Raw genomic sequence first — 52,677 nt, 5'->3', positions numbered from 1 at the left:
GGGGGGGGGGTGGGGCCCCGGGGGGGGGGGGGGGGCCCCCCAGCCCGCGCGCCGGCGCCTGACGCTCCACACCTCGTACGCCCTCGCCCCCTCCACCACGCTACGCGCGGTCCCCCTCCCCCAAGGGGGGAGGATCGCATGACCGAAGTCGCCGTCATCGCCTATGGCGCCGGCAACGTCGCCTCGGTCCAGTTCGCGCTCGAACGTCTGGGCGCGACCGTGCGCTTGACCGACGATCCCGCCGTGATCGCCGAGGCCGAACGGGTCATCCTGCCCGGCGTCGGCGCGGCCGGCTACGCCATGAGCCGCCTGGCCGAACTGGGTCTGGTCGAACCGATCCGCGCCTTCCCCCGCCCCCTGCTGGGCGTGTGCCTGGGCCAGCAACTGCTGTTCGAAACCAGCCAGGAGGGCGAGGGCGTCGATCTGCTGGGCTTCATCCCCGGCACCGTGTCCCGGCTGGAGCCGGCGGGCGCCCTGCCCGTGCCGCATATGGGCTGGAGCCGGCTGACGCGCGACCGCGACGACCCGCTGCTGGAGGGGGTCGCCGACGGCGCCTACGCCTATTTCGTTCACGGCTTCGTCTGTCCCGACGGTCCGGCGACCCTGGCCCGCGCCGACTATGGCGGCCCCGTCCCCGCCGTGGTGCGATCCGCCAACCGCTGGGGCTGCCAATTCCACCCCGAACGCTCGGCCGAGGCCGGGGCGACGATCTTGCGGAACTTCCTGAACCTATGACCCCCACCCCATCGTCATTCCCCGACGAAGCGAAGCGGAGATCGGGGAACCCAGCGGCGCCGAAGGCGATGCCGACTTCGATCGAGATCGCGGACGCATTTCGCCTGGCGGCGCCGCTGGGTTCCCCGGTCGCTACGCGCCGGAGAATGACGAAAGAGAGAAACGCCACATGCTGATCTATCCCGCCATCGACCTGAAGGACGGCGTCTGCGTGCGCCTGATGCACGGCAAGTTCGACCAGGTGACCCAGTATGACGAACAGCCGGCTGCCCGGCTGACCGCCTTCGCGACCGAGGGCGCGCAGTGGATCCACATCGTCGATCTGGACGGCGCCGAGGCGGGCGAAGCGCGTCAGCACGGCCTGATCGGCGAACTGACCCAGGCCATCGACGTCAAGATCCAGTCGGGCGGCGGGGTCCGCGGCGCCAATGACGTGGCCAAGCTGCTGGACGCGGGCGTGTCGCGCGTGGTCGTCGGCTCGCTGGCCGTGACCCAGCCCAACGACGTCGCCGCCTGGCTCAAGGGCTTCGGCGTCGAACAGATCACCCTGGCCTTCGACGTCAAGATCGAGGACGGCGTGCCCGTGCCCGCCCTGAAGGGCTGGACCCAGTCTTCGGGCCTCGATCTGTGGACCGCGCTCGACCGCTATCCGAAGGGGACGTTCAAACACCTGCTGGTCACCGACGTCGGCCGCGACGGCGCCATGACCGGCCCCAATCTGGAACTGCTGGCCGAAATCCGCCGCCGTCGCCCGGACCTGGTGCTTCAGGCCTCGGGCGGCGTCTCGTCGCTGGAGGATATCGCGGCGGTCAAGGCCCTGGGCTGCAACGGCGCCATCGTCGGCCGCGCCCTGTACGAAAACCGCTTCACCCTGCCCGAAGCCATAGCGACGGCCGCATGACGGCGCGCCGCATCATCCCCTGCCTGGACGTCAAGGACGGCCGGGTGGTCAAGGGCGTGAAGTTCGTCGGCCATACCGACATGGGCGACGCCGCCGAACTGGCGGCCCGTTATCGCGACGAGGGGGCCGACGAACTGGTCTTCTACGACATCACCGCCAGCCCCGAGGGCCGGACGCTGGACTATGGCTGGATCAAGGATATCGCCCGGCTGCTGGACATCCCCTTCTGCGTCGCCGGCGGCATCCGCAGCGTCGATCAGGCCGCCCGCTGCCTGGATCACGGGGCCGACAAGGTGTCGATCAACTCCCCCGCCCTGGAACGCCCGGAACTGATCGCCGAAATGGCCGCGCGGCTGGGCAGCCAGTGCGTGGTCGTCGGCGTCGACAGTCGTCTGGAGGACGGCGAGTGGGTGGTCCACAAATATACCGGCGACCCCGACGCGCGCCGCCGCGCCGGCAAGCGCACCCTGGACTGGCTGGACGAGGCGCAGGGCCTGGGCGCCGGCGAGATCGTGCTGAACTGCATCGACCAGGACGGGGTTCGACGCGGCTACGACATCGAACAACTGTCCGCCGCCCGCGCACGCCTGACCATCCCCCTGATCGCCTCAGGCGGCGCCGGCGCGCCCGAGCATTTCAAGGCCGTGTTCGAACAATCGGACGTCTCCGGCGCCCTGGCCGCCAGCGTCTTTCACACCGGCGCGATAGCCATCCCCGACCTGAAACGATACCTGGCCGACCAAGGCCTGGAGATGCGGTTATGACCCTCGACCCCAACACCATCGATTTCGAAAAAGGGAATGGCCTGGTTCCCGTGGTGGTGCAGGACGCCGCCACGCTTCAGGTGCTGACCCTGGCCTATATGGACCGCGCCGCCCTGGACGAGACCCTCGCGTCCGGCGAAGCCACCTTTTTCTCGCGCTCGCGCGGCGGACGGTGGAGGAAGGGCGAGACCTCGGGCGACCGGCTGTATATCGTGGGCGTCACGCCCGACTGCGACAACGACGCCCTGGTCCTGTCGGTGAACCCGGTCGGCAACGCCTGCCACCTGAACCGCACCAGCTGTTTCGGCGAGGCCGATGCGCCCGGCGTGGGCCGCATCGGCCGGCTGGAACAGACCATCGCCGTGCGCGCCGCCGCCGACCCGTCCGAAAGCTGGACCGCCAAACTGATCGCCCAGGGGCCCAAACGCATCGCCCAGAAGGTCGGTGAAGAAGGCGTCGAGACCGCCCTGGCCGGCGTCGCAGGCCCTGACGAGGAACTCGCCAGCGAGGCTGCGGATTTGATCTATCACCTGCTCGTTCTTCTCCATGCCCGTAACATGGTGTTTCAGGACGTGCTGGACGTGTTGGCCTCGCGTGCGGAAGCGGCCAAAGACAGCGGCTAGGCCGTAAAGGCGTTCGTCCCGAGAAATGGGACAGTCGAGGGAAATTCTATGGCGGCTCTCATTCTGTTCGGCGGCGGCGGCGATCTGGCGATGCGCATGCTTCTGCCGTCGCTGTATTTCCTCGAACACGACGGCCTGCTGCCTGAAGGACTGAAGATCATCGGCGCCGCCCGCTCGGAAGAGAGCGCCGACGACTATATCGCCAAGGTGCATGAGGCCGTGAAGGCCCGCGCCGAGGCCGACCAGGCCTGGGACGAAACCAGCTGGTCCAGGATGAAGGCCCGTCTGGATTATCTAGCCGTGGACGCCACCTCCCCCGACAGCCTCAAGCCCCTGAAGGACAAGGTCGGCGACGGCGAGGTCACGTCCTTCCTGGCCGTCTCCCCCTCGCTCTACGCCCGCATCGTCACGGCGATGAAGGCGGCGGGTCTGGCCGACAAGAACTGCCGCATCGTGCTGGAGAAGCCGGTCGGGCGCGACCTGAAGTCCTTCCTGGAAATCGACGACGCCGTGGCCCACGCCTTCAGCGAAGACCAGGTGTTCCGCATCGACCATTATCTGGGCAAGGAGACGGTCCAGAACCTGATCGCCCTGCGCTTTGGCAACACCATCTTCGAGCCCCTGTGGAACAACCTGTCGATCGATCACGTCCAGATCACGATCGGCGAGACGGTGGGGGTCGGCGACCGCTGGCCCTACTATGACGAATATGGCGCCCTGCGCGACATGCTGCAGAACCACATGCTGCAGCTGCTGTGTCTTGTGGCGATGGAGCCGCCCAGCGATCTGGACCCGGACTCGGTGCGCAACGAAAAGGTCAAGGTGCTGAGGTCCCTGCGTCCCGTCACGGTTGACGAGGCCGAGCGCGTCACCGTGCGCGGCCAGTATGTGGCGGGCGTCAGCGAGGGCAAGCCGGCCAAGGGCTATGACGAGGAGCGCGGAGCCGAGTCCGACACCGAGACCTTCGTCGCCGTGCGCGCCGACATCGACAACTGGCGCTGGGCCGGCGTGCCCTTCTTCATGCGGACCGGCAAGCGCCTGCCCGAGAAGCGCACCGAGATCGTCATCCAGTTCAAGCCGCTGCCCCACTCGATCTTCGACCGCGACGACCGCGGCGAGGTTCAGGCCAACCGCATGATCATCGAGCTGCAGCCCGAGGAAGACATCTCGCTGACGGTGATGAACAAGCGCCCCGGCCTGGATCGCCGGATGCAGCTTCAGCCGATCAAGATGAGCCTGTCGTGGGGTGTCGACGGCAAGTCCGCCGCGCCGCCGCGCCGCCGCATCGCCTATGAGCGGCTGCTGCTGGATGCGATGGCGGGCGACTCGACGCTGTTCGTGCGCCGCGACGAGGCGGAACAGGCCTGGAAATGGGTGGACGAGGTCTCCGAAGCCTGGGCCGAATCCGGCCTGAAGCCCGACGAATACGTCGCCGGAACCTGGGGCCCCGACAGCGCCGACATGCTGATGATGCGAACCGGCCGCGACTGGAACACGACCGATGTCTGAGACGCCCGTGATCGAAACCTTCCCCACCGTCGAAACTTGGGCAGAGGCCATCGCCGCTCGCCTGTCCGAGACCCTGGGCGCCGCCGTCCGCGACAACGGATCGGCCCTGTTCGCCGGTCCGGGCGGTTCGACGCCCGCGCCGGTCTATCGCCGTCTGGCCGCGACCGATCTGGACTGGTCCAGGATCGCCGTGACCCTGGTGGACGAGCGCTATGTCCCCGAGACCTCGCCGGAATCGAACGCCCGCCTGATCCGCGACGTGCTGTTGCAGGACAAGGCGGCCGCGGCGCGCTTCATCCCCCTCTATACGCCCGAGGTCACAGTGGACCGCGCGGGCATCGTGGCCGCCAAGGCCCTGGCCGATGCGGGCGGGCGTTTCGACGCGGTCCTTCTCGGCATGGGGGAGGATGGCCATATCTGTTCCATGTTCCCCGACAGCCCGACGCTGAAGACCCTGCTGACGCCGACGCTGAAGCCGACGGTCTTGGGCGTGCCCCACGGCCGGGACGGCATGGCGCCGACGATCGAGCGCCTGTCGATCAACCTGGCCTATCTGATGTCGGCCAGGCGCGTGATCCTGGGCCTGAAGGGCGCCGCCAAGCGCCGCGTGTTCGAAGAGCAGACCCAGGGCGATCCCAAGATCCAGCCCATCGCCGCCCTGATCGCCGCCGGCGTCCCCCTCGAAGTTCTGTATACGGAAGACAGCTGACATGGCCCTGCACCCCACGGTCGCCGCGGTCACCGCCCGCATCGTCGAGAAAAGCCGCGAGACCCGCGCCGACTATATCCGTCGCATGGACGCCGCCCGCGACAGCGGGACCGGCCGCGCCAAGCTGAGTTGCGCCAACTGGGCCCACGCCTTCGCCGGCCAGACCATTGCCGACAAACTCACTTCGATGGATGGCTCCAAGCCCAATCTGGGCATCGTCACCGCCTATAACGACATGCTGTCGGCCCACCAGCCGTTCGAGCGCTTCCCCGGCGTGGTGCGCGAGGCCGTGCGTCAGGTCGGCGCCACGGCCCAGGTCGCCGGCGGCACCCCCGCCATGTGCGATGGCGTGACGCAAGGCCGCCCGGGCATGGAGCTGTCCCTGTTCAGCCGCGACGTCATCGCCATGTCCACCGGCGTGGCCCTGACGCATGACGCCTTCGACGCCGCCCTGATGCTGGGCGTCTGCGACAAGATCGTGCCCGGCCTGTTCATGGGGGCCCTGGCCTTCGGTCATCTGCCCGTCGTCTTCGCCCCCGCAGGTCCGATGCCCTCGGGCATTCCGAACGCGGAAAAGGCCCGCGTCCGCGCCGAATACGCGCAGAACAGGGTGGATCGCTACACCCTGCTGGAGAGCGAGATCGGGAGCTATCACTCGCCCGGCACCTGCACCTTCTACGGCACGGCCAACTCCAACCAGATGATGATGGAGCTGGGCGGGCTGCACATGCCGTCCACCGCCTTCGTCCATCCCGACACCGGCCTGCGCGACGCCCTGACGGCGGCGGCGGCGAAGCGGGCGGTCGAACTGGCCCGCAGCGGCGAATGCCGCATGGCCGATGTCATCAGCGAGAAGTCCATCGTCAACATGATCGTGGCCCTGCTGGCCACCGGCGGTTCGACCAACCACGCCATCCACCTGGTCGCCATGGCGCGGGCGGCGGGTGTGCTGGTCGACTGGACTGACATGGACGAGCTGTCTTCCGTCACCCCACTTCTGGCCCGCGTCTATCCCAACGGCTCGGCCGACGTGAACGCCTTCCAAGCCGCCGGCGGCGTCGCCTTCATCGCCCGCGAACTTGCCAAGGCCGGCAATATCCACACCGACGTCACGACCATCATGGGTCAGGGCATCGAGGCCTATTTCCAGGAACCGTCGATGGTGGACGGTCAGCTGGTCTGGCGCGACGGGGTCAAGGAAAGCCTCGATCTCGACATCCTGCGCCCCGCCTCCAACCCCTTCGACAAGGAGGGTGGTCTGCGCCTGGTTCAGGGCGACCTAGGCCGCGCGGTGATCAAGATCTCGGCGGTCAAACCCGAGAACCGCATCGTCGAAGCCCCCGCCGCCGTCTTCGAGACCCAAGAAGACGCGCTCCAGGCCTTCCGGGACGGCAAACTGTTCCGCGACGTGGTCGTGGTCCTGCGTTTTCAGGGACCGAAGGCCAACGGCATGCCGGAGTTGCACAGCCTGTCGCCGGCCCTGTCGGTCATTCAGGACAAGGGGTTCAAGGTCGCCTTCGTCACCGACGGCCGCATGTCCGGCGCCAGCGGCAAGACTCCCGCCGCCATCCACGTCTCGCCCGAAGCCCTCGCCGGCGGCCCCCTGGCCCATGTTAAGGACGGCGACATCATTCGTCTGGACGCCGAGGCCGGGGTTCTGACCACGGTCGGGATCGCCGACCTGACCGCTCGCCCCCTCGCCGCCCGACCCGCCGCCAACGCCGAGGGATCATCCTGGGGCTATGGCCGCGAACTGTTCGGCGCCTTCCGCCACGTCGTCACCACGGCCGAACAGGGGGCGACCGTCTGTTTCGCCGTGCCGACCGGCTCTCGCGGTCATGATGACACGCCGCCCAACCCCAACTTCGTCGACCGGACCGTGGACGCCTGATCCACCGAACCGCGCGCAGGAAACGCCTGAAATGAATGACAAGACCCTCCTCGTCGGCGATGTCGGCGGCACCAACGCCCGCTTCGCCGTGGCCCGGATGATCGACGGCAAGCCCGTTCTGGACCACCACGAGAGCTTCCCCGCCGAGACCTATCCGACCTTCCTGGAAGGCGTCGCCGCCTTCGTGGACGGCTGCGACGTCAAGCCGACGGGCGGCGTCATCGCCGTGGCCGGCCCCGTCACCGACGGCGCCATCGACCTGACCAACTCGCCTTGGGCGGTTTCGGAGACCGAGCTTCAAACCCTGGGCCTGAAGCCGGTCAAGCTGATCAACGATTTCGAGGCCCTGGCCTGGGGTGCGCCCATCGTGCCGGAAGATCAGCTGGAAAGCCTGGGCGGGCCGGTGGACGGCGATCCGCACTCCACCGTGGCCGTGTTGGGCCCCGGCACCGGCTTCGGCGTCGCCGCCCTGGTGCGCGACGCCCACGGCAAGGAAATGGCCATGCCGTCCGAGGGCGGCCACGCCTGCTTCCCCCCCGGCGATCCCGTCGAGGACGAGATCCTGCGCATCCTGCGCCGCCGCTATGACCGCGTCTCCATCGAACGCCTGATCTGCGGCCCCGGCCTGCTGAACATGCACCGGGCCCTGGCCGAGATCGACGGCCGCGAGACCCATATCGACGATCCGGCCCAGATCACCGAGACGGCGATGAAGGATCCCAACAGCCCGTGCGGCGCCACACTGGCCCGCTTCTGCGCCATCCTGGGCGCCGTGGCCGGCGACATCGCCCTGACCACCGGGGCGCGTGGCGGCGTCTATATCGCCGGCGGCATCGTCCCGCGCATCCTGCCCTTCATCAAGGCCAGCCCCTTCCGCCAGCGGTTCGAGCGCAAGGGCCGGTTCAAGGACTATATGGCCGATATTCCGACCAAGGTGATCATGCACAAACACGCCGCCCTGCTGGGCGCGGCACGCGTCGCCTTCGCCCAATCCGAAGACTGAAAAACTCGGGCGATCACGAAAATCTCACGGCGGCGTGAACCGAACCGGCGCCGTGGCGTTTTCGAGTTTCCACCTAGGAGAGGAAACTCAAATGAAAAAGTTCGCCATCGCCGCCGCTTCGGTGTTCATGCTCGCCGGCGTCGCTGCCTGCGGTGAAAGCGCCGCTGACAAGGCCGCTGAAAACCAAGCCGACGCCATCGAAGCGACGGGTGAAGCCCGCGCCGACCAACTGGAATCGCAAGCCGCGACCGCTCCGACCGACGCTCAGGCCGACGCCCTGAACGCTCAGGCCGATCAGGTCGAGAAAAACGCCGACCGCAAGGCCGACATGGTCGAGCAGCAAGCCGGCAACGCCGACGGCGGCATGACCACCAACAACACGCCGTCGACCCAGTAAATCCGTTTACGGATGGATCAGCCCCCGTCGTTCGCGACGGGGGCTTTTTCGTGCGTGATGGGTCAGTCGATGCAGAGAGTCGGACCGGCCTTGCCGTCTTCGACCGGGGTGTTGCAGCCGAAGCGGTCGCTGGTGGCCTGACAGACGCCGGCCGTCCCCGCGCCCGGCGCGACGCCGCTGTTGCCCTCGATGCGGCAGTCGCCCTGGCATTGATCGCCGTCGGTGCAGCGCTTGCCAGCGTCTGCGTAGGAGATCACGCACTGCCAGGACTGCATCCGGCCGACCTGTTTCATCGTGCCGCCGCGCGTGGCGCAGGCCGAGGCCTCGGCGCTCTGCATCGGCGCGTCGGAGCCGGCGCTCGTCGTGGTCTGAGGCGAGCAGGCGGCGGCCAGCAGGGCGACGGCGGCGATGAGGGAAACGCGGATCATGAGATCTGTCCTTTGGTGAAGCCTGACCAGACGTCGTCGTAGTCGAGCTGCATCTGCGGTGATTCGGACGCCCATTTCGTGACGCGGATCGGCATGCGCGTCTCGAACATGAAGGCCAGGGTGTTTTCGATCTTGTGCGGCTTCAGCTCCGCCTTGACCGCGCCGTCATAGCTGGCCTGGTCGGGGCCGTGGCCGCTCATGCGATTGTGCAGGGACGCGCCGCCCGGTGCGAAGCCGCCGGCCTTGGCGTCATAGGCGCCGGTCACCAGCCCCATGAACTCACTCATGACGTTGCGGTGGAACCACGGTGGCCGGAAGGTGTCCTCGGCCACCATCCAGCGCGGCGGGAAGATGACGAAGTCGATGTTGGCCGTGCCCGGCGTCTCGGACGGGCTGGTTAGGACGGTGAAGATCGACGGGTCCGGGTGGTCGTAGCTGACGGTGTTGATCGTATTGAACCGCGCCGTGTCATAGCGGCAAGGCGCCAGATTGCCGTGCCAGGCTACCACATCCAGCGGGCTGTGGTCGAAGGTCGTGGCCCACAGGCGGCCGCCGTATTTCTGGACGCACTGGGTGGGGCGATCCACGTCCTCGAACGCCGCAACCGGGGTTTCGAAGTCGCGCGGATTGGCCAGGCCGTTTGACCCGATGGGACCAAGATCCGGCAGGCGGAACGGACTGCCGTAGTTCTCGCAGACATAGCCGCGAACGGGACCATTTACCTCGACGCGAAACCGAACGCCGCGCGGGATCAGGACGACATGGCCGGGTTCGGCCTCGATCACCCCCATCTCGGTGACGAACCGATGCGCGCCTTCTTGCGGCACGATCAGCAGCTCGCCGTCGGCATCGTAGAAGACCCGGTCGGTCATCGAACAGTTGGCGACATAGAGGTGGATGCCCGCACCCGCCCCGCCATCCGGCTCGCCGTTTCCGCCATAGGTGGTCAGCCCCTCGACCCAGTCGGTCGGCGCTTTTGGCACGGGCAGCGGGTCCCAGCGCATCCGATTGGGGTTTGGCGGCGTCTCGTCGAACGGGCCGGATCGCACCATCCCCTGATCGAAGGGCGTATACGGTCCGTGCTGGGCCGAGGGGCGCAGGCGATACAGCCAGCTGCGGCGGTTTTCTGCGCGCGGGGCGGTGAAGGCCGTGCCGGACAGCTGTTCGGCATACAGGCCCATCGGCGTCTTCTGCGGCGAGTTCTGGCCCACGGGCAGGGCGCCGGGCGCGGCCTCGGTCGCGAAATGGTTTCCGAAGCCGGTCAGATAGGCGGGCGCGTTGGATCGCGTCATGTCGTGTCTCCCTATGGCGTCGGTTTAGCCGTCCCTTGGGTCAGCGTCACCCTTTTGCGGCGAGGCAACAGCTTGGCCGTTCGCGCGTTGACAGCCGCCAGGGAGCTGCACTGCCATGACCTATCTGACCCGCGCCGTCTTCGGCTTCGCCAGTCTTCTTTTGCTGCTTTCGGCCATGGCCCTGATCGGGTTCGGCGTGAAGGACGCGGTGGAAGGGATCGGACGCCCGGATCAGTCCGGCGCCGACGCCGTGCTGGACATGCTGGGCTATGTCATCGTCGCCATCGCCGTCTTCGACGTGGCGAAATACATCTTCGAGGATGAGGTGCGACGCGGCAACGAACGGCGCAGTGCGGCCGAGGCCCGGCGCAGCCTGACGAAGTTCCTGTCCACCATCGTCATCGCCCTGTTCCTGGAGGCGCTGGTGGTGGTGTTCAAGACGGCGCGCGAGGACGTCGCCCTGCTGCTCTATCCCTCCGCCCTGCTTATCGCCGCCGTCCTGGTGCTGGTCGGCCTGGGCGCCTTCCAGCGCTTCTCGGCCACGGTCGAGGAGAAGGTCGGCGACGACGACGAGGCGGAGGAGCGCAAGGACGAGGTCAAGCGCAAGGCCGGAGCCGCCCGAAAAACCTAGGCCTGTTTCGGCAGGAAGGGCGAGAAGGTGATGACGGTGAAGGTGTCGCGCACGTGCGGCCGCGTCTGCACCTGTTTGGTCACGAAGGTGCCGATGTCGGCATCGCGCGGCAGGTTGAACTTGGCCAGCAGATCGTGCTGGCCCGAGGTCGAATAGACCTCCGAGACGTTCTCGACATTGTCCACGATGTCGGCCGCCACCTCATTGGCGTAGCCCAGCTCGCATTTGATGAAGACGAAGATGGCGGTCATCATGGCGGATCAGTCCTCTGGTTCGAGGGCGTTCCTAGCGGATCAAGACGTGACGGGTAAGCCGCAAGACATAGACGCCATGCTTGAGGCGCAATACAACAACCGCGCCCTGGTCCCCGACCACCCCGCCGTCATGGCGCGCTGGAAGGCGGGATCGGCGGCCGCCCGCGCCGCCCATCCGCCCGAAATCCTGAAATACGGCCCCGGCGAACGCGAGCGGATCGACTGGTTCGACGCAGGGAAAGGCGCGCCGGTCGTGGTCTTCATCCACGGCGGATACTGGCAGGCGCTGGATGCCGGCTGGTTCAGCTTCGTCGCCCCGCCCCTGCTGGCCCGTGGCGTCAGCGTCGCCATCCCGACCTATGACCTGGCGCCGACCGTTCGGTTGGGCCGGATCGTCGATCAGATGCGCGCCGCCGTCGATCTGATCCACGCCCGCACCGGCGCCCGCCCCGTCGTCAGCGGCCATTCGGCGGGCGGGCATATGGCGGCCTGCCTGTTGACGGACGGTCGCGCCTCGGCCGCCGTCTCCCTCTCGGGCGTGTTCGACCTGGAGCCCCTGATCCCAACCTCGCTGAACGCCGCCCTGGACCTGAACCCGGCCGAAGCGCGCGCCCTGTCGCCGATCCACCGGTCTGCGCCCGCCGGCGTCGTTCTGGACTGCATCGTCGGCGGGGCCGAGAGCGAAGCCTTCCTACGCCAAAGCGAGGCCATGGCCGCGCGATGGGCCGTTCAAGGCGCCGACACGCGGTTCGAGGCCTTGCCTGGCCTGAATCATTTCACGATGCTGGACCTGCTGTTCGATACGGACAGCGCTATAGTCGCGCGTCTGGCGACTTTGGCGCACGGTCGCTAACGCGGTTTGACTTGACCTTGCGTCCGCGACATCGGAGGTCGGGCGGAACCTATCGAAAAGGAAATCGTCCATGGCCCATGATCGCGTCAGCGTGCTTCAGGCGCTGGAGACCCAGGGCGTCTGCCCGGTCTTCTATCATTCCGATCCCGAGATCAGCCTGAACGTCATTCGCGCCTGTGCGCGCGGCGGGGCGCCGGTGGTGGAGTTCACCAATCGCGGCGACTTCGCCTGCGACCTGTTCGGCGAGATCAATCGCGAACTGATCAAGACCGATCCGAACGTCGTGCTGGGCATCGGTTCGGTCGTCGATGCGGGCACGGCGTCGCTTTATCTGAACCGGGGTGCGCGCTTCGTGGTCAGCCCCTGCCTGGTCCCCGACGTGGCCAAGGTCTGCAACCGTCGCATGGTCGCCTATTTTCCCGGCTGCGGCTCGGTGACGGACATCGGCGAGGCGCACGAGCTGGGCTGCGACATCGTCAAACTGTTCCCCGGCTCGTCGGTCGGCGGCCCGGACTTCGTCAAGGCGGTCAAGGGACCAATGCCCTGGGTCAAGATCATGCCGACGGGCGGCGTGGACCCCGACGAGGCCTCGATCGCCAAATGGTTCGGCGCCGGCATCGTCGCGGCGGGCATGGGCTCGAAACTGGTGACCGACGAGGCCGTCAAGTCGGGCGACTGGGCCGCCATCGAGGCCAAGGTCCGCGCGACGGTGGACGCCGTGGCGGCGTTCCGGGCGTCGAAGAAAGGCTGATCCGTCAGGTCGTCAGCGGGACGGACTTTGGTCCCGCTGACGATCGTTTCGTTCGCCGTGCACGATGGCGCGGCGGGCGTCGCCCTTGCGTTGCAGGATCGGCGTCAGGGCCTTGCGCTCATCGGGCGTGAGCGTGCCCAGCACAGCGACCGCCCCGTTTTCCAGCCGCGTGCGGCCGCGCATCTCGGCGACGCGGGATTGTTCGAGCAGGCTCTGAACGCGGGCCGCGTCCAGCGTCGGTTGACCGGCGATGTCGATTGCCTCACGTCGCGCCGCCCGCGCCGCTTCGAAATCCGGACGCGCCGCCAAAGCGGATTCCCGCAGGGCCGAGCGCACGCGGTCTCTAACGGCGGGGTCCAGATCGGCCAGCACCTCGGCCAGCGGGCCTTCGCGACCGGGACGCCTCTGATCCTCGATCTTGCGTTCGATCCTGTCGCGATTGACCACATAAGTGACGGCGCCCGCGACGGCGAACACGTTCAGCGCCACCGAGACGGCCAGGGCGATCTTCAGGGTCTTCGACGTCATCCCAGAACCTCGGTGTCGTCCACGCCGGTCAGCGAAGACTGATAGAGCACCGCATCGGCCCGCGCGTCGGCGCTCAGATGGGTCGTCAGGCCCACGCCGGCGACCACCCCGGCACAGGCGGCGGCGGCCCATCCGGCCCCCAGATACCAGACCGACCGCCCCAGCCGGCCACGTGCCTTGCGTTTGGGCGCAGCGGCCAGAATGCGCGCGGTCAGGGCGGCGGACGGAACCGGCGCAGGCGCGGCGTTCAGCAGGGCGTCCAGCGTCGCCGCCTCGTCCAGCACCGCCTTCAGCGAAGGATCGGCCGCGAGCAGACTTTCGGCGAAGGCGCGCTCGGACGCGGGCCACCGACGCAGGTCGGCGCCGTAGGCGTCCGCCAGTTCGTGCAACCGTTCCGCCTTCATCGTCCGTCTCCTCTACCTGCCCTCGGCGACCCGGCCGGAGCCATGTCCGAAAGGGCCTGACGCAATGCGCGACGACCGCGCGACAACAAACTCTCCAGCGCCTCGACGCTGATCTCCATCAGAACGGCCGCCTCGATATTGGACAGCTCCTGATAATGGCACAGGACGATGGCCTCGCGCTGACGGTCCGGCAGCCGTTTCAGCGCCGCATCAACCCGCACGCCTGTCTCGGCCGCCAGCAGCCCCCGATCCGGCGCCGGTCCCTCGTCGGGGCGATCCGGCGGCGTGTCGGTGGGAATCTCGCGCCGTCGCCGCAGCCGGTCGTAGCAGAGGTTCAGCGCCACCCGGTGCAGCCAAGTGTCGAACCGCGCCTTGCCGGGCGCCCATTTCGGCGCCTGACGCCAGGCCTTGAGCATGGCCTCCTGGGCCACGTCCTCGGCCTCGGCCGCGTCGCCCAGCATCCGCTGGGCCAGGGCCAGAATACGCGGCAGCTTGCGCGCGACGAGCGTCTGCGCCGCCGCCGGGTCGCCCTGACCCACCCGGCGCACCAGATCCTCGTCGGGGTCGACGATCGCGACCAAACCTGCCTCTTCCGCTGCTGACGAAAGGGACCGGTTCGCTCATGACGGCCGACCCCGACACCGTTCTTACTCCGAAGCCGGGGCGGGGGAAGCCGGTTGTTGCGCCGGACGGGCTGCGCGGCGTTCCGCACGCTGGGCCTGACGCTCCGCACGATGGGCGGTCATGGCCGTGCGGCGCTCGTCGGCCGAGATCACGCCGTCGCGGTTGCCGTCCATCTTGTCGAAACGCTCGCCCAGCTTGGCGGCGACGTCGGAGATCACCACCGGACCGCGTTCGCGGCCGGGGCCACGCCCTTCGGAGCCCGGACGACCGGGACCGCGCATGGCGTGACGCGGGCCGCCGCGATGCCCCTCACGATTGCCGGCGCGTTCGGCGCGCAGGCCGCGATCAGGGCGCGCGGCATGGCCGGCGTCGAACTCGGCGCGGCTGATGGAGCCGTCGCCGTTGGCGTCCAGCTTGGCGAAGCGGGCGTCGGCGCGTTCGGCCTGGCGGGCCTGCATGCCGGCCTGACGTTCCTCGACGCTAACCGTGCCGTCGCTGTTCGCATCCAGCGCGGTAAGGCGGGCGACGCGCGTATCGACGAACTCGGCGCGCGTCATCTGACGGTTCGCTTCGCCGCGCGCCTGATACGGAGCGGGTGCGCCAGCGGGGGGAACCTGTGCGGTCGCCACGCCGGCGACGGCGGCCAGCGCGATGACGCTCAGGCCGGTCAGAAAGGTCTTTCTCATCTCGATCATCTCCATGGACCGCATGGCGCGACCCTTTGACATTGCCCTGTCAGGAGATTGAACGCGGCGTCTCCGAATCTCCGTCGCGGCCCTCTTTTTCGAATCTGGCGGGAACCGCCCTTTCGAACGCCTTGCGCGCCCGCGCCCGCAGATCGGTCAATTCTGTCTTCAGGGTCTCGAAGTCCTGAGCCCCCGCAGCCTCGGCCAGACGCAGCTGGAAGACGGACGGCTCGGCCTCGGGATCGACCCGCCCCTCGAAGGCGGCGGCCAGCAGATGGGCCAGCCGCTGCTGCACCCGCCAGGCCTCGGCCAGAACCGGGTCGTCGTGCAGGGCCTCCAGCGTCGAAAGCGTCAGGGGTTCCCCGATGGCGGCGGCCTGCAGCTGACGGAACTGGGCCGCAAACTCGGCGTCCACCTGGCCGCCGGGCGACAGTTTCAAATCCCAGAAGCCGTGCGGGCGACGTTCGCGGTCCATCAGCGCCCGCATCTTACGCACATCGGCGGCGATATCGACGCCAGGGCGCGGGCGGCGCAGGGCGGCCTCGATGGCGGCGGACACCTGGGCGCCGAACTTCGCATCGCTGGCCCAGACGACGCGGGCGCGGGTCAGGACCATGAACTCCCAAGTCTCGGCCTCGCGGGCGTAATAGGCGTCGAAGGCCTTCAGCCGCACCGAGACAGGCCCCTTGGAGCCGGTGGGGCGCAACCGCATGTCGACCTCGTACAGGCCGCCCTCGGCAGTATGCGCCGACAGGGCCGCGATCAGTCGCTGGGTGAAGCGGGCGTAGAAGACATCGGCGGTCCAGCCCTTGATCGCGGATGCAGCGTCCGGCGGGGCCTCGTACAGGGTCATCAGATCCAGGTCCGACCCGGCCGTCATCTCGCGCGACCCGGCCTTGCCCAGGGCCACCACCGCCACCGCGCCAGGCAAGGCGCCGCCCAGCCGTTCCGTCTCGGCCAAGGCCGCCGGCGACAGGGTCAGCATGGCGGCGTCCGCCAGGGCCGCATAGGCGCGACCCGCCGCCTCCGGCCCCGCGCGTCCGGTCATGGCGTGGATGCCGATGCGGAACATCTGTTCGCGATGCAGGCGGCGCACGGCGTTCATGGCGCCCTCGAAATCCTCGGTCTCGCCGGCTTCGCGCAGGATCTGTTCGGTCAGGCCGGTCTCGGCGGACAGGTCGGCCAGGAAGCGGGCGTCCAGCACCCCGTCCAGAGCCGCCGGTTGACGCCCCAGGGTCCGGGCCAGGCGCGGCGCAAAGGCCATGACGCCCAGCACCATCTCGAACAGCTTGGGCTGGTTCAGGAACAGGGCCTGGACCTGAACCCCCGCCGCCAGGCCCGAGAAGAAGGTGGCGAAACGCCGAAACGCGTCGTCCGGCGCGCCGGAGCGAGCCAGGGCCTCCAGCAGGCGCGGAGCCAGGCGGGTGAACAGCTCTCGACCGCGCGACGTTCGCGTCGCGGGGATGCGGCCGTGGTGCCAGCTGCGGATGGTGTCGGCGACGGAGGGCGCCTCGGAAAAGCCCATGCGACGCAGGGTCTCCAGCGTCTCGGGATCGTTCTCGACGCCTGTGAAGACCAGGCTGCCATAGCTGGAATCCAGATCCTCGCCGCCCTCGAACAGCTCGCCGTAACGGGTGTTGACCCGCACCAGCAGGGCCTCGACATGGGCGTCAAAGGCCGCCAGATCGCCGGAACCGGCCAGCGCGGCGACGGCGGCGCGGCGTTCGCGGTCCTCGGGCAGGCGGTGGGTCTGCTCGTCGTCGAGCATCTGCACCCGATGCTCCAGCCCGCGCAGCTCGACATAGGCGGCCGACAGTTCCTCGCAGACCGCCTGGGGGATGTGGTCGGCGTCGGCCAGCGCCTTCAGCGCCTCCAACGTGCGCTGTTTGCGCAAGCCCGGATCGCGCCCGCCCAGGATCAGCTGCTGGGTCTGGGCGTAGAATTCGATCTCGCGGATGCCGCCGCGCCCCAGTTTCAGATTGGCCCCGGCGGCGTGCAGCCCCTCGCCCGTCTTGTGGACGTGGATCTGTTTCTTGATCGACTGGATGTCGAGCACGGCGGCGTAATCCAGGCTGCGCCGCCAGATGAAGGGGATCATCGCCTTCAGGAACCGGCCCGCCGCCCGCATGTCGCCCAGCACCGGCCGCGCCTTGATGAAGGCCGCCCGCTCCCAGTTCTGACCGACGCTCTCATAGTAGGCCAGAGCCATCGGTCCCGCGACCACCGGCGGGGTCGAGGACGGGTCGGGCCGCAGCCGCAGGTCGACGCGGAAGACATAGCCGTCGGCCGTCCGCTCGGTCAGCAGGGTCGCGATCCCCTTGCCGACGCGATTGGCGAAATCCTGCATCTCCTCGCCCTCGCGCAGGGCCAGGACCATCAGGCGCGGCTCGAAGAAGAGGGAGATGTCGATGTCGGAGGAATAGTTCAGCTCATTGGCGCCGTGCTTGCCCATGGCCAGGCCGAACAGGCCAGGGATCGGACCGCGCGGATCGCCCGACGGCGAGACCAGCCGACCGCGCGCCCTCTGTTCGGCGGCGACGGCGCGCAAGGCGGCGCGGCATGAGGCGTCGGCGAATTTTGACAGGGCCTCGGTGACCTGATCCAGATCCCAGACGCCGCCCAGATCGGCCAGGGCGGTCAGCAGATGCAGGTCGGCCTTCAGCACCCGCAGCGGGGCGCGAACCTCGTCCGGTTCTGCGTCCAGCGCATCGGTGTCGCGGATGATCTGGGCGAGGCTGGCGGCGGGATCCTGTTCCAGCAGGCGACGCAGATGGGCGGGGCGGCGACGCATCAGGCCGGCGAGATAGGGGGACGCTCCCGCGACCGGGGCCAGAGCGGGCCAGGCGGCGTCCAGAGTATCGCGCCAGCCGTCGGCGTCGGCGGCCTCGATCAGACTTTCCAGCAGGCGGTCGGCTGCTGCCGTGTTGGCGACAGGTCCTGCGGGCTTGATCCTTTGGCCCAGCGGTATCGATGCGGAGGTTGCAGTATCGGCCATTAAATCATCCGCTCATCCCTGCGAAAGCGGGGACCCAGTACTTTCGCTCGGCAAAGCCGTTGGACCACGATCCTGACACACGCCACAAGCCTGACCGCCCAAAAGCCTAGGTTCCCTCTTTCGCGGGGATGAGCGGAAATCTCTAGTTCTGGACCGCAGGGGGAAGAACCAAGGCCACCCTCAGCCCCGGCCCGAAATCGCCATAGGCGCCCGGCCCCTCGTCCAGCACGACCCGGCCGCCGTGCGCCTCGGCTACCGCCGTCACCAGCGACAGACCCAGGCCCGAGCCGGGCTCGGTGCGGCTGTTGTCCAGGCGCACGAAGCGCTGGACGACGCGTTCGCGGTCCTCCTCGGGCACGCCCGGTCCGGTATCGGTGACGGAATATTCGATCTCGCCGGACGACCGCCGCCGCGCGCGCAGCTTCACCGCCCCGCCGGCAGGCGTGTATTTAATGGCGTTGTCGATCAGATTGGCCAGGGCCTGGGCCAGGAAGGGCTGGTTGCCCTCGATCATCAGGCCGCGTTCGACCTCGGACGAGAAATCGATCGCCTTGTCCTCGGCCGCCGGTTCGTACAATTCGGCCATGTCGGCGGCGAGGTCGGCGGCGTCCATCAGCCTGGGGTCCGGCGCCCCGCCCGCCTGCAGACGCGCGATGGCCAAGACGGTGTTGAAGGTCTTCAGCAGGTGATCGGCCTCGTCCAGGGCGATGCCCAGGGCGTCGACGCCGTCGATCTTGCCGGCTTCCGCGTCGATCAGCGCCACCTCCAGCTTGGCCCTCATCCGCGTCAGGGGCGAGCGCAGGTCATGCGCGATGGCGTCGCCGGCGTGGCGGATCGAGGACATGGACGCCTCCAGCCGATCCAGCATGGTGTTCAGCCCCTGGCCCAGCTCGTCCAGTTCGTCGCCGGTGTTGCGGACGGGGGCGCGGACCTTGAGGTCGCCCTCCTGCACCGCCTGCACGACCTGGTTCAGCCCGGCCATGGACTTCTCCACCCGCCGGCTGATGTAGAGACCGCCCGCCAGGCCCAGCAGCATCACCAGCGCCATGGCGCCCCACAGGGCCTGGGTCAGTCGGGCCAGGTATTCCTCGATGTCGCCGATGTCCTGACCGACGAACAGATGCTCGCCCCCCGACAGGGTGGTGATCACCCCGATGGAGCGTCGACGCTGGACCTTGCCCTGCGCATCCGTGTCGGTCAGGCGGAAGCTCTCCCAGTCGCTAGCGCCGGCCGGCAGGCTGAGGTCGATGTCGATCGGCGATTCGGTGATGTTGCCGGTGATCGTCTTTCCAGCCGCGTCGGTCAGCAGATACAGATAAGGCCCGCCCCGGATCGACCGCTCGACCAGCGCCTGGTTCAGGGCGTCGATACCGCGCGTGCCGTGGATCGCCGTCAGGGCGCCCAGCTCGATCTCCACATCCGCCTTGGCCCGCCCTTGGGCCTCCGACGCCGAGGCGAAATAGACATAGGCCAGGATCGCCCCCGCCGCCGCCACGAACAGCGCCAGGAACAGCAGCGTCAGCCGAAAGGGCGTGCGACGAAGGAGGGAGGGAAGGCGCAACTATTCTCCCTCCCCTTCATGGGGAGGGACGGCGACGCGCAGCGACGCCAGGGTGGGGGAGTTCATGAGCCTCGCCACGACGAAATCCATCACACCGTCGATACTGTCGCGGATGGCCGCATTGTCGAAGCGCAGGGTGACGAACCCCTCTTTCGCCAGGACTGCGTCCCTGATCCGATCATGGCGTATCTGTTCATCCAACTGATGCACCTGTCCATCGACCTCGATCACCAGACGGTGCTTGAAACAGACGAAGTCTAGGTAATAACCCTTGAAGGGCGCCTGACGGCGAAAGTGAAAGCCCTCGCCGCGAAGCCGCTTGAGATTGGCCCACATCCGGGCTTCCGGCGGGGTCATGGCCTTGCGCATCGCGCGGGCGCGGTCTGTCTCCGAAAACATGGGCACTTCCCCACCCTGATCGCTGCGCGATCGTCCCTCCCCATAAAGGGGAGGGAGAACTTCCTGCGCCCTACGCCTCCAACCGATATCCCGCCCCGCGCACGGTCTGCAGCATCGCGCGGTCGAAGCCCTTGTCGATCTTGGAGCGCAGGCGGCTGATGTGGACGTCGATGACGTTGGTCTGGGGGTCGAAATGGTATTCCCAGACCTTCTCCAGCAGCATGGTGCGCGTCACCGACTGGCCGGCGTGGCGCATCAGGAACTCCAGCAGCTGGAACTCGCGCGGCTGCAAATCGATCTCTGCCGCGCCGCGATGCACGGTGCGGGCGATCAGGTTCATTTCTAGGTCGCCGACCTTGAGCACGGTCTGGACGCCGCCAGTTTCGCGGCGGCGGGCCAGGGCCTCGACCCGCGCGATCAGTTCGGCGAAGGCGTAGGGCTTGACCAGATAGTCGTCGGCGCCGGCCTTCAGGCCCGTGACGCGATCTTCGACCTCGCCCAGGGCCGACAGGAACAGGACCGGGGTCTGATCACCGCCCTTGCGCACCGTCTCGACCATGCCGACGCCGTCCAGGCGCGGCATCATCCGGTCCACCACATAGACGTCGTAGCCGCCCTTTTGCGACTCCAATAGCCCGAAGGCGCCGTCCACGGCGTGGGTCACCTCATGTCCGGCTTCGGACAGACCCCGCACCATGGCGGTCGCCGCCTCGGCGTCATCCTCGACCACCAAAATCCGCATCGAAACCCCTCCCGGAATCAAAATCGCCGCCGATGGTAGCGCATCGGCGGCGATAGGGTGAGTTAAGGCTTGGTCAGAATGCCGATCATTCGCTGGTAGCGAAGCGCAGCGGGACCGGGCTGGTGCCCTGGGGCGTGCGGACGAACAGCAGGATGCTGGGTCGACCCGCCTGTTTGGCCGCCGCTACCGCCGCGCGCAGATCGGCCGCGGAGGTGATGTTGCGGTCATTCGCGCGGGTGATGACGAAGCCCGGCTGGAAGCCGAGACGCGCCGCAGCCGAATCCTGCTCCACATTGGTGATGACCACGCCGGTCACGCTTTCGGGAATGCTGAAACGCGACCGGGCGGCGGGCGTAATGGCCGTCACGCCAAGGCCTTCGATGGTTTCGCCCTGGCCCGGCTGAGCCTGACCCGGAGCCGCAGAACCGCCTCCCTCTTCACCCGCGTTCAACTCTTCTTCCGACGGACGCGTACCCGAACGGACGTTGAGCGTCTGACGGCGGCCGTCGCGGATCACTTCCAGGCGAATGGTATCGCCCGGCTTGGCCGACCCGACCCGGCGCGTGGCTTCCTGGCTGTTCGCTACGGCCTCGCCGTTGACGCCGACCAGCAGGTCGCCAACCTGAACGCCTGCACGCGCAGCAGGACCGCCATCGGTCACGCTCTCGACCAATGCGCCCTTGAAGTCCTTGGGCTGACCCAGGGCTTCCCACCCGTCGGGGCTGAGGGTGCGCAGGCCCAGACCGACATAGCCGCGCTCGATCGACTGACCGCGCATCAGGCGTTCGGTGATCGTCTTGGCCGTATCCGCCGGGATGGCGAACCCGATGCCGACCGATCCGCCGGTGGGCGAATAGATGGCCGAGTTCACGCCGATAACGCGACCGTGAATATCGAAGGTCGGACCGCCCGAGTTGCCGCTATTGATTGCGGCGTCGATCTGGATGTAGTCGTTGTAGCCCGACGGATCGATGTCGCGCGCCTTGGCCGAGACGATGCCGGCCGTGGCGGTGCCGCCCAGGCCGAAGGGGTTGCCGATGGCGATAACCCAGTCCCCGACGCGGGGCTCGGCCGTCTCTTCGAAGCTGACGTATTTGAAGTCATTGCCCTCGACCTTGATCACGGCAAGGTCGGTGCCGGGATCACGGCCGATCAGACGGGCCGGCAGTTCACGGCCGTCCGACATCTTGACCTTGATCTCGGTCGCGTCGGCGACGACGTGGTTGTTGGTGACGATGAAGCCGTCCTGGGAAATGAAGAACCCAGAACCTTTACCTTGGGTTGTGCGCGATTCTGGATCGTCACCACCCTGACCGCCACGGCCCTGCGGCGGCACGAACTGGAACGGCAGGCCGGGAATGGTGAAGGCGCCGCCCTGGGGCTGATCGACCTTGACCGTCACGTCGATCTGCACGACGGCCGGCGAAACCTGATCGAAGATGGTCGCGAAACTGCTGGGCGCGCCCGGCGGGGGGGTGAAGCTGTCGCCGTTGGCAGGGACCGGCGTGATCCGGTTGACCGCCTGCGGCTCCGCATGCGCGCCGGGCCAGTTGATGACGCCGCCGGCGGTCGCCGCCGCCGCCAGGGTCAGGCCGGCCGCGGCCCCGAGAATGAACTCCTTGCGCTTCAGCATCGTGGTCCTTGCGATCCTCTGTCCAGCGCCATGCGGGCGCCGGTTTCGCGATTGATATAGGCCGGACGGCGCTTACGCCAATCCCAGCCGCCGATCGTTGATCTCGACTAGCGCCCGTCGTGAGGCGAGGTTGCGTCAGGATCGCGGCGAAGCTTCTCATTTCGCAGAACTTCGTCCAGCCGATCTTCTTCTTCGGCCGTCAGGGGCACGGCCTCCACCGGCCGGCGGCGCGCGCGCAGCACCAGGACGAGGATCGCCAGCAGCACCAGGGCGAACGGCCCGAACCACAGCAGCCAAGTCCCCGCCCGCACCGGCGGGGTGAACAGCACATAGTCGCCGAAGCGCCGCACCAGGTCGTCGCGCACCGCCTGGTCCGAGGCGCCGGCCGCGATTTCCTCGCGGATCAGCCGGCGCATGTCGCCCGCCACGCCCGCCGGGCTGTCCGCGATGGCCTCATGCTGACAGACGACGCAGCGGACATCCTTGAACAGGGCCTGGGCGCGGGCTTCCTGGGCCGTATCGGGCAAGGGCCGGTCGGGCGCGGCGGGCGGCTCGGCCGCCGTCAGCATCAGCGCCAGGACCGGCGCGGCGAGAAGCGTCCACAGACGCCTCATGCCGTCTTGCGCCGTCGCGGACCGACGCCGACCCGCAGCCGCCGATCCATCAGGGACAGGACGCCGCCCAGGGCCATGATCATCGGCCCCAGGAAGATCAGTCGCGCCCAGGGGTTCCAGTACAGGCGCACGACCCAGGCCGGCTGCTGCGGACTGCCCGCCCGTTCGCCGATCACGACATAGACGTCGTCCAACCCCCGGAAATCCAGCCCGACCTCGGTCGTGGTCTGACCGCCGGCGGGGAAGAAGCGGCGCTCGGCCGTGACGGTGCTGGCCCGGCCCCGGTCATCGGTCGGCCGTACCGTCAGCCGGCCCTGTTCGGCCAGATAGTTCGGCCCCTCGACCACGCGGACTTCGTCCAGGGTGACGGTCCAGGGTCCGGCGGAGACGCTCTGGCCCAGCGACAGGGCGCGCGCCGTCTCGGCCTTGAAGCCGGTCTCGACCACCGCCCCCAGGATGAAGACGCCCAGCCCCAGGTGCGCCAAGGTCATGCCCCAGGCGCCCAGCGGCAGGCCTTTGAGCCGACGCAGGGTCTCGGCCGCCGACGCCCTGAACAGCCGCGCGCGTTCGGCCACCTCGGCCAGCGATCCCAGGATCAACCAGGCGCCCAGGCCGATCCCGGCGGCGGCCAGCGCCTTCTTCGGTTCCCACAGGGCATAGGCCGCAAGCGCCGAGACAATGGCCAGACCTGCCGCGACGGCCAGACGCTGCATCGCGCCGGGCAGGTCGCCGCGCTTCCACGCCAGCAGCGGCCCGGCCGGCAAGATGATGAAGGCGACCATCATCAGCGGCGTGAAGGTGGCGGCGAAATAGGGCGGGCCGACCGAGATGGTCGCGCCGGACGCGGCCTCCAGGATCAGCGGATACAGGGTGCCCAGCAGCACGGTGGCCGCCGCCGCCGTCAGGAACAGGTTGTTCAGCACCAGGGCTCCCTCGCGGCTGACGGGCGCAAACATTCCGCCGCCCTTCAGCTGCGGCGCGCGCCAGGCGAACAGGGCGAAGGCGGCGCCGGCGGTCACGCCCAGAATCGCCAGCAGCATCAGGCCGCGCTGAGGGTCTACCGCGAAGGCGTGGACGCTGGTCAGCACGCCCGACCGCACCAGGAAGGCGCCCAGCATGGAGAAGGTGAAGGCCAAAAGGGCCAGAAACACCGTCCAGCCCGCCAAAGCGCCACGCCGTTCGGTCACGACGGCGCTGTGCAACAGGGCCGCCCCCGCCAGCCAGGGCATGAATGACGCATTCTCGACCGGATCCCAGAACCACCAGCCGCCCCAGCCCAGTTCATAATAGGCCCAGAACGACCCCAGGGTGATGCCGACGGTCAGAAAGGCCCAGCTGGCCAGCGCCCAGGGCCGGACCCACCGGCCCCAGGCGGGCCAGAAGGCGGTCTGAGCCCGGCCCTCGATCAGGGCGGCGACCGCAAGCGAGAAGCAAACTGAGAAACCGACATAGCCGGCGTAGAGCAGCGGCGGATGCACGGCCAGAGCCGGGTCCTGAAGCAGCGGGTTCAGCGACGCACCCTGGAAAGGCGCCGGGTCCAGTCGAGTGAAGGGGCTGGAGGTGAAGACGGCGAAGGCCAGGAACAGCGACCCCAGCGCGCCCTGCGTCGCCACGGCCGAGGCCTTCAGCCCGAACGGCAGCCCGCGCGCGCGCGCCAAGGCTCCGCCGAAGACGGTCAGGACCAGGCACCACAGCAGCAGCGAGCCCTCGTGGCTGCCCCAGGCGCCGGCGACCTTGTACAGCATCGGCTTGTCGGTGTGGCTGTTGGCCGCGACGTTGGAGACCGAGAAGTCGGACACGACGAAGGCGTAGATCAGCGCCGCGAAACTGAGGGCGATCGCGCCCGCCGCCGCCAGCGCCGCGCCTTGGGCCGCGCCCGCCAGAACCGGGCTGCGTCGCGCGCGCCCGGCCGCCGACAGGCCCGTCTGCAGGATCGACAGCGCCAGAGCCAGCGCCAGGGCGAAGGCCCCAAGCTCAGCGATCATAGGGGAACGGTCTTGCTGGCGGCGGTCGTCGTCGGCGCCGCCTCAGGCCGCCACTCGCCCTTTTCCTTCAACCGCTCGGAGACCTCGCGCGGCATATAGTTCTCGTCGTGCTTGGCGAGGACCTGGCTGGCGTGGAAGGTGCGGTCGGCGGCGAACGCGCCCTGCGCGACGATCCCCTGCCCTTCGCGGAACAGGTCGGGCAGGTCGCCGTGAAAAACGACGCGGGTCGTCGCGGCGTTGTCGGTGACGACGAACGCCACGACACCGTCGCCGGATTTCTGCACGCTGCCGGCCTCGACCAGACCGCCCAGGCGGATGTTGCGGCCCTCCGGCGCCTTGTCGGCCGTGGCCTCGGATGGGGAATAGAAGAAGGTCACGCTGTCCTGCATGGCCCACAGCGACAGGCCGACCGCCAGCGCCAGGATCGGCGCCACGGCGGCGACGACCCACAGGCGACGACGCGCCTTCGGCGATTTGGGCAGCCAGCTCATGCGACGGACGTTCCGGGTTCGGAGGGCGGATCGGCGGCATATACCGCCGTCGCGGCGCGCGACCAACGCGTCATTGCGCGCCGTCCTTCGGCAGTCGCCGCTCCAGGTCCAGACGACGCGGATCGGCCGGATCGAGCGCGGCGATCAGGGGCGTCCACAGGGTGCGCGCCGATACGCCGTCGCCCCGCCGCAGGGCCGCCTCGCCCAGGAAGAAGCGCGCGCCCAGCTGATCCGGGTCCAGCTTCAACGCCTCGCGGAAGGCGGCCTCGGCGTCGCCGCCGATCTGGTCGTCATTGGCCACCACCAGGCTTTCGCCCAGCCGCGCCCAGGCCTGGGCGTCCTTGGGGTCGAGGGCGATCAACCGACGGAAGGCCGAAGCCGCGCCCAGGGGATCGCCGGCCGCATAACGCGCCGCGCCCAGCATGGCCAGCGCCTGCCGGTCCTGAGGCCGGTCACGCACGACCCGCGCCGTCACGGCGGCGAGCTGCGCCGGCTCCAGCCCCTCCAGGTTCGCCGCCCAGTCGTCGACGCGCCGCTCATAGGCCTGATCCGGCAGGCCGGGCGATCCGGTGAAGACATAGAGGCCCAGCGCGCCCGCGACCGTCACGGCGATCCCCCCCAGCACCCAGAACCGATCCTTAGGCCCCGCCACGGGGGTCGCGGTCGTCGTCATGGCCAAAAGCCGCCGCCCTGCCTCGGCCCGTGCGCCCGCATAGGCCGCGTCGTCCAGCAGCCCGCGCGCCTTCAGCCGATCCAGTTCCTCGATCTCGCGCGAGCCGGCCTGGGTCTCGGCCCCTGCGGCCGGATCGGCGCCGCGCCGTGCGCCGGTCAACACCAGCAGGGCGGCCAGGGCCGCCGCCAGTCCCGTCATCATCCAGAAGGCGATCATTCTCGCCGTCTAACCCATCCGCGAACGCCGGGCGAGGCGTCGTTTCAGCCCAGGCGCGCCATTTCCGCCGAGGCCGCGCGCCGTCGCACGGCGCGCGCCGCCTCCAGCGCCTCGATCAGCGTCAGGAACCGCGCCGTCACCCCGACCAGACGCAGCACGTGATCGGCGTTCTCCGCCTCCCCGTCCGCCACGCTGTCCAGCGCCTCGTTGGCCCAGGTGGACAGATAGTCCGTCAGTTCGATCTTCAACGCCGACCGGTCGGCCTCGCAGCCGAAGGTGACGGCCGCCCCGCGCAGGGCCGCGACCGCTCCCAGCAGAGCCGCCGCCGCCTCGATGGGTTCGCCGTCGCTCGGCGCTTCCAGCCACGGCGACATCCGGGTCATGCGGCCGGTGATCGTTCGTCGCTTCATCGGCAGGGCCGCATGGACGGCGGCCGAGGTGGACTTCATCAATCCCGACAACTGACCCGAGACCTGGACGCGCGCCATCCGCGCCGTCTTGCCCCAGCTGGAATCGGGGCGAACCTGAAGGCTCATGTCCATTTCGGACAATACGCCCGCGCACCAGGTCACGTCGTCCACGACGCCCAGCATGGCCGCCTCGCCCATCGACGGCCTTACGGCGGCGATCTTCTGCACCCGCGCCTGCACCGAGGTCAGCAACCGTTCGACGAAGACGCCCATATCGGAATGGCTGAGCGTGACTTCGCGGTCGGCTAAGCGGCTGGTGCGCGTCACCACCCGCAACATCCGCTCGGCGTCCGCCACATGGGCGAACAGGATGTCGATCATCCGACGCCCGCCGTCGGGCGACAGCTCCAGACAGTCCTGGATCAGAAGCCTCAGCCCCGCCAACTGATTGTCGTCGGGCCGCTCCAGCCACACCGGCAACCGCGGCAAGGCGGACCGCGCCAGCGGCGTCAGGTCGAAACAGCCGGCCAGCTCAGCCGGCGTCGATGGCGGCTCGCCCTCCGCCGGACGCTGAAACTCGGGCCAGACCTCGCGCGGGCGGTCGCGCAGCACCGCCGCCGCCTTGGCGCACAGCCGGTCGGCGGCCAGGGTCCATTCGCCATCGACCGTGACGGCGCCGTCCAGCAGCGGCAAAAAGGCCTCTTCGCCCTGGATCGCCTGTCGCCACACACGGCCCAGGATCATCCTTGGAAAGATCAGGGCCGGCGCCCCGTCCTCGCGCGGATGAAACAGGGGCAGCAGGGGACCGAAAGCCGTGGCGCGACGGGCGCGATCGCGAGCCTCGTCCCTGACGATCATCGCCAGTTCGTCCGCCTTGTCCCCACGCAAGGCCGCGACGGCCGCACCCAGCGTCGCCAGCGACTTGTCGGGACAAGCCTCGACGACCGCCGTCAGGGCGGCGCGGTGGGCGGCGGACAGGGACGACACGAAAGCTCCCGCCAACGAAGGGAAGGCCGCTCACTGTGCGGGCAATCCGGTTAACAACGACTTGGCGCCGTTGAGCGCAGCGCCCCCCTTGAGTCACGCGTGGGGCACGCCATATTGCCGCCACACCCCGGCCGGCGCCGCCGCGCCGCCGGAAAGGAACGCCCATGCCCGTAATCGAGATCGACGGCCTGACCAAGACCTACAAGTCGGGTCTTCAGGCGCTGAAGCGCATCGACCTGACCATCGAAAAGGGCGAGATATTCGCCCTGCTGGGTCCGAACGGCGCCGGCAAGACCACCCTGATCTCCATCGTCTGCGGCATCGTCACGCCCACGACGGGGACGGTGATCGCCGACGGTCATGACATCCAAAAGGACTTCCGCGCCGCCCGCACCAAGATCGGCCTGGTGCCGCAGGAGCTGACCACCGACGCCTTCGAGACGGTGCTGGCCACCGTCACCTTCAGCCGGGGCCTGTTCGGCAAGGCGCCGAACCCCGCCTTCATCGAAAGCGTGCTCAAGGACCTGTCGCTGTGGGACAAGCGCAACGAAAAGATCATGACCCTGTCGGGCGGGATGAAGCGCCGTGTGATGATCGCCAAGGCCCTGAGCCACGAACCGGACATCCTGTTCCTCGATGAACCCACGGCCGGGGTCGACGTCGAGCTGCGTCGCGACATGTGGGCGATGGTCAGGAAGCTGCGCGAACGCGGCGTCACCATCATCCTGACCACCCACTATATCGAGGAGGCCGAGGAGATGGCAGACCGGGTGGGCGTGATCCTGAAGGGCGAACTGATCCTGGTCGAGGAGAAGTCGGCCCTGATGAAAAAGCTGGGCAAGAAGACCCTCACCCTGAACCTGATCGATCCGCTGACCGCCCTGCCCGCCGACCTGTCCGACTGGGACCTGACGCTGAAGAACGACGGAGGCGAGCTGGAATACAGTTTCGACGCCAACGCCGACGACACGGGCGTGCCGTCGCTGATCCGCCGGCTTGAGGCGCTGAACATCGGCTTCAAGGACCTGAACACCCGCCAGAGCTCGCTGGAAGACATCTTCGTCAGCCTGGTCCACCAGAACGGAGCCGCGGCATGACCTTCAACGGATATGGCGTCTGGGCGATCTATCGCTTCGAGATGGCGCGCGCCCTGCGCACCGTCTGGCAGAGCATCGTCACGCCGGTCATCACCACGGCCCTCTATTTCGTCGTCTTCGGCGGCGCCATCGGCAGTCGAATGCAGGAGGTGGACGGCGTGCCCTACGGCGCCTTCATCGTGCCCGGCCTGATCATGCTCAGCCTGTTCACCCAGTCGATCTTCAACGCCAGCTTCGGCATCTACTTCCCCAAGTTCACGGGGACGATCTACGAGATCCTGTCGGCGCCGGTGTCGTCGCTTGAGATCGTGCTGGCCTATGTGGGGGCGGCGGCGACCAAGTCGGCGGTGCTGGGCCTGATCATCCTGGCGACGGCGGCCTTCTTCGTGCCGCTGCAGATCCTGCATCCGTTCTGGATGATGGCCTTCCTGATCCTGATCTCGGGGACCTTCAGCCTGTTCGGCTTCATCATCGGGGTCTGGGCCAACGGGTTCGAGCAGCTTCAGATGATCCCGATGCTGGTGGTCACTCCCCTGACCTTCCTGGGCGGCGCCTTCTATTCCATCGACATGCTGCCCGACGGCTGGCGCACGGTGACCCTGTTCAATCCGGTGGTCTATCTGATCTCGGGCTTCCGCTGGGCCTTCTATGGTCAGGGCGATGTCGCGATAGGGATCAGCGTGGCGGCCACCCTGGGCTTCTTCGCCGTCTGCCTTGGCATCGTCATGTGGATGTTCAAGACCGGCTATCGGCTCAAGAACTGATCCGTCACGAAACGGGCCAGATCGCCAGCGAATGGAATAGAATGTCCGACGACCAGAAGACCCCGCCCGAGCCCTTCGCCCGCAAGCAGGTGACGTGGGGACGCATGCCCGCGACGACCTTCCACGTCGGGCCGGTGCCGGTCGCGCCCAATCCGCTGGACCGCATCCCCAATCCGCCGCCGCGCAAGCCCTCGCCGCAACAGCAGCAAGCCTCGATCCAGACCCAGAGCCTGGCCTCCGGCGTGGCGCCCGCCAAGGGTCAGGCGACGGCCCCCAGCCGGGCGCCCGCGCAGCCCCGGCCGCCGCGTCCGCAAACCGGAAGCATCCTGGGCGGATCGCTGATCCCCACCGCCCGTCCGGCTCAGACCGCGACGCCACAGCCCGCGCCTCAGCCCCTTCCCCAGTCCCAGCCCCAGCAATCGGCCGCTGCGGACTTGACCGTGCGTCCGCTGCCGACGCCGCAGGCCGCGCCTGCTCCCATGCCGAAGCCGGCGGAAGCCGCGCCGGTCGCGGCCAAAGCTGTCGCCACGCCGCCTGTCGCCTCCAAACCTGCCGTCGAGACGCCGGCCCCGGTCGCCGCAACGCCGGCGCCCCCTACCACGCCCAGCTTCGCCCGCGCGCCGACCAAGCCCTCGCGCCTGCCGCTCTATGTCGGCGCGGGCGTCGCCGCGCTGCTGGTCATCGGCGGCGGCGTCTGGTTCGCAACGCGTCCGGCCTCCACGCCCGCCCCGGCGACGACCGCTGCCGTGGTTCCCGAGGCGCCGCTGACCACGCCGCCGGCCGACACGGTCCCGACCGGGGCGGCCCCCGTCGTTCAGGCTGAAACGCCGACGCCAGCGACACCTGCGCCCGCCCCGGCCCCCGTCCAGGCTCAGACCGCTCCAACCCAAGCCGCCCGCACCACACCGACGACGACGCCGTCGACCACGACGAACGCTCAGCCTCGCCCTGCGACCGCTACGCCGCGCCAACCCGCGCCGACTGCGGCCCAGCCCGCAGCGACGCCCGCACCGACGGTCCAGACCGAGCCGCTGGTGGTCGTGCCGTCCACGCCGCCCCCGACCGCCGCGCGTCCCGGCGCCAGCGATCCCGACGCCCCGGTCGTGACCCGACCCCAGCCGCTGGACTGATCCGAAAGATCGCGCGCCTCGGCAGGTGACGAAACGGCCTGCAGCCCCTACCTACAGGCCATGACCGTTCACGCCTCCCCGCCGCCCATCCTCGACGCCGCCGGCGTCGATACCGACGAAGCCCTGTCGATCCTGAAGACGGCCCTGGCCGGCGCCGACGACGGCGAGCTGTTCCTGGAACGGTCCGAGAGCGAGAGCCTGGTGTTCGACGACGGCCGGCTGAAGTCCGCCGCCTACGATGCCACCGAGGGCTTCGGCCTGCGGGTCGTGGCGGGCGAGACCGCAGGATACGCCCACGCCAATGAGATTTCGGCCGCCGCCCTGCGCCGCGCCGCCGACAGCGCCGCCCTGGCCAAGCAAGGCCACGCCGCTCGCGTCGCCGAAGGGCCGCGCGCCACCAATCAGCAGCTTTATGACGCGGTCGATCCCCTGGCCTCGCCGGCCTTCTCGGACAAGATCGCCCTGCTGGCCGAGATCGACGCTTGGGCCCGCGCCCGCGACCCGCGCGTAGTCCAGGTCTCGGCCTCCCTGGTCGGCGAACGCCGCGCCATCGAGATCCTGCGCGCCGACGAACGGGTGGTGCGCGACGTCCGCCCCCTGGTCCGGCTGAACGTCTCCGTCACCGTCGAACAGAACGGCAAGCGCGAAAGCGCCTCGGCCGGCGCCGGCGGCCGCGCCGGCTTCGAGGCCTGGGTCGCGCCCGAACGCTGGCAGGCCCAGGTGGACGAGGCCCTGCGCCAGGCCCTGGTCAACCTGGACGCCATCGACTGCCCGGCGGGCGAGATGGACGTGGTCCTGGGCGCCGGCTGGCCCGGTGTCCTGCTGCACGAGGCCATCGGCCACGGCTTCGAGGGCGACTTCCACAGGAAGGGTTCGTCCGTCTTCAACGGCATGATGGGCCAGCGCGTCGCCGCGCCCGGCGTGACGATCGTGGACGACGGCTCCATCGCGGGGCGTCGCGGCTCTCTGTCCGTCGATGACGAAGGGACGCCGACCTCGCGCACCGTCCTGATCGAGGACGGGATCATGGTCGGGCTGATGCACGACCGGCTGTCGGCGCGTCAGCTGGGCGTCGCCGCCACCGGCAACGGCCGTCGCCAGTCCTTCGCCCATATGCCCATGCCGCGCATGACCAACACCTTCATGGAGGGCGGCAAGGATTCGAAGGCCGACATGATCGCCAATACCAAGCGCGGCCTCTACGCCGCCAACTTCTCCGGCGGCCAGGTGGACATCACCAACGGCAAGTTCGTCTTCCAGTGCAACGAGGCCTATCTGATCGAGGACGGGGTCATCACCGCCCCCGTTCGCGGCGCCACCCTGATCGGCGACGGCGCGACGGCCCTGACGAAGATCCAGATGGTCGGCGACGATTTCGCCTTCGATCCCGGCGTCGGCGTCTGCGGCAAGGCCGGCCAGGGCGTGCCCGTCGGCATCGGCCAGCCCTCGCTCAAGATCGGCGGACTGACCGTCGGCGGCACGGCGGTCTGAGCCAGCGGAACCGTATCGCCACACAGGGTGTTTCCTCGCCACACTGGAGAGGGAACATCCATGCCTACCGAACGCGAAGTCCAACATCCCGATGGCCGGGTTGAACGCATCACCGAAACCACCGCCGCCCCCACGACCGTCGTCGAGCGTCGCGGCAGCGGCATGGGCGCCATCGTCGCCCTGATCATCGGCCTCTTGGCCGTTCTGGTGATCGGCTATTTCCTGATGAACATGAACAATAACGAAGCGGTCGAATCCAACGCCATCGCCGGCGCGGCCGAAAGCGTCGGCAACGCTGCCGACAACATCGGCGAGGCCGCCCGCGACGCCGTGCCAGAACGCGCGCCGGCTCCTGCCAACTAAAATTGGCCAACTAAAACCAAGTCAGGGGGTGGACGGACGCCACTCGGGACCCAGCGGTTCCAGCCCGTCCGCCTCCAGACGATCCAGAACCCCGCCCAGCTCGGCCAGCAGCCGCAAGGGCGCGATGGCGACCGTGACGCCGGTCTCGGCCAAGGCCTCGTCCACCGCCGTATTCCAGATGCCCCGCAGCGTCTCACCCTGCCCCATCACCGCCCAATAGGAACAGGCGTTGGTCGCCTGGTCCAACGACGAGGCCAATACGGCGGGCACACGGCGCAAACGCCAGGCCTCGGCGCGCTGCGCGGCCTCTTCGGGATGCGCCTCAGCCGCCGTCACCGCCGCCGTGATACAGGCAACATAGGCTTCGGGCGGCGTGGTCAGGATCTTGTCCACCATTTCGTCGCCGCGAAAAACGCCGACCGGCTCGGCCGGGGTGCGGTTGGTCCGCGCGGCACGGCGCACCACCTCCGACACCGGCCGCGCCCGGCGCGCATAGCCGCCATGTTCCATCAGATCCGCCGACAACATCAGCATGCTCTTGCGGCTGGGGCCCTCGCCCGTCACCTGCTCCACCCGTGCCTCAAGCTCGGGCGACAGATAGTCCGCGCTGGTGCGGTCGCCCGGCAGGCGCGTCAGGGTCCGCATGCGCCACAGCAACCGCCCCACGTCCGCCAGCGACGCTTGACCCTGCACCGGGAACAGCACGCGGTCCGCTCGTTCGACCGCCGAGATCAGGGCGTCGGTGCGCCACTCCATGTCGCGGGGCAGGCCGTCGATCGAGCCGACCAGGATCAGCACGCTGTCGCCGCGCCGCACCTCCCACATCGGCCCCTCGATCCGACGCGCCGTAACGACGATGTCCTCGACCGCATCGGAGGGCGTGTCGGAGGGCGCGTCCTGGGCCGAGACCGGGCCGGCCAGGGCGGCGGCGGCGAGCAGGGACAACAACAGGGAAGATGAACGGTTAATCATTACATCGCTGTAAGCCGCATTACTGTCCTGTGTGTAATGAAATCGCTGTAATGATGTCGTCGATTTAATCCACCTTTCCGCCTTGTAACTGGAGATGAAGACGCCGGATCGGCACACCTCTCGCCAACGAACCGAGGGGAACCCCATGACCAAGACCCTGCTGCTGGCCAGCACCGCCCTGCTCTTCACCGCCGGCGCAGCCTTCGCCAGCCCAGCCGCCGTCGGGGACGCACCGCAAGTCGCCGAGGCCCCCGTCCCGACCGGCCCCACCAATGAGGCGCCGCTGGCCGACGCCAGCCAGCGTGGCGTGCTGGTCTTCACCCCCGACTTCTTCGCGACCCAGCGCCCCAACACCGCGCTGGACATGGTCAACCGCGTGCCCGGCTTCTCCATCGACGACGGCTCGGGCGCGCGCGGGTTTGAGGGCGCGGTCGGCAATGTCCTGATCAACAACGCCCGACCGGCGTCCAAGAACGACGCCGGTTCCAGCGTCCTGAGCCGCACCCTGGCGAGCCAGGTCGAGCGAATCGAGCTGATCCGGGGCGGCGCGCCCGGCATCGACATGCAGGGCTTCTCGGTCGTGGTGAACGTGATCCTGAAGACGGAGAGCAGCCGTCAGTCGATCCTGTCGTGGAACACCACCCAGTTCGAGGGCGCCGGTCAGGACCTATATGGCGGCAGCTATCAGTTCACCGCCCGCAACGGCGCCCGCAGCTGGGGCGTCACCCTGTCAGACGGCATCAGCATGAGCGATTCCAATGGACCGGGCCGCCTGATCCGCCGCGACGCCGCAGGCAATATCTTGCGCGACGAACTGACCGATACCGACGGCTACGGCGGCGGAAACTCCATCCGCGGCACCTACGCCGGCCCGCTCGCGGGCGGCAAGATCGACCTGACCGCCCGCTACGGGATCAACGACTGGCAGGGCTACAACACCAGCCGGTCCGCAACCGCCTTCCGCGAAAGCCTCGACAGCGAGGACAGCGACGGCGGCGAGTTCGGCGTGACCTGGGAACGGCCTCTGAACGCACGCTTCAAGCTTGAAACCCGGCTGATGCACGAGTTCGGCAGCTGGGACGGCGTGTCCACTTACAACGTCCTGAACAACGGCGTGGATGCACCTGAGCAGATCTTCGCCTATGAGGGCGAAAGCTCGGAAACCATTCTGCGTGCCCTGGTTCGTCACGAGCGTTCGCCCAAACTGACCATCGAGACCGGCGGCGAGATCGCCTACAATATGCGTCAGACCGACCAGGCCTATACCGAGGGCGGCGTCGCCATTCCCCTGCCCAGCGCCTCGGTCAAGGTCGAGGAAACGCGGGGCGAAGCCTTCTCCAAGGGAACCTGGCGCCTGCATCCCGACCTGACGCTGGAAGCCGGTCTGCGCCTGGAAGCCTCGACCATCAGCCAGTCGGGCGATGCGAACCAGGAAAAGAGCTTCTTCTTCGCCAAGCCGCGCTTCCTGGCGACCTGGACGCCGATGCCGAACAACCAGCTGCGTTTCCGTTTCGAGCGCGAACTGGGCCAGCTCGACTTCTCCGACTTCGCCGCCTCGGCCGACCTGGACGAGGAGAACGTCTATGGCGGCAACGTCGATCTGGAGCCGGAGCAACGCTGGATCTCTGAACTGACCTACGAACGTCGCTTCTGGGGCGAGGGGATCGTCTCCATCGGCTATCGCCACGACCAGATCATCGACGCCATCGATCGCATTCCTCTGGCGGACGGCCTGTCGGCGGTGGGTAACATCGGCGACGGCACGCTGGATCAGCTGTCGCTGAACGTGACGCTTCCACTCGACAAGTTCGGACTGTCCGGCGCGCGCTTCACCTTCAAGAACGACTGGAACAAGACCGCCGTCACCGATCCGACCACCGGCGAGGAACGCCCCATCTCGGGCGTCCGTGCAACCCAGGCCAACGTCGGCATCGAGCAGGACATCACCAGCTGGAAGCTGCAGTGGGGCGTCAACTGGCTGCCCTATCTGCACCAGCCCAACTATTCGCCGGACCAGGTCTCGGCGTGGCGCGGAACGGATTACTTCGAGATGTTCGCCGAGTACAAACCCACTCCGACACTGTCGATCCGCGCCCAGCTGAACCTGTGGGACGACTTCACCCAGCGCCGTACGGTCTTCGCCGACCGCCAGACGCGCGCGGTCGCCTTCGTGGAAGACAGCGCCGCCGACCCTCGCACCTTCGTGTCGCTGCGCGTCCGCAAGACGTTCTGACCAAAGGTCCAGGCAAGAAAAAAAGGGCGGCGTCTGCGAGGACGCCGCCCTTCTTCATGTCGATCCCAGAGGATCAGCCGACGGTGGAGGTCCGCGGCGCAGCGATGTTGCCATCCTCCTGGCCCCGATCGCTCAACGACGGTCCAGGATGATCGTCGCCGTCGTTGGCCCCATGCGACCAGCCCTTGATGAAGAAGCTGATGACGATGAAGGCCACGCCGATGCCCATGCCCCAAAGTCCCAGCATGCTGAACACCTCAAGCGAGGTCCGCAGCGCCAGTCCGGGGTTCAGAACCTGGCCGCCCACGGTCTCTGTGCCCGCCAGGCCGGCGATCCAGCCGCCGACGTATTGGGCGATGGAGCTGGCCAGGAACCAGACCGCCATCATGAAGCTGACCACCTTGGCCATCGACAGTTTGGTGATCTCGGACAGGCCTACCGGCGACAGGAACAGTTCGCCCGTCGTGTGGAACAGATAGAGCAGGCCCAGCAGCAGCAGCGGCATCTGGAAGGCCGAGTTGGCCATGCCGGCACCCCACACCACGATCATGAAGCCCAGACCGACCTGAAGCAGACCCAGGCCGAACTTCATCGTCGGATTGGGATCCAGCTTGCGCTTGGCCAGGAAGGCCCAGATCGCGGCCATGATGGGCGCGAAGATCAGAATGAAGCCGGCGTTGAACGACTGGGTCTGGGCGGCCGTGATCGTCGCGTCGATCCAGAAGCCGCTCGGCGTGATGCCAGCGGCGGCCAGCTGAGCCGGCGTTCCCACCGTGACGCCCAGGAACTGGAAGGCCTGGGGCGTGATGCTCAGGTCCACGTTACGATCGGCGAACAGGTTCAGCGAGGTGCCGGCCTGTTCGAACAGGGTGAAGAAGACCACCGATCCGAAGATCAGCACCATCGCCAGCATCATCCGCTCGCGCTGCGCCTTGCTCTCGCAGACCTTGACGATCACGTAGAGGATGAACAGCAGCGAGGCGACGGTCGCGGCGCCCAGAACCCAGCCGACCAGCGCATTACGCTGGACCATGAACCAGACGATGCCCACGCCCAGGATGCTGAGCAGATAGATCGACCATTCGCGGTTGATCGGCCCCAGCAGAGGCTTCTTCAGATCGGCGTCGGCAGGAGGCTCGCCCTTGCCTTGCAGCAGCGGCTTGCCGAGCATGAAGACGACCCAGCCCAGCGCCATGCCGATGCCTGCCAGGCCGAAGCCGGCCCACCAGCCGACGGTCTGTCCCAGAAGGCCGCAAAGCACGGCGGCCCAGAAGGCCCCGAGATTGATGCCGTAATAGTAGAGGGTGAAGCCGGAATCGCGTCGAGGATCGCCCTGCGGATAAAGCTGTCCGACGATGGTCGAGATGTTCGGCTTCAGGAAGCCGACCCCCATGATGATCAGCGAAATCGCCAGATAGAAGACGTTCACGCCCGCCATGTCGCGCGTGGTTTCGATCTTGTAGTCAGCGGTCGGAATGACGGCAGGCAGGGTCGAGGTCGCCGGTAGGTTCTGGATGGCGATGCCGTTTTCGGCGGGTTCGAAGCTGTACTTCTGGCCATCGATGACGATCGCGACTTCGCGGGCTGCGCCACGCCCTTCGGCGTCGATCTGATAGGTCTGGCCGGCGTAGGTCAGGGTTTCCGTGGCGGGACGGCCCTCGAAGGCCATCATGCCGTGACCGGCGACCAGCAACAGGGCGCCGAAAGCGACGGCCTTGCGCGTGCCGATGAAGCGGTCGGCCATGATACCGCCCAGCAGGGGCAGCAAATAGACCAGCGAGGTGTAGGAGCCGTAGGTCGACCCCGCCATCGTGTCGTCGAACAGGAAGTGCTGCGTCAGGAAGAAGATCAGGATGCCGCGCATGCCGTAGTAGGAGAAACGCTCCCACATCTCGGCGAAGAACAGGATGATCAGTCCGCGCGGATGGTGTTTGAGGATTTGCATCAGCACCGGCACGCCGGTTGCGAATGTGATGATCAGTCCAAGGGCGACGACGATATTCATGCCGCCACCCCACGTCGAAGTTTCGTAACGCAGCGCGTAAGTCGCGCGCCCCCCATGTCCGTCATATTCAACGGCTCACTCCCAACTGCCGCGCCGCTATCGGGCGCGCGAAAGGCGCATACCCAGCACAGCGGGCGAATCCGAACAAGTGTTAAGGCCGTTGTGGGACAGCGTGCCGCGAAGACGCATCGCCAGCCACAACCTTGAGTGATATATATTGGCGCATATTCTGCACGTCTCACACCCAGGAGAGACCGCCGGTTTCATAATGGGAAGGAGCGCTCGATGTCCGTGCGACCGATCGTCGGATCCGACCATGAGGCCCTGAACCGGCTGCACCGCGACGTGGGCTGGCCCGAGCGGTCGCCGGCCGGCTGGCGCTGGCTGGAGGCCAATCCGGCGCGTCAGGACATCGGGACCCCGGCGGGCTGGGTGGTCGCCGACGACCGGGACGAGGCCGTGGCCATGGTCGGCAACTTCGTCCAGCGGTTCCGGCACGGGTCACGCCGTCTGTATGGGGCGACCGGCTTCTCGATCATCGTTCCGCCCAGCCGCAAGGGCGCCAGCCGCGTGCTGATCCGCACCTTCCTGAAACAGCCGGGCCTGTTCGCCCGCTATACCTTCAACGCCAACGCGCGTTCGGCGCCGCTGTATGGCCTGTTCGGTCTCAAACCCTGGCCGACCGAAACCCATGGGCTGAAGCTGTCTTGGGTGACGGACCGGCTGGCCTGCGCCCAGGGTCGGGTGCTGCGCAGCCTTCTGGGGCGCACCTCGGCGAAGACGGCGGCCCGACTGGGCGAGCAGTTGATGAATGGGCGGGTGTTTCGACAGACGGCCCCGTCCCTGCCGCTGCAAGTGACCGTTTTGCGAGACCTGTCGGACAGCTCGCCCTATGCCGACTTCTGGCGGACGTTGGCGTCTGAGGATCGGCTGCTGGCGGATCGCAGCCCCGAGACCCTGCGCTGGCGCATGGCGGATCCCGACCTGACGCTGAAGCCAATGTTGCTGGCCTGTTTGCGCGAGGGTCGGATCGTCGCAACCGCCATGGCGCAGATGACCAAGACCAGCCTGATCGAGCCGCCCTGCCTGGACATCATCGACCTGGTCGCGCTGGAGACGGCGCAGGATGCGATCGAAGTGCTGACGCAGGCTCTGATCGACAACGCGCGAAACATGGGCGCCGCCAAGGTGCGGTTGCAGATGGTGACGCCGCAGATGCTGGCGGCCCTGGGCGACCTGGCGACGACGGCGCGTCGCGAAGGCGGCTGGGGCCATTGCCACGCCATCATCGACGATCCGGCGCTGGCCTCGGCCTGGGCGCCGACCCCGTTCGACGGCGACTACGGCATCTGTTCGCGCACTCCGCCGGCGCCGACGCGGCTCAGCCGGGCGTCCGCAGCGCACGCAACCGCGCGCGGCCGCGTCTCAAAGGCCTGATCAGACCTTGGGGCGGGCCTTCAGCTCGTCGCGGATTTCGATCAGCAGGGATTCCGTCGCCGTCGGCGCCGAGGGCGCGGGATCGGGCTTGGCCGCTTCCTGACGGCGCAGGACGTTGATCCCCTTGACCACCATGAAGACCACCCAGGCGACGATCAGGAACTGGATCACCGTGTTCAGGAAGGCGCCGTACTGGATCGCCACCTTCTCGATCGCCTCGGTCGCCGGGTTTTCAGCCCGCAAGACCCACTCAAGCTCGGAGAAGTCGATGCCGCCGGTCACCAGGCCGATGGGCGGCATAACCACCTGATCGACCAGGCTTTTGACGATGCCGTTGAACGCCGCGCCGATGATGACGCCGACCGCCAGGTCGACGACATTGCCCTTGACCGCAAACTCGCGAAACTCAGACAGCAGGCTCATGGGACTTTCCTTGGAGGGTCAGAAGGCGTGGCGCAGGATCACGCGTCGCCGGAAGCGTTCAACCGCTCGCGCAGTTCCTTGCCGCTCTTGAAGAAGGGCACGGCCTTGGCCGGCACCTCGACGGCCTCGCCTGTACGGGGATTGCGTCCCGCCCGCGCCGGTCGCGAGCGGACCGAAAGGGCGCCGAAACCGCGCAGCTCGACACGGCCGCCCTCGGACAGGGCCGTGGTCATGGTGCCCAGGATGACATTGACCAACCGCTCCACCTCCGCGTGGGTCAGGTGGGTGTTTTCCATCGCCAGCTTTTCGATCAGTTCGGACTTGATCATCGATGCCCCTGCCAGCGCGTTTTGACAGGCCGTCTCGCCCGCCGTCGATCCAGAAGCCGCACCCTAACCTTCGACCGGCTCTCGAAAAAGCCCTTATCCGCCAATGATGCGCGTCATTCGCAGGAATTATGTCCGCCAGCGAACACAGGGCTGTCCCAGACAGAGAAAAAGGCGGCGGGATCGCTCCCGCCGCCCTCATCTTTTTACGCTACCGCAGAGCGCGCGGCGCTCTGCTGCTTGAGCGTTTAGTCCTTGGTGCCGGCGTTCTTCAGCGCGGCGCCCAGGATGTCGCCCAGCGAAGCACCGGAGTCGGACGAGCCGAACTGTTCGATGGCTTCCTGTTCGTCCTTCATTTCCAGCGCCTTGATCGACACCGAGACGCGGCGCGAGGCCTTGTCCACGGCGGTGATCATCGCGTCGATGCGATCGCCGACGGCGAAGCGTTCCGGACGTTGCTCGTTGCGATCACGCGACAGGTCCGACTTGCGGACGAAGGCCGTCACCGGCGCATCGTCTTCACCGAACTTGACCTCGATGCCGCCCGACTCGATCGACGAGACGGTGACGGTGATCTGCTGGCCGCGACGATAGGTGTCGCCCTCGCCGATCGGATCGCCGCCCAGCTGCTTGATGCCGAGCGAGACGCGTTCCTTCTCGACGTCGACGTCCAGGACCTTGGCCTTGACCATTTCGCCCTTGCGATAGCGCTGGATGGCTTCTTCACCCGACACCGACCAGTCGAGGTCGGACAGGTGCACCATGCCGTCGATGTCGTTGTCCAGGCCGATGAACAGGCCGAACTCGGTGGCGTTCTTGACTTCGCCCTCGACGGTCGAGCCGATCGGGTTGTTGGCGACGAAGGCGTCCCACGGATTGTCCTGAGCCTGCTTCAGGCCCAGCGAGATGCGGCGCTTGGAGGCGTCGACATCCAGAACCACGACGTCGACTTCCTGAGAGGTCGAGACGATCTTGCCGGGGTGGACGTTCTTCTTGGTCCAGGACATTTCCGAGACGTGCACCAGGCCCTCGACACCGGCTTCCAGCTCCACGAAGGCGCCGTAATCGGTGATGTTGGTGATGCGGCCCGTGTATTTGGCGCCGACCGGATATTTGGCTTCCACGCCGTCCCAGGGGTCCGACTGCAGTTGCTTCATGCCCAGCGAGATACGCTGGGTGTCCGGGTTGATCTTGACGATCTGGACCTTGACGGTGTCGCCGACGGCGAGAACCTGCGACGGGTGCGAGACGCGCTTCCACGACATGTCGGTGACGTGCAGCAGGCCGTCGATGCCGCCCAGGTCGACGAACGCACCGTAGTCGGTGATGTTCTTGACGACGCCTTCGCGGACTTCACCCTCGGCCAGCTGACCGACCAGCTCCGTGCGCTGTTCGGCGCGGGCTTCTTCCAGGATGGCGCGACGCGACACGACGATATTGCCGCGCGGACGGTCCATCTTCAGGATGGCGAAGGGCTGTTCCTTGCCCATCAGCGGACCGACGTCGCGGACCGGACGGATGTCGACTTGCGAACCGGGCAGGAAGGCCGAGGCGCCGCCCAGGTCGACGGTGAAGCCGCCCTTGACGCGACCGACGATGGCGCCGTTGACCGGCTGACCTTCGGCGAACACGACTTCCAGACGGGTCCAGGCTTCTTCGCGGCGAGCCTTGTCGCGGCTGATGACGGCTTCGCCCAGGGCGTTCTCGACGCGCTCCAGGTAAACCTCGACGTTGTCGCCGACCTTGGGCAGGGCGCCGTCGTCGCCTTGGCCGAACTCGCGCATGGCGATGCGGCCTTCGGTCTTCAGACCGACGTCGATGATGACGATATCTTTTTCGATGCCGACGACGCGACCGTGAACGACCTGGCCTTCGCCGAAGTCGCGACCCTGAAGCTGTTCGTCGAGCAGCGCCGAGAAGTCGTCGCGTGTGGGATTGAGAGTATCAGACATGAAGCTCTGGTGTTTCCGGTAGGGCTGTGGCGCGCGACCGAACGGCCCCGCGCGAGGTTGACGCCCCTCACACAGCAAAGCGCTGCGCCGAGGCGAGAGGAAAAGATAGGCAGGTCGTCAGGATGCGAGGCCGTTCAGAACGATCAAAACGCCCGCGGAAGCCGAGGATGGGAGCGTTGGATTTGCGATAGAGGGTCTAAAGACCGTGTTTCGCGCGCGCCGCCTCGACGATACGGCGGGCCGCATCGAAGGCCGCCTCTATACCCATATCGGTCGTATCCAGCAAGACCGCGTCGTCGGCCTGGACCATGGGGGCCGCGCCGCGCCCCGCGTCGCGCTCGTCCCGGCGCTGAATATCGGCCAGCATGTCCTCGAAGGCGATGTCGCCCCCCCGCGCCGTCAACTGCTTCCAACGTCGCGTCGCACGAACCTCGGGCGTCGCGGTGACGAACAGCTTGGCCTGGGCGCCCGGCGCGATCACCGTGCCGATGTCGCGCCCGTCCAGCACCGCCCCGCCCGCCTGAGCCGCAAACGCCTGCTGCAGTTCCAGCAAGGCCGCACGCACGCCGGCAAAGCTGGCGACCCGGCTGGCCGCCTCGCCCGCCTCGCCGGTCGTCAGTCGCGCATCGTCCGACAGACCGGCCGCATCCAGCCCACGCGCCGCCTCGGTCGCCGCCGCCTCGTCCTCCAGCGACCCGCCGTCCTCCAGCACCCTCATCCCCACGGCCCGGTACAGCAGCCCCGTATCCAGATGCGGCAGTCCATAGGTCTGGGCCAGGCGCGCAGCGATGGTCCCCTTGCCAGAGGCGGCCGGTCCGTCAACGGCGATGATCAGGGTCAAGCAGGTCTCCGCAGCGCGTGGCGCTTTCAATCTTGGTCCCGAACGCACGGGAGGGCGAACCTGATAGCGAGGATCGCCCAACCAATCCAGCCGCAGGCGTTCAGTTGAAAGCCGCCAACCGGCTCACGTCCAGTCGTTCCAGCGCGCCAGGACGACGACCGCGAACGCCGCCAGGCCCAACCAAACCAGACAGGCGACGCCGTTCAGCGTCACTGTCGAATAAAAGAAGAAATCACCTTCCGCCCTCAGATGGACGGCGCCGTGTCTGCCCCTCACGCTGCCGGTCATCATCCCCTGCCACACGGTCCAGGCCGTCCAGCCGGCCCCGCCCAGACAGGTCAGAAGCGCGAGGACCGCAACGCCGCGATAGAAGACGTCGCGCGTCGGCTTCAAGCGATCCGCCCGCCCAGCCCGTTCATCATCTCGACGAAGCCGGGGAAGCTGGTGGCGATCATGCCAGGCTCGTCGACGGACACCGGCTGATCGGCGGCCAGGCCCAGGACCAAATGGCTCATGGCGATGCGGTGGTCGTGGGCGGTGTGAACCAGACCGCCGCCCCGCACCGGCCCTCCCGTGACGATGAAGCCCTCCGGCTCCTCCTCGACCTGGACGCCGCAGGCGCGCAGCCCCTCGACCATCAGCGAGATCCGGTCGCTTTCCTTGACCCGCATCTCGCCCACGCCGCGCATGACGGTGACACCGTCGGCGAATGCCGCCGTCGCCGCAAGGATCGGATATTCGTCGATCATCGAGGCGGCGCGCGCCTCGGGCACCACCACGCCCTTCAGCGTCGAATGCCGGGCGGTGATGTCGCCGACATCTTCGCCGCCGGCCTCGCGCCGGTTGGTGATCGTCAGGTTCGCGCCCATCTCGATCCAGGTGTCGAACAGGCCGGTGCGCAGCGTATTAAGCATCACGCCTTCGACCGTGACCTCCGACCCCGGCACGATCAGCCCCGCCGCCAGGGGGAAGGCCGCCGAGGACGGATCGCCCGGCACGGCGACGAAGGTTCCGGTCAGCGGCTGACCACCCTTCAGCGTCACCTTCCAGCCCTCGCCCATCTCTTCCACGCCGACCTCGGCGCCGAAGGCCCGCAGCATCCGCTCGGTATGGTCGCGGCTCTTTTCCGGCTCGACCACCGAGGTGACGCCCTCGGCGTTCAGCCCGGCCAGCAGGATGGCCGACTTCACCTGGGCCGAGGCCACCGTCTGCACGTAGGCGATGGCCTTCAGCGTTCCGCCGGTCAGGGCCACGGGCAAACGATCCTCGGCCGCCTGCCAATCGAACGCCGCGCCCATATCGGCCAGCGGTCCGGTCACGCGCTTCATCGGCCGTTTCCTCAGCGAGCCGTCGCCGTCGAAGGTCGCCGTCAGCGGATAACCCGCCGCCGCCCCCATCAGCAGGCGAACCCCGGTCCCGGCGTTGCCGCAGTCGATCACCGACACTGGCGTCGTGAAGCCGCCCGCGCCCTCGATCCGCCACTTGCCGTCGCCCGTCCGCTCGACCTTGGCGCCAAACGCCTCGACAGCGCGCGCGGTGGCCAGAACGTCGTCGCCTTCCAGCAGACCTTCGACCTCAGTCACGCCCGACGCCATTCCGCCCAGGATCATCGACCGGTGCGACATGGATTTATCGCCGGGCGCGCGGACCTTTCCGGTCAGGGCGGACGAACGTCGTGCGGTCAGTTGGGAAGGCATATTCACCCGCTTCAGGCTGTATTGTCGAAACGGCCGCGCGGGCGGCGCGAAAGATGGCTTTTGACAGCGGGTCCAAGGGGTGGCAAGGGACCGCCCCGAATTCAACCCGTTGAAAGTGTCCTCACGTGGCCAATCCAGAACTGGGCGCCAAGCAGGTCTGCCCCAACTGCCAGGCGAAATTCTACGACCTGAACCGTAGACCCGCCCACTGCCCCAAATGCGCGACGGAATTCGATCCGGAAGAAGCGCTGAAGCTGCGCAGCCGCCGCGCTCGCCCCGGCTATCCGGCCGACGACGAGGCTGAAGACCAGGTCAAGGACAAGAAGGTCGACGGCGACGAGGACGAGGAAGAAGACGTCAAGACGCCCGAGATCGACGAGGAAGGCCACGAGCCCATCCTGACGCCGGACGACGAGGACGAGGACGTTCCCGCCGATGCTTCGGAAGAAGCCGGCATGGGCGCGACCGACGGCGACGACGATCTGGCCGACGACGATGACGACTCCGTGCCGTTCATCGAAGACGACGACGATGACTCGATCGACGACGAGATCGCCAAGCCGTCGCGCGACGACGACTAATCTTTCTGGGGCCTACCGCGCTTCGCGCTACTTGAGGCCCGATTTGACGGGCCTCCCACGCTTTGTGTGCCTGGGCTCAGATTCTTGTTGCACCCGCCGCATTTCCCGCTAGGGAAGCGCGGCGGGACAGCAGGCTTTTCCAGCCACTTTGGTTTGAAAAATCTGCGTATTTTCACCTCCGGGAACGCGGTGAAAATAAATCTCGAAACGGGCTTGATCGTAGAAAAGCCCTGACATAGTTTCCGCCGCCTCGCCGGGGGCCATCGCAAGATGAACCGGGCGAACCAGACCGACAGGTCCGGGGCTTTAGCTCAGTTGGTAGAGCGCTTGCATGGCATGCAAGAGGTCAGCGGTTCGACTCCGCTAAGCTCCACCATCGTCACCTCCAAACACCGCAAGGTGTTTGGAGGGACGGCCACCTTCCCTCACATTGATGATGCAACGCAGCGGCGATTTGGCTCGCAAATGAATGCGCGCTTCGTCCGATGGCAGACGCGGCAGGCGGCTCGATCCGAGCCTCCCGCCGCGATCGTCGCCGATCAGTTCTCGACTTCGGTCGACCCTTGCCGGAACTCTTCGGCGGGCACGAAGGCTGAGCCTTCTTCGTCCAGCACCCACACGCCGATCAGGGCGGGATGGTCCGGGGTGACGTCCTCGTCCAGCAGGTCGCCTTCATAGACGCCGACATTGCTGTAATCGAAATCCAGCAGCAGCTGAGCGGCCATGTCGATCATCTCGTCGGCCATGCGGCGCGCATAGCCGACGGCCTCGCTGGCGTCGGAAAAGTCGTCCGTCAGCGTGTTGACCTCTGCGGCCTCGCTGCCCTGGACGGCGCTGGTGGTGACGATGGTGAATGCGGACATGATGTTCTTTCTTGAGTCTAAGTCGCTCACCTAGCCTGTTTGGCGGCGCGACAGGCCTAAATTCTTAGAGGTCGAACAGGTCGAAAAAGCGAACGGGAAAGCCCGGATCAATCCGCGCCGCCCCGATCGTTGCGCTTGGTCGCGCGATAGACCTTCTGAAGCCCGCCCAGCCGCCGTCGTTCGGCGGCCTTGGCGACCCGTTCCGCCTTGTCCCCCGCCTCCGACAGTTCGAGCGTCAGCTTCTGGAAGTGCGCCCACCGCGAGGCCTCCAGCGTCCCGTCCGCCAGGCCCGCCTGCACGGCGCAGCCCGGCTCGTTCGTATGGCTGCAGTTGGTGAAGCGGCATTCCTGCATCAGGCGCTCGATGTCGTCGAACACCGCCCCCACGCCCTCTTCGGCGTCGATCAGGCCCACTTCGCGAATCCCCGGCGTGTCGATGATCAGCCCCCCGCCCGGCAGGGGGATCAGTTGACGGTGACTGGTGGTGTGACGCCCCTGATCGTCGGACGCGCGGATCGCCTGGGTCGCCATCCGGTCTTCGTTCAGGAAGGCGTTGACCAGGGTGGACTTGCCCACGCCGGACGAGCCGATCAGCACGCAGGTCTCGCCCGGCTTCACCTGAAGGCGCAGCGCGTCCAGGCCGACGCCTTCGCGGGCCGAGACCATCAGGACCGGACACCCCGTCTCCAGCGCCGCGACCTGAGCGGCCTCGGCTTGAGGATCGGCGCTGAGATCCGATTTCGTCAGCACGAGCACAGGCCGCGCCCCGCTCTCCCACGCGGCGGCCAGAAACCGCTGGATCCGGCGCGGGTTCAGATCCGCATTCATCGAGGTGACGACGAAGGCCACGTCGATATTGGCGGCCAGGATTTGCACCCGCCGCACGCTGTCGGCCGCCCGGCGCACGAAGGCGGTACGGCGCCGCAGGACGGCATGGATGGTGGCGGTGCGGTCCTGCAGGTTCAGCGACAGCGCGACCCAGTCGCCGACAGCGGGATGGTCGACCTCCTGGGCCTCGTGACGCAGGCGGCCGGACGCCTTGGCCTGAAGTTCGCCCTCGTTCGTGGCGACCACATAGCCGTTGCGATGCTGGAGAACGACGCGGCCAGGCGCGTGACCAGCCTGGGCCTGAGGGGCAAAGGCCGTCGCCCAGGCGTCGGACCATCCATACTGTTCGATCAAGTCAACGGCATCCCTGTCGCCTGCAATCCTCAGCCGGTGCGCTGAGCCGGTCTTGCGGCGCGATAATGCACCCAATGCCCGTCCCTGCCGCCTGTAAAACGCAAACGGCGGACCGTCCAACCGCAACGGGAACGGAATCCTGTCCGACGGGCTCCTGTCCTGTTGTTATTTTCAACCAGGAGAGACGGCGATGAGTGAGATCAAGGAAGGCATGGAGGTCATCGGGGCCGACGGCGTTCACGTCGGCGTCGTGGACCGGGTCGAGAGCGACCGGATCAAGCTGACCCGCCGCGAGAACACCGGCGCCCACGCCGACCACCACCACTATATCGAGAACGGCTTCGTCGCCGGCGTCGAGGGCGACAAGGTGCGCCTGTCGGCCAACGCCGATGTCGCCGTCACGCTCGAAGAAGAAGAGTCCGGCCGACCCGTCGATCTCTGATCGAAACGGCGGCGACGCCTCAGAACAGCGTCGCCGCCAGATTGACCGTCAACGCCAGGATGACGGCGTTGAAGAACCAGGCCACCAGACTGTGCAGGGTCGCCAGGCCGCGCAGCTTGCGGCTGGAAATCTGGATGTCGGCCGTCTGGTTCGCCGCCCCGATGATCAGGCCGAAGTGCAGGAAGTCCCAGTAGTCGGGCTCCTCCTCGCCGGGAAACATCAAGCCGCCCTGATCGCCCCTGCCCTGATCGCCTTGGCCGTGCTCGCGCGGGGCATAGAAGCCGTGGGCGTAGTGCAGGGCGAAGATGATGTGCACATACAGCCACGACAGCCCCACCGTGCCGACAGAAAAGACCGCCTGCCCCACAGTCGGCTTTCCGCCGCTCGCCACCATGGCCAGGACCAGCACCACGACACTGGCGACGGCCGCCGCCATGCTGAGCGGCAAGACCAGGGCCCCCGCCTGATCCAGTTCGGCCGCACGGCGCCGGATCGCGTCCTGAGAGCGCGCCCTGAACACATGGTAGAAGGTAACGATCAGAAAGGCCGCGACACCCGCGTCCCAGCCCGCCGCCAGCCTGAGCGGCCAGCCGAAGCCCGCCGGCGTCAGCGCCGCCACCGCCGCCAGCACCAGCAGCCCCAGCCAAAGGGAGAAATGCAGACGGAACAGGCGCGCGACAAATCCCATGACTTCGAGATCGCCCATTCCACGGCCCAGATCCAGCGAACGCGCATCCGGCGCGCCACAAACAATTCGAGTAAGGCGCGCACTGACCGGCGGCGTCATACAAGTGTCGCTTATCGTTTCGGGGGAAACGCAAATGCTGGTGTCGATCGTGATCGGCGAAGCCCTCTATCTGGCGCACCGCTGTCGGCGGGCGCTGATCGCCTCGCCCGTGCTGCTGGTCGGCGCCTGGGCGGTGATGGCGGTCATGCCTGACGGCCCGGCTCACATGCCCAACTGACAGCTCCAAGGGCCGCCCTCCTCCTCGGCGGGACCAAATCGCGGGCGTGACGCGTTACCGTCCCTGAGCTGCGCACAGAGGACGCCCTGACCGACATCGACGCCGCTTCCCACCCCGATGCCGGCCTGCCGCCACGCATCCGCGTCATCGACCTGGAAACCGCCGGCAACGGCCCTCAGGACGTATGCGAGATCGGCTGGCAGGACGTGGTGAGGGAGGCGTCGGGGGTCTGGCGCCTAGACGAGACGCGCGGCGCGCGCTTCGTCGATCCGGGCCGCCCCATCTCGCCGGACACCATGGCCATCCATCACATCCAGGACGCCTGGGTCCAGGGCGCGGGCTACTGGAGGGCGGTCGCGCCGCCGATCCTTCGCCCCGACGACGGCGTGATCGCCCTGGCCGCCCACCGCGCGGCGTTCGAGCAACGGTATTGCACTGCCGCCCTGTCAGGGGGCGCGGACTGGATCTGCACCTGGAAATGCGCCCTGCGGCTCTGGCCCGACCTGCCCCGCTTCTCCAACCAGATGCTGCGCTATCTGCGACGACCCGAAGGCCTGGTGCATGAGCTGGGTCTGCCGGCCCACCGCGCCCTGCCCGACGCCTATGTCACCGCCCATCACCTGCGCGACATGCTGAACCAGACGACGGTTGAGCAGTTACTGGCGTGGAGCCGCGAGCCCGGCCTTCTGCCGCGCGTGCCCGCCGGCGCTGAACGCGGCAAGGCATGGAGCACACTTGATGTAGAGGCGCTTGAGATGATGAGATCGGGTCGGGATGCCGACATCGCCTTCACCGCGATGACCGAGTTGCGCCGGCGCGGCGTGCTGGCGGATGAGACCGCGACGACGCCCGGCCAAGGCCAGCTGCTGTAATAGTCAGGCGCAGGCTGAGACGTCGCGAGCGCTGCGTGGCGATGATCTGCGGGGCGCGCTCGATCACAACGACATGTCCTGTGCGGCCGGCATAATGACTGCGGGCTGCTACGAGGCCGGCAAGCTTTATCTCCAGAACCGCCAACTGCGCGACTACGCGCGTGCAAGGCAGAGCTTGGCGCCCAGGTGACCGAAACTGAGCATCATTTCTCCGAGGGCCAGACAATCCTATCGCCGGCCCTGGGTGGGAAGAATGGGCCAGGTCTGGATCGGCTCATTCATTTTGGCCCGCACCCGAAGATCGACAAATCCACCGCCTCGGCCATCAGGGCATAGCCTGCGTCATTGGGATGCAGCCGGTCGTCGCGACTGGCGTCTGCCCGAAAGCGTTCCGGCTTTGCCGGATCACGCACGGCGGCGTCGAAGTCGATGACGGCGTCGAACACGCCGCCGGTTCGGATGAAACGGTTCAGGGACTGGCGTGTCGCCTCGGAGAGGGGCTCGTAGCGTTCCGACCCTTCGAACGGCGTCAGGCTGCCGCCGACGACCTTGATCCCGTGTTCATGCAGTCGCGCCACGATCTGCCGATAACCGAGCTCCATGTCCGCAGCGTCTCGTCCGGGGCGCATCAGGGGGGCGCCGCTGTGGCGGATGTCATTGATGCCTTCGAGCAGGATGACGAAATCGACCTCGGGCTGAGCGAGAACATCCCGGTCGAGCCGCGCCAGCGCGCTGTGGCTGCGGCCATGGTCCATGAGGCGGTTGCCGCTGATGCCCTGGTTGAGCACCACGACCTGTCCCGGACAGGTCTCCTCGAAGCGTCGCGCCAGGACCGACGTCCATTCGAGATGAGCCCCGAGGGTGGCGGTCGCGCCTTCGGTGATGGAATCGCCGAGCGCAACGACGATGGTCGGCGCCGCCTCCCGCGCTCCGTAGACGGCGGAGACCACGTTCTGACGACGGGTCAGCCGGGCCTCATCGTCCACGTCGGCAAGGCCGGCGACGACCCGGACCGGCGTACGTCTGACGGCCGGCCGCGTCGCCTCGGGGAAATACAGGCTCAACGCCACGTCGGCGAAGGCCGGAACGGCCAGAGCCACCGGATCGCTGATCAGCGCCGCCCCGACGGGGACGACGATGTCGGACCGACCGTTGAACAGAACCGGAAGCGCGCCTCCACCCTGCCCAACCTTTCGGACGGCGAGGCGGGACACATGCAGGGGCGCATCCCCCAGTTCATTGCTGATCCGGAACCGCAGCGCCTCTGCAGAGGCGCCGAGCCGCATGTCCTGGCGCACCGTTTCTGCATTGAACTGAAGCGGAGCTTCCGGTGTGCCGTCCCGGCGATCCGGAGCGGGCGATGCGGTCCACAGGGGAACCCAGACCTCGGCCGCCGCGCCCCCCGCCGCCGTCAGGGCGGCGGCGGCGCAGACGCTCGCAAACAGATGTTTCAGCATAGGTCCCCTCCAGAAGGGCGCGTCAGGAGAACGACGCGCCGCCGTTCACATCGATGTTGGCGCCGGTGATGTAACCGGCCGCGTCCGAGGCCAGGAAGACCGCGGTCTCGGCGGCCTCCTGCGGACGACCTTCGCGGCGAAGCGGAACGCTTCCGGCCACCGCCGCGCGCACCTCGGGCTTGGTGAAGTCGTCGTGGAATCGCGTCGAGATCATGCCGCAGCACAGCGCGTTCACGCGGATGCCCTTGGGCCCCAGCTCCTTGGCCATGGCGCGGGTAAAGGTCATGACGGCCGCCTTCGAGGTCGCGTAAATCGCGGCGCCCGGTCCGCCGCCGTCGCGCCCGGCCAACGACGCGAAGTTCACGATGGCGGCGCCCTCGCCCATGTGCGGCACGACCGCCCGCGTGGTCAGGAAGACCGAGGTCATGTTCAGGTTCATGACGGTGTGGAAGAAGGCCTCGTCGATATCCGCGAGCGGTTTGCGCGCGACCATGCCGCCGGCCGTGTTGATCAGAATGTCGATCCTGGCGCCGAAGGCGGCTTGGGTGGCGGCGACCAGGCCGTCGACCGCCGTCGCGTCGGTCACGTCAGCCTTGTGAACGATCGCCGTGCCGCCAGCGGCCTCGATCAGGCGCAGTGTCTCTTCGGCGCTCGCGGAATCATTGGCGTAGTTGATGCAGACCTTGGCGCCTTCGGCGGCAAGCTTCAGCGAGACCGCGCGGCCGATATCGCGGCCGCCGCCGGTGACGATGGCCACCTTGTTGTTCAGGGTCATGGTTGTCTTGTCCTTTGGAACGGGGGGAGGTTGAAAAGTCAGCTCTGGTGGGCGTCAGGATTGGTCGCCGACAACCGGGGCGGCCGGTCCATCGACCTTTTCGATCCGGCCGGTGACGAACCAGATCGCCGCCAGCGACAGCGGCACGAGCGCCGCCACCAGGATGAAAATCGGGGCGTAGGAGACCTTGGTCATGACGGGCACGAGCCAGGTGGTGATCAAGGTGCCGGCGACCGCCGCCATGCCGCCGATGCCCGCCAGAGACCCCACAGATTTGCCGTGGAAAACATCGCCGGGAAGGGTCTGGATATTGCCGATGGCGATCTGAAACCCGAACAGGACGCCGGCGATGGTGAGCACCGCCACGGTCGGATCAGAAGCCAGGACCGCGCCGAGCAGCGCGGGCCCCATGATCACGCAGCCCAGGGTGATCGTCCACTTACGGGCGCGGTCGATGCTCCAGCCGGAACCGATGAGTCTTCCTGAAAGCCATCCGCCGAACAGGCTGCCGAACATGGCGCCGACGAACGGCACCCAGGCGAAGATCCCGATCTGCTTGATATCGAAGGCGAAGGTTTCCGCCAGATAGATCGGCAGCCAGGAGACGAACAACCACCAGATCGGGTCCAGGAAGAAGCGCGAGATGACGATGCCCCAGGACTGGCGGTGCGACATCATCTGTTTGAGGGTGGGCGTATAGGCGGCCGCCGCAGCCTGCCCCGTCTCTTCCGGCGCATCCAGAATAAGCGCGCGTTCTGCAGCATTGACCCAGGGGTGGCGGTCAGGCCCCGCCCGGTAGATGACCAGCCACGGCAGGACCCAGACGAAGCCGAAGGCGCCGATCAAAAGGAAGGTGCCCTTCCATCCCAGCGACAGGAAGAGGAAGGCGATCAGCGGCGCAGAGATGATGGCCCCGATGGAGGCCCCCGCGTTGAAGATGCCCTGGGCGAAGGCCCGTTCCCGAGGCGGAAACCATTCCGCGTTGGCCTTGACCGCGCCGGGCCAGGCGCCGGCCTCGCTGATCCCCAGCATGGCGCGGAAGACGCTGAATGCCGCAATGGAGCCGGCCACCGAATGCAGGGCGATGGAGATCGACCAGACGCCGATCGACCAGGCGAACC

The 52,677-nt window shown here is 67.7% G+C and carries 54 protein-coding genes and 1 tRNA gene; 24 read left to right on the top strand and 31 right to left on the bottom strand.

What is annotated here, in order from left to right; translation table 11 throughout:
• Positions 1 to 138 precede the first annotated feature (138 nt).
• The 9 genes from hisH (at position 139) to ACK4MH_RS14200 (ending at position 8,532) form a co-directional block, all read left to right on the top strand.
• Positions 139 to 735 carry an imidazole glycerol phosphate synthase subunit HisH gene (gene hisH / locus ACK4MH_RS14240; protein WP_409719505.1) on the top strand — a complete coding sequence of 199 codons (597 nt, stop codon included), beginning with the start codon at positions 139 to 141 and terminating at the stop codon, positions 733 to 735.
• A 169-nt stretch (positions 736 to 904) separates the two neighbouring features.
• Positions 905 to 1,636: a 1-(5-phosphoribosyl)-5-[(5-phosphoribosylamino)methylideneamino]imidazole-4-carboxamide isomerase gene (gene hisA, locus ACK4MH_RS14235; RefSeq protein ID WP_409719503.1), complete on the top strand. Its 732-nt coding sequence runs from the start codon at positions 905 to 907 to the stop codon at positions 1,634 to 1,636.
• Positions 1,633 to 2,400 (top strand): imidazole glycerol phosphate synthase subunit HisF, encoded by a 768-nt coding sequence (gene hisF / locus ACK4MH_RS14230; RefSeq protein ID WP_409719501.1) that lies wholly within the window; start codon positions 1,633 to 1,635, stop codon positions 2,398 to 2,400. The genes hisA and hisF overlap by 4 nt, the downstream gene beginning before the upstream one ends.
• Entirely contained in the window at positions 2,397 to 3,023 is a 627-nt protein-coding gene (hisIE, locus tag ACK4MH_RS14225; RefSeq protein WP_409719499.1) for a bifunctional phosphoribosyl-AMP cyclohydrolase/phosphoribosyl-ATP diphosphatase HisIE, read from the top strand. The genes hisF and hisIE overlap by 4 nt, the downstream gene beginning before the upstream one ends.
• Positions 3,024 to 3,071: 48 nt before the next feature.
• Complete coding sequence (gene zwf, locus ACK4MH_RS14220) at positions 3,072 to 4,532, top strand: glucose-6-phosphate dehydrogenase (protein WP_409719497.1); 1,461 nt, start codon at positions 3,072 to 3,074, stop codon at positions 4,530 to 4,532.
• Positions 4,525 to 5,241: a 6-phosphogluconolactonase gene (gene pgl / locus ACK4MH_RS14215; protein ID WP_409719495.1), complete on the top strand. Its 717-nt coding sequence runs from the start codon at positions 4,525 to 4,527 to the stop codon at positions 5,239 to 5,241. The genes zwf and pgl overlap by 8 nt, the downstream gene beginning before the upstream one ends.
• A 1-nt stretch (position 5,242) precedes the next feature.
• Positions 5,243 to 7,132, top strand: a complete 1,890-nt coding sequence (gene edd / locus ACK4MH_RS14210; protein WP_409719493.1) for a phosphogluconate dehydratase — start codon at positions 5,243 to 5,245, stop codon at positions 7,130 to 7,132.
• A gap of 31 nt (positions 7,133 to 7,163) precedes the next feature.
• Positions 7,164 to 8,135 carry a glucokinase gene (gene glk, locus ACK4MH_RS14205; protein WP_409719491.1) on the top strand — a complete coding sequence of 324 codons (972 nt, stop codon included), beginning with the start codon at positions 7,164 to 7,166 and terminating at the stop codon, positions 8,133 to 8,135.
• A 91-nt stretch (positions 8,136 to 8,226) separates the two neighbouring features.
• Positions 8,227 to 8,532, top strand: a complete 306-nt coding sequence (locus tag ACK4MH_RS14200; protein ID WP_409719489.1) for a hypothetical protein — start codon at positions 8,227 to 8,229, stop codon at positions 8,530 to 8,532.
• Between the two features lie 62 nt (positions 8,533 to 8,594).
• Here the strand turns inward: ACK4MH_RS14200 and ACK4MH_RS14195 are convergent, their stop codons facing one another.
• A complete protein-coding gene (locus tag ACK4MH_RS14195; protein ID WP_409719487.1) occupies positions 8,595 to 8,960 on the bottom strand; it encodes a hypothetical protein in 366 nt (121 codons plus the stop codon).
• On the bottom strand, positions 8,957 to 10,252 hold the full coding sequence (hmgA, locus tag ACK4MH_RS14190) for a homogentisate 1,2-dioxygenase (RefSeq protein WP_409719485.1): 1,296 nt from the start codon (positions 10,250 to 10,252) through the stop codon (positions 8,957 to 8,959). Before hmgA ends, ACK4MH_RS14195 begins: the two co-directional genes overlap by 4 nt.
• Positions 10,253 to 10,367: 115 nt before the next feature.
• On the opposite strand from hmgA, the gene ACK4MH_RS14185 reads away from it, so the two are divergent.
• Positions 10,368 to 10,883 (top strand): GNAT family acetyltransferase, encoded by a 516-nt coding sequence (locus ACK4MH_RS14185; RefSeq protein ID WP_409719483.1) that lies wholly within the window; start codon positions 10,368 to 10,370, stop codon positions 10,881 to 10,883.
• Here ACK4MH_RS14185 and ACK4MH_RS14180 read toward each other — a convergent pair.
• Positions 10,880 to 11,137, bottom strand: coding sequence for an Lrp/AsnC ligand binding domain-containing protein (locus ACK4MH_RS14180; RefSeq protein ID WP_135193685.1), 258 nt, complete (start codon positions 11,135 to 11,137; stop codon positions 10,880 to 10,882). The genes ACK4MH_RS14185 and ACK4MH_RS14180 overlap by 4 nt on opposite strands.
• Before the next feature lie 76 nt (positions 11,138 to 11,213).
• Between ACK4MH_RS14180 and ACK4MH_RS14175 the strand changes: the two genes are divergently transcribed.
• Positions 11,214 to 11,990, top strand: a complete 777-nt coding sequence (locus ACK4MH_RS14175) for an alpha/beta hydrolase (RefSeq protein WP_409719481.1) — start codon at positions 11,214 to 11,216, stop codon at positions 11,988 to 11,990.
• A 70-nt stretch (positions 11,991 to 12,060) separates the two neighbouring features.
• Complete coding sequence (locus tag ACK4MH_RS14170; RefSeq protein WP_409719479.1) at positions 12,061 to 12,741, top strand: bifunctional 4-hydroxy-2-oxoglutarate aldolase/2-dehydro-3-deoxy-phosphogluconate aldolase; 681 nt, start codon at positions 12,061 to 12,063, stop codon at positions 12,739 to 12,741.
• Between the two features lie 12 nt (positions 12,742 to 12,753).
• Here ACK4MH_RS14170 and ACK4MH_RS14165 read toward each other — a convergent pair whose 3' ends face one another.
• From ACK4MH_RS14165 to ACK4MH_RS14100, 14 genes are all read right to left on the bottom strand, one after another.
• A complete protein-coding gene (locus ACK4MH_RS14165) occupies positions 12,754 to 13,269 on the bottom strand; it encodes a periplasmic heavy metal sensor (RefSeq protein ID WP_409719477.1) in 516 nt (171 codons plus the stop codon).
• Positions 13,266 to 13,673, bottom strand: coding sequence for a hypothetical protein (locus ACK4MH_RS14160; protein WP_409719475.1), 408 nt, complete (start codon positions 13,671 to 13,673; stop codon positions 13,266 to 13,268). Before ACK4MH_RS14160 ends, ACK4MH_RS14165 begins: the two co-directional genes overlap by 4 nt.
• The gene (locus ACK4MH_RS14155) at positions 13,670 to 14,254 is read right to left on the bottom strand and encodes an RNA polymerase sigma factor (protein ID WP_409719473.1); all 585 of its coding nucleotides are present in this window, start codon (positions 14,252 to 14,254) and stop codon (positions 13,670 to 13,672) included. Before ACK4MH_RS14155 ends, ACK4MH_RS14160 begins: the two co-directional genes overlap by 4 nt.
• 66 nt (positions 14,255 to 14,320) lie before the next feature.
• Complete coding sequence (locus tag ACK4MH_RS14150) at positions 14,321 to 14,983, bottom strand: EF-hand domain-containing protein (protein WP_409719471.1); 663 nt, start codon at positions 14,981 to 14,983, stop codon at positions 14,321 to 14,323.
• Between the two features lie 49 nt (positions 14,984 to 15,032).
• Positions 15,033 to 17,978: a bifunctional [glutamine synthetase] adenylyltransferase/[glutamine synthetase]-adenylyl-L-tyrosine phosphorylase gene (locus ACK4MH_RS14145; RefSeq protein WP_409719469.1), complete on the bottom strand. Its 2,946-nt coding sequence runs from the start codon at positions 17,976 to 17,978 to the stop codon at positions 15,033 to 15,035.
• Between the two features lie 142 nt (positions 17,979 to 18,120).
• On the bottom strand, positions 18,121 to 19,539 hold the full coding sequence (locus ACK4MH_RS14140; protein ID WP_409719467.1) for an ATP-binding protein: 1,419 nt from the start codon (positions 19,537 to 19,539) through the stop codon (positions 18,121 to 18,123).
• Positions 19,540 to 19,938 (bottom strand): endonuclease domain-containing protein, encoded by a 399-nt coding sequence (locus ACK4MH_RS14135; RefSeq protein ID WP_409719465.1) that lies wholly within the window; start codon positions 19,936 to 19,938, stop codon positions 19,540 to 19,542.
• Between the two features lie 70 nt (positions 19,939 to 20,008).
• Positions 20,009 to 20,680: a response regulator transcription factor gene (locus tag ACK4MH_RS14130; protein WP_066623947.1), complete on the bottom strand. Its 672-nt coding sequence runs from the start codon at positions 20,678 to 20,680 to the stop codon at positions 20,009 to 20,011.
• Positions 20,681 to 20,765: 85 nt separating this feature from the next.
• Positions 20,766 to 22,313, bottom strand: a complete 1,548-nt coding sequence (locus tag ACK4MH_RS14125) for a Do family serine endopeptidase (protein WP_409719463.1) — start codon at positions 22,311 to 22,313, stop codon at positions 20,766 to 20,768.
• Positions 22,314 to 22,420: 107 nt separating this feature from the next.
• Positions 22,421 to 22,927, bottom strand: coding sequence for a cytochrome c-type biogenesis protein (locus ACK4MH_RS14120; protein ID WP_409719461.1), 507 nt, complete (start codon positions 22,925 to 22,927; stop codon positions 22,421 to 22,423).
• Positions 22,924 to 24,912 carry a heme lyase CcmF/NrfE family subunit gene (locus ACK4MH_RS14115; RefSeq protein ID WP_409719459.1) on the bottom strand — a complete coding sequence of 663 codons (1,989 nt, stop codon included), beginning with the start codon at positions 24,910 to 24,912 and terminating at the stop codon, positions 22,924 to 22,926. The genes ACK4MH_RS14120 and ACK4MH_RS14115 overlap by 4 nt, the downstream gene beginning before the upstream one ends.
• A complete protein-coding gene (gene ccmE / locus ACK4MH_RS14110; protein WP_409719457.1) occupies positions 24,909 to 25,403 on the bottom strand; it encodes a cytochrome c maturation protein CcmE in 495 nt (164 codons plus the stop codon). The genes ACK4MH_RS14115 and ccmE overlap by 4 nt, the downstream gene beginning before the upstream one ends.
• Positions 25,404 to 25,473: 70 nt before the next feature.
• Positions 25,474 to 26,292: a c-type cytochrome biogenesis protein CcmI gene (ccmI, locus tag ACK4MH_RS14105; RefSeq protein ID WP_409719455.1), complete on the bottom strand. Its 819-nt coding sequence runs from the start codon at positions 26,290 to 26,292 to the stop codon at positions 25,474 to 25,476.
• A gap of 44 nt (positions 26,293 to 26,336) precedes the next feature.
• Complete coding sequence (locus ACK4MH_RS14100) at positions 26,337 to 27,689, bottom strand: hypothetical protein (protein ID WP_409719453.1); 1,353 nt, start codon at positions 27,687 to 27,689, stop codon at positions 26,337 to 26,339.
• Between the two features lie 164 nt (positions 27,690 to 27,853).
• On the opposite strand from ACK4MH_RS14100, the gene ACK4MH_RS14095 reads away from it, so the two are divergent.
• The 5 genes from ACK4MH_RS14095 to ACK4MH_RS14075 are packed head-to-tail and all read left to right on the top strand — an operon-like array spanning position 27,854 to position 32,534.
• Complete coding sequence (locus tag ACK4MH_RS14095) at positions 27,854 to 28,786, top strand: ABC transporter ATP-binding protein (RefSeq protein WP_409719451.1); 933 nt, start codon at positions 27,854 to 27,856, stop codon at positions 28,784 to 28,786.
• A complete protein-coding gene (locus tag ACK4MH_RS14090; protein WP_409719449.1) occupies positions 28,783 to 29,550 on the top strand; it encodes an ABC transporter permease in 768 nt (255 codons plus the stop codon). Before ACK4MH_RS14095 ends, ACK4MH_RS14090 begins: the two co-directional genes overlap by 4 nt.
• A 41-nt stretch (positions 29,551 to 29,591) precedes the next feature.
• Positions 29,592 to 30,680, top strand: a complete 1,089-nt coding sequence (locus ACK4MH_RS14085; RefSeq protein WP_409719447.1) for a hypothetical protein — start codon at positions 29,592 to 29,594, stop codon at positions 30,678 to 30,680.
• Between the two features lie 60 nt (positions 30,681 to 30,740).
• Positions 30,741 to 32,171, top strand: a complete 1,431-nt coding sequence (gene tldD, locus ACK4MH_RS14080) for a metalloprotease TldD (protein ID WP_409719445.1) — start codon at positions 30,741 to 30,743, stop codon at positions 32,169 to 32,171.
• Positions 32,172 to 32,231: 60 nt separating this feature from the next.
• The gene (locus ACK4MH_RS14075) at positions 32,232 to 32,534 is read left to right on the top strand and encodes a hypothetical protein (protein WP_135193704.1); all 303 of its coding nucleotides are present in this window, start codon (positions 32,232 to 32,234) and stop codon (positions 32,532 to 32,534) included.
• A 21-nt stretch (positions 32,535 to 32,555) separates the two neighbouring features.
• Here the strand turns inward: ACK4MH_RS14075 and ACK4MH_RS14070 are convergent, their stop codons facing one another.
• The gene (locus ACK4MH_RS14070; protein WP_409719443.1) at positions 32,556 to 33,506 is read right to left on the bottom strand and encodes a TraB/GumN family protein; all 951 of its coding nucleotides are present in this window, start codon (positions 33,504 to 33,506) and stop codon (positions 32,556 to 32,558) included.
• A 145-nt stretch (positions 33,507 to 33,651) separates the two neighbouring features.
• Between ACK4MH_RS14070 and ACK4MH_RS14065 the strand changes: the two genes are divergently transcribed.
• A complete protein-coding gene (locus ACK4MH_RS14065; protein ID WP_409719441.1) occupies positions 33,652 to 35,739 on the top strand; it encodes a TonB-dependent receptor plug domain-containing protein in 2,088 nt (695 codons plus the stop codon).
• 73 nt (positions 35,740 to 35,812) lie between these two features.
• Here ACK4MH_RS14065 and ACK4MH_RS14060 read toward each other — a convergent pair whose 3' ends face one another.
• Positions 35,813 to 37,744, bottom strand: a complete 1,932-nt coding sequence (locus tag ACK4MH_RS14060) for a peptide MFS transporter (RefSeq protein ID WP_409719439.1) — start codon at positions 37,742 to 37,744, stop codon at positions 35,813 to 35,815.
• Between the two features lie 285 nt (positions 37,745 to 38,029).
• Between ACK4MH_RS14060 and ACK4MH_RS14055 the strand changes: the two genes are divergently transcribed.
• Positions 38,030 to 39,181: an N-acetyltransferase gene (locus ACK4MH_RS14055; protein ID WP_409719437.1), complete on the top strand. Its 1,152-nt coding sequence runs from the start codon at positions 38,030 to 38,032 to the stop codon at positions 39,179 to 39,181.
• Here ACK4MH_RS14055 and mscL read toward each other — a convergent pair whose 3' ends face one another.
• The 6 genes from mscL to aroA all read right to left on the bottom strand — a co-directional run bounded on the left by mscL (position 39,182) and on the right by aroA (position 44,420).
• Positions 39,182 to 39,604 (bottom strand): large-conductance mechanosensitive channel protein MscL, encoded by a 423-nt coding sequence (gene mscL, locus ACK4MH_RS14050; RefSeq protein WP_409719435.1) that lies wholly within the window; start codon positions 39,602 to 39,604, stop codon positions 39,182 to 39,184.
• 38 nt (positions 39,605 to 39,642) lie between these two features.
• A complete protein-coding gene (locus tag ACK4MH_RS14045) occupies positions 39,643 to 39,933 on the bottom strand; it encodes an integration host factor subunit beta (protein ID WP_135193710.1) in 291 nt (96 codons plus the stop codon).
• 245 nt (positions 39,934 to 40,178) lie between these two features.
• The gene (gene rpsA / locus ACK4MH_RS14040; RefSeq protein WP_135193711.1) at positions 40,179 to 41,882 is read right to left on the bottom strand and encodes a 30S ribosomal protein S1; all 1,704 of its coding nucleotides are present in this window, start codon (positions 41,880 to 41,882) and stop codon (positions 40,179 to 40,181) included.
• Between the two features lie 196 nt (positions 41,883 to 42,078).
• On the bottom strand, positions 42,079 to 42,723 hold the full coding sequence (gene cmk / locus ACK4MH_RS14035; protein WP_409719432.1) for a (d)CMP kinase: 645 nt from the start codon (positions 42,721 to 42,723) through the stop codon (positions 42,079 to 42,081).
• Between the two features lie 123 nt (positions 42,724 to 42,846).
• A complete protein-coding gene (locus ACK4MH_RS14030; RefSeq protein WP_409719430.1) occupies positions 42,847 to 43,116 on the bottom strand; it encodes a hypothetical protein in 270 nt (89 codons plus the stop codon).
• Entirely contained in the window at positions 43,113 to 44,420 is a 1,308-nt protein-coding gene (aroA, locus tag ACK4MH_RS14025) for a 3-phosphoshikimate 1-carboxyvinyltransferase (RefSeq protein ID WP_409719428.1), read from the bottom strand. Before aroA ends, ACK4MH_RS14030 begins: the two co-directional genes overlap by 4 nt.
• 125 nt (positions 44,421 to 44,545) lie before the next feature.
• Here aroA and ACK4MH_RS14020 point away from each other — a divergent pair, with 125 nt between their 5' ends.
• Both ACK4MH_RS14020 and ACK4MH_RS14015 read left to right on the top strand, forming a co-directional pair.
• The gene (locus ACK4MH_RS14020) at positions 44,546 to 45,001 is read left to right on the top strand and encodes a TIGR02300 family protein (protein ID WP_135193715.1); all 456 of its coding nucleotides are present in this window, start codon (positions 44,546 to 44,548) and stop codon (positions 44,999 to 45,001) included.
• A gap of 300 nt (positions 45,002 to 45,301) precedes the next feature.
• Positions 45,302 to 45,377: transfer RNA gene (locus tag ACK4MH_RS14015), tRNA-Ala, on the top strand.
• Positions 45,378 to 45,540: 163 nt separating this feature from the next.
• Here the strand turns inward: ACK4MH_RS14015 and ACK4MH_RS14010 are convergent.
• Complete coding sequence (locus ACK4MH_RS14010) at positions 45,541 to 45,864, bottom strand: hypothetical protein (protein ID WP_135193716.1); 324 nt, start codon at positions 45,862 to 45,864, stop codon at positions 45,541 to 45,543.
• A 107-nt stretch (positions 45,865 to 45,971) separates the two neighbouring features.
• The gene (rsgA, locus tag ACK4MH_RS14005; protein ID WP_409719425.1) at positions 45,972 to 47,045 is read right to left on the bottom strand and encodes a ribosome small subunit-dependent GTPase A; all 1,074 of its coding nucleotides are present in this window, start codon (positions 47,043 to 47,045) and stop codon (positions 45,972 to 45,974) included.
• Between the two features lie 190 nt (positions 47,046 to 47,235).
• On the opposite strand from rsgA, the gene ACK4MH_RS14000 reads away from it, so the two are divergent.
• The gene (locus ACK4MH_RS14000; RefSeq protein WP_055805252.1) at positions 47,236 to 47,487 is read left to right on the top strand and encodes a DUF2171 domain-containing protein; all 252 of its coding nucleotides are present in this window, start codon (positions 47,236 to 47,238) and stop codon (positions 47,485 to 47,487) included.
• 19 nt (positions 47,488 to 47,506) lie between these two features.
• On the opposite strand, the gene ACK4MH_RS13995 is transcribed toward ACK4MH_RS14000, so the two are convergent.
• Positions 47,507 to 48,193, bottom strand: coding sequence for a DUF1345 domain-containing protein (locus ACK4MH_RS13995; protein ID WP_409719422.1), 687 nt, complete (start codon positions 48,191 to 48,193; stop codon positions 47,507 to 47,509).
• Positions 48,194 to 48,308: 115 nt separating this feature from the next.
• Here ACK4MH_RS13995 and ACK4MH_RS13990 point away from each other — a divergent pair, with 115 nt between their 5' ends.
• Both ACK4MH_RS13990 and ACK4MH_RS13985 read left to right on the top strand, forming a co-directional pair.
• A complete protein-coding gene (locus ACK4MH_RS13990) occupies positions 48,309 to 48,452 on the top strand; it encodes a hypothetical protein (RefSeq protein WP_409719420.1) in 144 nt (47 codons plus the stop codon).
• A 209-nt stretch (positions 48,453 to 48,661) separates the two neighbouring features.
• Positions 48,662 to 49,324: a DNA polymerase III subunit epsilon gene (locus ACK4MH_RS13985; protein ID WP_409719418.1), complete on the top strand. Its 663-nt coding sequence runs from the start codon at positions 48,662 to 48,664 to the stop codon at positions 49,322 to 49,324.
• Between the two features lie 278 nt (positions 49,325 to 49,602).
• Here the strand turns inward: ACK4MH_RS13985 and ACK4MH_RS13980 are convergent, their stop codons facing one another.
• The 3 genes from ACK4MH_RS13980 to ACK4MH_RS13970 all read right to left on the bottom strand — a co-directional run.
• The gene (locus ACK4MH_RS13980) at positions 49,603 to 50,781 is read right to left on the bottom strand and encodes an SGNH/GDSL hydrolase family protein (protein ID WP_409719416.1); all 1,179 of its coding nucleotides are present in this window, start codon (positions 50,779 to 50,781) and stop codon (positions 49,603 to 49,605) included.
• Positions 50,782 to 50,803: 22 nt separating this feature from the next.
• Complete coding sequence (locus ACK4MH_RS13975) at positions 50,804 to 51,556, bottom strand: SDR family NAD(P)-dependent oxidoreductase (protein ID WP_409719414.1); 753 nt, start codon at positions 51,554 to 51,556, stop codon at positions 50,804 to 50,806.
• A gap of 54 nt (positions 51,557 to 51,610) precedes the next feature.
• Positions 51,611 to 52,677: MFS transporter (locus ACK4MH_RS13970; protein WP_409719412.1), on the bottom strand; the 1,067-nt coding region annotated here is incomplete at its 5' end.

Origin of the sequence: Brevundimonas sp., from assembly GCF_046295075.1 — a bacterium.
GTDB lineage: Bacteria > Pseudomonadota > Alphaproteobacteria > Caulobacterales > Caulobacteraceae > Brevundimonas.
Note: the sequence above shows the minus strand (reverse complement) of the source record. Positions and strands in the feature narration are given on the sequence as shown.

Excerpts from the sequence above, each read along its gene's own strand:
- hisH (WP_409719505.1), top strand. The coding sequence starts at position 139 with ATGACCGAAGTCGCCGTCATCGCCTATGGCGCCGGCAACGTCGCCTCG.
- hisA (WP_409719503.1), top strand. The coding sequence starts at position 905 with ATGCTGATCTATCCCGCCATCGACCTGAAGGACGGCGTCTGCGTGCGC.
- hisF (WP_409719501.1), top strand. The coding sequence starts at position 1,633 with ATGACGGCGCGCCGCATCATCCCCTGCCTGGACGTCAAGGACGGCCGG.
- hisIE (WP_409719499.1), top strand. The coding sequence starts at position 2,397 with ATGACCCTCGACCCCAACACCATCGATTTCGAAAAAGGGAATGGCCTG.
- zwf (WP_409719497.1), top strand. The coding sequence starts at position 3,072 with ATGGCGGCTCTCATTCTGTTCGGCGGCGGCGGCGATCTGGCGATGCGC.
- pgl (WP_409719495.1), top strand. The coding sequence starts at position 4,525 with ATGTCTGAGACGCCCGTGATCGAAACCTTCCCCACCGTCGAAACTTGG.
- edd (WP_409719493.1), top strand. The coding sequence starts at position 5,243 with ATGGCCCTGCACCCCACGGTCGCCGCGGTCACCGCCCGCATCGTCGAG.
- glk (WP_409719491.1), top strand. The coding sequence starts at position 7,164 with ATGAATGACAAGACCCTCCTCGTCGGCGATGTCGGCGGCACCAACGCC.
- ACK4MH_RS14200 (WP_409719489.1), top strand. The coding sequence starts at position 8,227 with ATGAAAAAGTTCGCCATCGCCGCCGCTTCGGTGTTCATGCTCGCCGGC.
- ACK4MH_RS14195 (WP_409719487.1), bottom strand. The coding sequence starts at position 8,960 with ATGATCCGCGTTTCCCTCATCGCCGCCGTCGCCCTGCTGGCCGCCGCC.
- hmgA (WP_409719485.1), bottom strand. The coding sequence starts at position 10,252 with ATGACGCGATCCAACGCGCCCGCCTATCTGACCGGCTTCGGAAACCAT.
- ACK4MH_RS14185 (WP_409719483.1), top strand. The coding sequence starts at position 10,368 with ATGACCTATCTGACCCGCGCCGTCTTCGGCTTCGCCAGTCTTCTTTTG.
- ACK4MH_RS14180 (WP_135193685.1), bottom strand. The coding sequence starts at position 11,137 with ATGATGACCGCCATCTTCGTCTTCATCAAATGCGAGCTGGGCTACGCC.
- ACK4MH_RS14175 (WP_409719481.1), top strand. The coding sequence starts at position 11,214 with ATGCTTGAGGCGCAATACAACAACCGCGCCCTGGTCCCCGACCACCCC.
- ACK4MH_RS14170 (WP_409719479.1), top strand. The coding sequence starts at position 12,061 with ATGGCCCATGATCGCGTCAGCGTGCTTCAGGCGCTGGAGACCCAGGGC.
- ACK4MH_RS14165 (WP_409719477.1), bottom strand. The coding sequence starts at position 13,269 with ATGACGTCGAAGACCCTGAAGATCGCCCTGGCCGTCTCGGTGGCGCTG.
- ACK4MH_RS14160 (WP_409719475.1), bottom strand. The coding sequence starts at position 13,673 with ATGAAGGCGGAACGGTTGCACGAACTGGCGGACGCCTACGGCGCCGAC.
- ACK4MH_RS14150 (WP_409719471.1), bottom strand. The coding sequence starts at position 14,983 with ATGAGAAAGACCTTTCTGACCGGCCTGAGCGTCATCGCGCTGGCCGCC.
- ACK4MH_RS14145 (WP_409719469.1), bottom strand. The coding sequence starts at position 17,978 with ATGGCCGATACTGCAACCTCCGCATCGATACCGCTGGGCCAAAGGATC.
- ACK4MH_RS14135 (WP_409719465.1), bottom strand. The coding sequence starts at position 19,938 with ATGTTTTCGGAGACAGACCGCGCCCGCGCGATGCGCAAGGCCATGACC.
- ACK4MH_RS14130 (WP_066623947.1), bottom strand. The coding sequence starts at position 20,680 with ATGCGGATTTTGGTGGTCGAGGATGACGCCGAGGCGGCGACCGCCATG.
- ACK4MH_RS14125 (WP_409719463.1), bottom strand. The coding sequence starts at position 22,313 with ATGCTGAAGCGCAAGGAGTTCATTCTCGGGGCCGCGGCCGGCCTGACC.
- ACK4MH_RS14120 (WP_409719461.1), bottom strand. The coding sequence starts at position 22,927 with ATGAGGCGTCTGTGGACGCTTCTCGCCGCGCCGGTCCTGGCGCTGATG.
- ACK4MH_RS14115 (WP_409719459.1), bottom strand. The coding sequence starts at position 24,912 with ATGATCGCTGAGCTTGGGGCCTTCGCCCTGGCGCTGGCTCTGGCGCTG.
- ccmE (WP_409719457.1), bottom strand. The coding sequence starts at position 25,403 with ATGAGCTGGCTGCCCAAATCGCCGAAGGCGCGTCGTCGCCTGTGGGTC.
- ccmI (WP_409719455.1), bottom strand. The coding sequence starts at position 26,292 with ATGATCGCCTTCTGGATGATGACGGGACTGGCGGCGGCCCTGGCCGCC.
- ACK4MH_RS14095 (WP_409719451.1), top strand. The coding sequence starts at position 27,854 with ATGCCCGTAATCGAGATCGACGGCCTGACCAAGACCTACAAGTCGGGT.
- ACK4MH_RS14090 (WP_409719449.1), top strand. The coding sequence starts at position 28,783 with ATGACCTTCAACGGATATGGCGTCTGGGCGATCTATCGCTTCGAGATG.
- ACK4MH_RS14085 (WP_409719447.1), top strand. The coding sequence starts at position 29,592 with ATGTCCGACGACCAGAAGACCCCGCCCGAGCCCTTCGCCCGCAAGCAG.
- tldD (WP_409719445.1), top strand. The coding sequence starts at position 30,741 with ATGACCGTTCACGCCTCCCCGCCGCCCATCCTCGACGCCGCCGGCGTC.
- ACK4MH_RS14075 (WP_135193704.1), top strand. The coding sequence starts at position 32,232 with ATGCCTACCGAACGCGAAGTCCAACATCCCGATGGCCGGGTTGAACGC.
- ACK4MH_RS14070 (WP_409719443.1), bottom strand. The coding sequence starts at position 33,506 with ATGATTAACCGTTCATCTTCCCTGTTGTTGTCCCTGCTCGCCGCCGCC.
- ACK4MH_RS14065 (WP_409719441.1), top strand. The coding sequence starts at position 33,652 with ATGACCAAGACCCTGCTGCTGGCCAGCACCGCCCTGCTCTTCACCGCC.
- ACK4MH_RS14060 (WP_409719439.1), bottom strand. The coding sequence starts at position 37,744 with ATGAATATCGTCGTCGCCCTTGGACTGATCATCACATTCGCAACCGGC.
- ACK4MH_RS14055 (WP_409719437.1), top strand. The coding sequence starts at position 38,030 with ATGTCCGTGCGACCGATCGTCGGATCCGACCATGAGGCCCTGAACCGG.
- mscL (WP_409719435.1), bottom strand. The coding sequence starts at position 39,604 with ATGAGCCTGCTGTCTGAGTTTCGCGAGTTTGCGGTCAAGGGCAATGTC.
- ACK4MH_RS14045 (WP_135193710.1), bottom strand. The coding sequence starts at position 39,933 with ATGATCAAGTCCGAACTGATCGAAAAGCTGGCGATGGAAAACACCCAC.
- rpsA (WP_135193711.1), bottom strand. The coding sequence starts at position 41,882 with ATGTCTGATACTCTCAATCCCACACGCGACGACTTCTCGGCGCTGCTC.
- aroA (WP_409719428.1), bottom strand. The coding sequence starts at position 44,420 with ATGCCTTCCCAACTGACCGCACGACGTTCGTCCGCCCTGACCGGAAAG.
- ACK4MH_RS14010 (WP_135193716.1), bottom strand. The coding sequence starts at position 45,864 with ATGTCCGCATTCACCATCGTCACCACCAGCGCCGTCCAGGGCAGCGAG.
- ACK4MH_RS14000 (WP_055805252.1), top strand. The coding sequence starts at position 47,236 with ATGAGTGAGATCAAGGAAGGCATGGAGGTCATCGGGGCCGACGGCGTT.
- ACK4MH_RS13995 (WP_409719422.1), bottom strand. The coding sequence starts at position 48,193 with ATGGGCGATCTCGAAGTCATGGGATTTGTCGCGCGCCTGTTCCGTCTG.
- ACK4MH_RS13990 (WP_409719420.1), top strand. The coding sequence starts at position 48,309 with ATGCTGGTGTCGATCGTGATCGGCGAAGCCCTCTATCTGGCGCACCGC.
- ACK4MH_RS13980 (WP_409719416.1), bottom strand. The coding sequence starts at position 50,781 with ATGCTGAAACATCTGTTTGCGAGCGTCTGCGCCGCCGCCGCCCTGACG.
- ACK4MH_RS13975 (WP_409719414.1), bottom strand. The coding sequence starts at position 51,556 with ATGACCCTGAACAACAAGGTGGCCATCGTCACCGGCGGCGGCCGCGAT.